Genomic DNA, 57,671 nt, shown 5'->3' on the forward strand with positions numbered 1-57,671 from the left:
TATTTTATACAATCTCAAACATCATAATAATTACTAATTACCTATTTTTGAAAACAATTAAACTTATAGACTTTTTAGAAAATGGCATCCAGTCAGGACTTTGTGGATTTTGTAGTAGAGCAGATTGAAAATGCAGGAGAAATAACTGCCCGGAAAATGTTTGGTGAATACGCGGTTTATGCCGATGGAAAACTATTCGGCCTGATCTGCGATAATAAGCTGTTTATAAAGCCTACAGCAGCAGGCCGGGAATTTATTGGAAATGTGGTGGAAGCACCGCCCTACCCCGGCGCCAAAAACAGTTTTCTGATTGAAGACCAAATTGAGGACTGCGAATGGCTGAGTGAACTGGTCAGGATTTCGGTTAAGGAACTGCCAATGCCAAAACCGAAGAAGAAAAAGAAGTGAGACCTTGTGATTTATGAAAATGGGGCACCGGTTTATTCTTTTTTCCAGTTTACAGTATTCAGGTTAATATATCGTTTAATTCGTTCAAACGATTGGTATGTTCGGATGATATGTTCATAATACCTGGATTGCCAGGCAAATTCAGGATTAACCTTCCTGGCATTAATTGTAACTGCCCGTTTGTATTGATTGATGATAACCCCTAATGTGCCCGGCTTCCATTTTTCCATGGCAGCAGCAATTTGTTCAGGATATTCTGAACCAGTGGAAACGCCCGAATCGGACGTTTCCACTGGTTCTTGCATTTCCGTTTCCACTGGTTCTTGCTTATTCAGCTTGTCTTTTTTATCAATTATAACTATCCCATGCATATGATCTGGCATTATTACAAATTCATCCAATTTCACAAATGAAAAATGTTGAGGTATTTCAATCCATAATTTGCTGGCTAATCTACCCGTTTCAGATAAGATCATTCTCCCTTGAACGATATCACCAAAAAAATATGTCCTGTGTTTCGTACAAATAGTTATAAAATATTTGCCATCCCAGCCGTAGTCCCATTTTTGTAAACGAAGAGACGATGTTCTGTATTTGTTAAGAAATTTATCTGACATTGGTTTTGTTTAAGGCACATACATAATTAAGGTAATTCCGGATAAATATCAAAAAAAACCTTGCAAAGGTCATAAAAGGACTTTTGCAAGGTTTGTAAGTTAGCTTTAATCAAGTTGAAACGTCCGATTCGGTCGGAAACGTCCGATTCGGACGTTTCAACTTGATATAAATATTTATTCCTTCACCAGCTTCTGTTTACCTATTATTTTATGATCCGCAACAATGTCAACGGTATAGCAGCCGGACGCAAGTCCTGAAAGGCTGATGTTCTGATCTGAGTTTCCATCCACTTGTTGTTGCATCATCACCTGGCCTGCCAGATTATGTACGGTCACCAGCAGTTGTTTATAGGCTTTATCTGTCTTAATATGTAGCAGATCTTTAGCCGGGTTCGGGTAAACCGAAACAGCCTCAGTTTTCACATCGTCAATGGCTTGCGGATAAACAACGCTCAGTACACCGTCACTGAAATCCCAAGCCAGACCTTCGCCGGGAACAGCCGGAACGATGTCATCAAAACTACCGGAATGGCTTGTGCCGTTAAACAGTGTAAACTGATCACCGATTGACAGTTCACCTGTTATCGTCAGATTAAGTGTCCCGTTGTAACTTACCGATCCGTATGAATAAACTTTATCGCTCGAATTATTATCAGCATTGATTTCAAAATTACATGCACTTCCGTCATTCAATACCAGGCGGGCCAACCTGAAAGTGGAGATGCTGTTGTCTCCGGGAGCAATGGCGCCACCTTCATATACGTAGACCATTCCGTATAACCGTCCTTTTCCGGCCAGTACACCGCCTCTTACATAGGTTGAGGCTGTTGATGACTGGGTTCCGTTAACGATCAGCGTACCGTCGTGAACCGTAGTTGTACCACCATAAGTATTATTGCTGTTCAGGCGCCAGATACCGGTACCTTCTTTTTCTATATAGGTAACACCGTAGTGTCCGTTAGCTGAACAGTCGTTATTAATAATTCCGTTAAAGGTTTCATCCGTACTTGATCCGCCAACGATCCATGTCATTTTAGTTCCGTCCGTCTGCTTACTGGCAGCACCAAGAACCGTTCCTGAAACACCGGATAATCCACCGAGGTGCATGGTACCGGTTGTAGCCCAGTTGATGACTTTGGCATTACCCGACAGGTTAACCCTGGCATACGGAAGTCCCACTGTGTTATTCAACATCAGCTGACTCCCGCCACTGTTTGTTGGGTTGGAACCATATGCATTCAGAACACCGGTAAACTCCGACCAGTCGCCCTGAACATATTCCCGTAAATAGGGAATTGTATAGGTTAAGGTTCCTGAACCGGACACCTTGGATTTAATGTAACAGTTGCGGTAAGGCGCAAATCCACCGCTTGTACCTTCCGGAACAATCAGTTCAAAATTGTACTCTTCGTAGTTTGATGACTGTCCGTTGGTCAGTTCCAGTGTTCCACCATTCAGATAAATCTTATTGGATGATCCAAGCACCTGTGATACATCTGTTTTCTGCTTCAGATCCACAGAAACAGTTCCACCTTTAATATAAGTGTCACCCTCGTAGTTGTTCCCAATTTCGTTATAGAGTTTGAGTGTTCCATCACCTGATTTCACAAATCCTCCGGCCCCGTTTAAGGTTCCGTTCAACGTTACCGTTGCGCCGGATGAATTGATTCCCAGCTCAGCTGTTTCATCCAGTGTAATGTTTCTGTCTGTGGACGTACTGCCGCCAACATAATGCACTGCCCCACCTTTCATTACCCAGTTAAAGGCGTAATTCTGCGAAGCACCCAGTCCGCTGGCAACACCGCCGTTACTCAGCTTATTAATGATAAGTGTACCATCCCAAACCACGGTAGCACCGGTGTAAGTGTTCGCAGTTGAAATGGCAAACGTTCCGCTTCCTGTTTTATTTACCGATCCTGAACCTGAAATATTACCTGATCCGGTAAAGGTATAGTCATAATCGGAACTGATAAATGTTACTGCAGGTGATACCACCTCATCGATACTGACGTTCCTGTTGCCTGTAACGGTATCACCGAAGATAACCATTTTATCATCTGCAAAAGCTGCATCACCTGAACCATCGAACCAGTTCATCGTTGCTTTATCCCAATTGTTATCAACCTGACCGCGCCAGATTAAATCCGGAGCATAGGTTTCGGGATTAACCACAGGAACCTCAACAGGTCTGGATTTGGCTGTCAGCTCATTTGAAAAGCCGGAGACGGTGTTCTCGTTGTAGCCAAAAATGCGGAATACACCACTCTCCTCAGGCTCCAGCCCTTCAAGTGTAAAAGTGGAAGATCCGGCATCTGCGGTATCTATATTGACAAATGCACCATCAATCTTGCGTTGTAAAATATATCCGTCCTCTTTTTCAGTGTAATCCAGCCATTCAAATGTAATTGAATTCTGTGTGGCCGATTTTACGGCGAATTTCAGCGGAGTACGAATGTATTCCTGCGATGATGACGCATCAATCCCGTTGATATAGTTTTCTATATTGGTATACCCGTTTGCGGCAATGGTCATGGCATCATTTACGGTTTTACTGGTACCATTTGCATCTTCCCATGCGTCCGGCATGCCATCCTTATCGGTGTCGGTACGTGCAATTCCAGGCCATAAATACCAGGATGATGGTGCACCAATTGGCAATGTACTTTCACTGCTTATCAGTTCACCTTCAACACCAAAGGATTTTACTTCATTCACCACATAATAATCCGCCAGATCCCTGTATGGCAGTGAAGCACCAACTACAGGCAGTAAATCGTCCACCAGGGCTGTAGCTGCAATGGTTGGCAGCACCGGATAATCAAATGGTTCAGCCTGAAAATCGGGTCCACCACTGTATTCACTGAACGGAATTTCGTAACCGTTAAGTACACCATCAAGGTTTTTATCGTGCCAGTTATCATCGGCATAAATATGAAAATCTGAATTTCCGTCACTGATGGGTGTTCCGCCCATATCAGGACCTTTTATAAAGTAGTTGCCATTCACATTCACATAGGAGCTTCCTTCGGAGTCACCACCCATGATATAGGCACCGTTTTTCCAGTTGTAAACTACATTGTTAACATACTGACTTACCCCTTTTACCTTGTTATTACGGGTGCTGTTATCCACATACAGGTTTCTGTAAAGCGTCACACCACCACCAGTCTGGATCAGACCACCGGCAGAATGCAGCAGTAAACCCTGCGATATGATGGAATTCATGATGGTGATATTGGTTGGCTCGGTGCCCTTGCCGTCCCAGTTTATGGAGAATGTTTCATCCCGTCCCCATGAAACAGAGATATGATCAAACATCATGTTCTTTCCGTTGGCAATACCCAGGGCATCCTTTCCGCTGGATCCTACCACTCCCATCCGGAATCTTACATAACGGCAGATCGTATTGTCTGCCCCGGTAAAGCTCACGCGATCACCATAAATGGTTACACCTTCACCCGGAGCGGTCTGTCCTGCAATATAGAGATTTGAAGAAACCACAATGGTTGAATTGATCCTGATCACACCGGCTACGTCAAACACAATAATTCTGTTGGAACGGCTCACGGCATCCCGGAATGAACCTGTTCCGCTATCACTCAGGTTAGTCACGTGATAAACAGTTCCGGTTCTGCCCCCTGAAGCATATTTACCAAAACCTTCGGCTCCGGGGAACGCCGGTAACTGTGCTTCAGCTGAAAAGCCGGCTAAAACAAACAGAAATAAAGTACTTAACTTAAAAAATCGTAAAGATAATTTCATGATAATATTGTTAGAAATGTTGTGAATTCTGTAAAAAAAAGAAATGTAGATCATCCAAATTGTTGCATCACCCAATGCAGCGCTAAATTACGGCAAAATAGCATGTCATGAAATACACAGATTGACCACAGTGTTACACTTTATGACACCTGAATATAAAACAAATTTATGAAATAACTGAAATAATAATACCAATAATGATCACCTATCTTATCATGTCCCTGACGGTATATGCTTTTAATTCAGCCGGAATTTCAGGCAGATCAATTCCATCCAAATCCGGCACATCCCTAAAACCTGCTTTCATGTATTTTACAATTATGCCATTAGGATCAATCAGCATTATTGATGGCAGGTAGGTATACGCTGCGGTACCTTTCGGGGTTCTGCGCACCTTTTTCAGACCGTCAATATTTGTCCAGCTCATACCATATTCAGTTACAATTTCAACCGGATTATTTGATAAGTGCGCAGATAAAACGCCTATAATCTTAATATCTGATTCATAATAATTATTATAAACCCAATCTGTAAATCTTAAGTATTCATCCCTGGAATAAGATTCAGTATGCCAGAATAACAACAAAACATACCTGTCCCGGTAAGAATTGGTGCTAACAGGTTCGTTGCTCAAAATATCATTTCCAAAAAATTCCGGAGCAATCATACCTTCCTGTTCTGAGACCGGAATGGGAAAGCCTTTTTCATTTCTGAATTTATATGATTTCCCGGGATTAAATTTAACAAGTCTGACACCTGTATTTTTCAGCCTCGTATCAGCATACTGATAATAATAATCTCCAAATTTCACATACTCCGACGGATGAATATCGCTGTATTGTGAAATTTCATATATACTTTTATCATTTTCAAATACAAAAGCATCGGAATTGTGCCAGCCATTATACCGCTTACAAATCCTGAAGGTATCACTCCCATACTTAAAGAGTCCGTAATTATATTCAGGAAAAAAGCAATAAAGACTGGGTTTTTTGCAGGAGCCAACCATGCCGCTTATACATACATCCTTCTTAAGCTGAACAACGCCGGTGCCATCAAATGCTTCCATATCCACAGAAATAACATGATGCATTACGTCTTCAATCAGTGGATATATTTTTTCAAGAATTCTAATGCTGTCATCACTCAGGTCATTGTTAGTATTGGCATCAACAATATACATCAGTTCACTGGAATCATTAAAACCGGCAACTATGGTAAAGAAGGTTTTCAGTTTTTTTGAAGTCAGGTAAACGGTATCCTTCAAATCATACGTGTGTTTCATTTTATCTTCAAAATACGTCTTGCTCATGTTCCCGGAAAGGTAGTTTTGATAGTAAAACTGAAATTCATCTACAATTACATGATACGTAACGGTTCGGGAGAGGCCATCCGGGATGTTTCTGATTTCAGGAAAAACAGAGGTCAGTTCAGCATCTCTCAGTGTTAATATTGAATCAGAGGTAATATTTATCCCCCTGTCCCTCCACGGCGTTTCACCTTGTACCGTTTGATCCAGAATTACAGTGGCAGAATCAAGATTGCTGATATCAACAACTTGCGCTGATGAAAAACAATACAGCAATGGATACAAAGACAGAAACAGGAATAATCTTTTCATTAATAATCGGTTCGTAACTTACAAAACGAATATAATAAATTTTTTTGATAAGTCCATCCTTTAATCATGGATGAAAGAAAACCCGGACTTGAATTTTTTCAATTATTATCTTAACTTTATTGCTTGTGCGATCCCTTAAACAGGAAACAACTTGCTTTTGCAGCAGATTAAATTCAACACCGCAATATGATGCATACCACCAGTTTAAAGGTTTATAACTGACTTATTAACTTACACATCAAATAACACACATAATGAAAACACGTTTATCCGTTTTTTTACTGGCCATAATGGCAGGATTAGCCATGTATGGTCAGGAGCACCCTCTGTGGCTACGGTATCCGGCCATTTCACCTGATGGGAAAAGTATACTGTTCAACTACCAGGGTGATATTTATAAGGTCTCCTCATCCGGCGGTCAGGCTGTTCCTTTGACGCTTAGCGACAGTTATGAATATTCAGCGGTCTGGAGCCATCATGGCCGGGAGATAGCTTTTGCATCTGACCGTTGCGGCGACTTTGATGTATACATCATGCCATCTTCTGGTGGGGAAGCCAAACGGCTCACCTTTCACTCCAACAATGAAACACCGAGCGATTTCAGTATTGATAATTCAAGCATCATCTTTTCTGCCGTCAGGCAGGACAGGGCAAGCAATGTTCAGTTTCCGTCAGGTGTTATGGCTGAGTTATATGCAGTTCCTTCCAAAGGAGGCCGGGTGGATCAGCTGCTCACCTCACCTGCTCACGATGCGCGGTACAGTCCGGATGGGAAAAAACTCATTTTTCACGACCGCAAAGGGTATGAAAACGAGTGGCGCAAACATCATACTTCGGCAGTAACACGCGATATCTGGGTATACAACACCGATTCAAACACCTATAAGCAGTTATCTACCTTTAAAGGAGAAAACCGCAATCCGGTTTTTGATAAAAACGGAGATGACTATTACTTTCTTAGTGAGAAAAGTGGTTCATTTAATATACACAAAAGTTCACTGAGCCATCCTGAATCGGACAAACAGCTGACACAGTTTAAAAATCATCCGGTCCGGTTCCTGAGTAAAAGTGATGATGGAAAGCTCTGTTTCAGTTACCACGGAGAGTTATATACCATGAACTCTGACAGTGAACCTGAGAAAGTATCTGTTTCTGTAGCATATGACGGCAGACAAACGATTCCGGAAAATGTGAAGGTAAACAACAGCTTTACGGAATCCGCTATCTCTCCCAATGGTAAAGAATTTGCGTATGTGTTCAGGGGCGAAGTATTTGTAAGCAGTATTGAACACGGAACCACCAAACGGATCACCAATACACCCTACCAGGAACGCAGCGTAAGTTTCAGTCCCGATGGAAAATCACTGTTGTATGCTGCAGAAGTTGACAGCAGCTGGAATGTGTATAAAACATCCATTGTACGCGAAGACGAACCTTATTTCTTTATGAGTACCGTTTTGAAAGAAGAACCTGTTATTGCCACAAAAGCAGAAGAATTTCAACCGGCATTTTCACCGGATGGAAAGGAAGTAGCCTATCTTCAAAACAGAACGACGCTAATGGTGGTTAATCTGGAATCCAAAAAAACGAGGGTTATCCTGCCTGCCAAATACAACTATTCCTACTCTGACGGTGACATGTGGTACCAGTGGTCACCGGACAGCAAATGGTTCCTGGTAAATTACGGCCCCAAAGACCGGATGTTCTGGCCTGAAGTCGGATTAATAGAGGCTTCGGGAGAAGGCACACTTCGAAACCTTACTAAAAGCGGTTATGAAGATGTGATACCAAAGTGGGCCATGGATGGTAAGATGATGATCTGGCTTTCCACCAGGGAAGGCAATAAGGGCGAAAATGGTTTTACAAACGAAGGCGATGTTTATGGCATGTTCTTTACACAAAAAGCCTGGGATCGTTTTAACCTGTCCGAAGAGGATTACGAACTGCTGAAGGAGAAGGAAGAGAAAGCAAAAAAAGAAGATGAAGATGACAAGAAAAAGGATAAAAAGAATAAAAAAGATAAAGAAGAGGTTGAGGATCTGAAATTTGACTGGGACCATATGATCGACCGGAAAAAGAAGCTGACGGTGAACACCTCATCCGCTGCGGATTTTCTTTTATCCGGGGATGGGGATAAACTTTACTACCTTACAAAATTCGAAGGGAAATATAACCTTTGGGAAACGGAACTGAGAACAAAAAAGACGAAGGAATTTGCCAAAATCGGTGGAAGCCGTGTGAGTATGGATCTGTCAAAGGATGGTGATTTCATTCTTGTCCTTTCTGATGGCAAACCTATCAAGGTGGACACCAAGGATGGTAAAACAAAGAATATCAGCACCAACGGAGAAATGGTCCTGAAAAAGGACCTGGAGCGCCGATACATTTTCGATCATGCCTGGCGGCAGGTCAAAGAAAAGTTTTATGTACCGGATATGCAGGGTGTGGACTGGGCATTCTACAAAGATGCCTATGAAGGATTTCTTCCATACATTAACAACAACTACGATTTTGCTGAAATGCTGAGCGAAATGCTGGGTGAACTGAATGCTTCTCACACCGGAAGTGGATACCGGCACCAGGATCCGGAAGGTGATAAAACAGCATCCCTTGGCCTGCTGTATGATTATAACTGGAAAGGCAACGGAATAAAAGTTGCTGAAGTGCTGCAGGAAGGCCCGCTCAACAAAGCGGACTCAAAAGTTAAAGCAGGTAACATCATTGAAAAGATGGATGGTGTGGCCATAACGCCGGATATGGATTTTTATATGCTGCTGAACCGGAAAGAAGGTCAGAATGTATTGCTGTCGATCCTTGATCCTGAACGTAAAAAACAGTGGGAAGAAGTTGTCAAACCCATTTCACTCGGTGCTGAAAATGAATTGCTGTATAAGCGATGGGTAGATACCAGGCGTACCGAAACTACAAAGCTTTCGGAAGGGAAACTGGGTTATGTCCATGTCAGAGGCATGAACGATGCCAGCATGCGGACCGTAATTGAAGAAGTGCTTGGCCGGTTTGTGACGGCAGATGCGCTGATTGTGGATACCCGCTTTAACGGAGGCGGAAACCTGCATGATGTATTATCCGATTTTCTCACCGGTAAAAAATATATGGAGATTATACCACATGGTCAGAATATTGGTTATCAACCATGGAACCGTTGGGTAAAACCGTCTATTGTGCTGATGAGCGAAAGTAACTATTCCGATGCTCATCTCTTTCCGGTGGCTTATAAAATAAAACATGGCGGACAAACACTCGGCATGCCTGTTCCGGGAACCGGAACATTTGTGTGGTGGGAAACACAGATTGACCCTACCCTCTATTTTGGCATTCCAATGGGTGGCTGGAGACCAGTGGGTGATACAAAATTTTTGGAAAACAATCAGCTCGAACCGGATATCAAAGTCAAAAATGAACCCGGTAAAATGGCTGATGGCCGGGACCAGCAACTGGAAGAAGCTGTAAAGGTTATGTTGAAGAAATAAAAATAAATGCGAAGAAGCTGTCCAAAAAGTAAAATCTGTATAAGTTTTACTTACGGATTGTTAGTAGCTTTTTAAAAACTACCCCTAAATCCCCTAAAGGGGACTTAAAGCCTCCCACTGTAGAGAGTCCCGATAGCTATCGAGGATGGAGGGGTAATAGAAGGATCACTATCAATTTATAAGTTCCTTATATTCTTATTTGCCTTTTTGGACAGCCTCTTCGTGTATCCTTTATCATCAATAATCAAATGTTCCTTCGCTGCTCATATTAAGCAGAAAAACATCACCCATATCTTCACTGTGATTATCAACAGCTTCTTTTGAATAGGAATAGGTTACACCGACCACAACCATACCTTTATCTGTCAGTTGTATCTCACTGGCAACATCCATATTGACACCACCATATGTTTTCTTCCATAATATGGTTCCTGAAGCATCTGTTTTCATCACCATCAAATCCATCTCAACCTGTGAACTCTCACCGCCATCGGGATCTATGGTTCCGCTGATGAGAAAACTGCCATCCTCTGTCTGTACGATTGAAGATGCACCGTCAATGCCGTTTTTTCCATAAATCAGTTCAGACATAACAGCCCCTGTTTCAGATAATTTAACAATCAGCAAATCGGAACTGCTGTTGTTTAAGTTGTATTTGTTACCCACAGCAACATAATTTCCATCCTGTGACTGAATAACCTCTGCGATGCCATCATCCTTGGTTGAACCTATTGTTCGCTCCCATGTCAGCTTTCCGCGTGAATCAGTTTTGAAAACCCAGGCATCCTGCATCCCATAATCTACATTTACATCACCATTAAACGAATAGGTAATGCCGCCTATGATATATCCACCATCAGAAGTTTCATGAACAGAATTTCCGATATCGGACAGCTTTCCACCATAACTGTGCTGCCATTCCAAAGAACCTTCACTGTTAAGCTTTATCAGCCAAACATCCTCTGACCCTTTATTTCCGGTAACATCACCATCATACGACCGGGATGATCCGGCAACAATATATCCCCCATCCCGGGTATTGGAGATGTAATTTGCACCATCATCGGAGGTTCCTCCAAAGGTCTGCTGCCAAATCACGTTGCCATCAGCATCCAGCTTCACAATCCATACATCACCTGAACCATTATTAAATGCTATATCTCCGTCTATCGATTGCGTTTTTCCGGCCACGACACATCCGCCATCAGACGTAAGACAAACGCTGTTAAAGACATCATCGTTGCTCCCTCCGAGATTATGCTGCCAAAGCACCTGTGACCTTTTGCTGAGTTTTATGATCCAGGCATCCTTTTTGCCCTTATTATCATAAAGATTACCTTCATTAGATGTTGAAACACCGGCAATAAGAAAGTCTCCGGTACCGGTCTGTTTTACGGAAAAACCTGCATCAAAATTAATTCCACCGAGACAGGTATAGAAAAACTCATCATTTACCACTTTAAATTCTTTTTGTTCGGAATAATGAATGCCAGTGCTGTTTTCAAGAAACGCCCTTACATAATAGGTCCTGCGGTACTTGAGCCGCTCAATCCTGTAACTTTTATCGTAATAAATCCGGGTCGTTACATCTTCTCCTTCCACTTCCGGAAACTTTTTTTCCGAATAGACAAACCCTTGCTGAATAACCTCCTGGTCACAACCGGGAGCTGCAATACTTAAATGCACTCTTGCACTATTTTCTGTGATTTCTGTGATGCTGTCCACAGATAAAACCGGTAATTCAGCACATGGCTCTGATTTTTCAGTACACGATGACACAATTATTCCGGCAAGAAATAAACAGGTTATAATTTTCTTCATAAAGTAAAATAAATTAAATCAACGGGTAAAAATAAGAATTTTGTTCTGATAAGCGACCGCAATTGCTTATTTATACACAGTTTAAAAGAAGCTGTCCCAATAGTGTTATCAGAATTATCTTTACTCACTATCGAGGATGGAGGGGTAAAATAAAGGTTGCGTACAATTTATAAGTTCAAAACATTTTTGTTTGTCTTTTTGGACAGCCTCGTAGTACATGAAGAAATAAGATATACCTGGAGATTCAGAAGGTTTATAGCCTTATTTTACGGCAGAGCTTTCTGTTTTACAGAGCCCGATACCTGTTATTCTAGACTCTTTCAACAAACCGGATGCCGGTCAATGATTAGAATTCAACTGAGTGTTAACCCGGTTGTATTTTTTCAGGTAAAACAACATTGCATCTGTCCCTACCATTTCAACACCAGCAGAGAAACCGCCTGGCCCGGCAGATCAACCGAAACAGAAAGCTCACCGTTTTTTACACGTACAACTTCAGCCTTTTCATACTGCTGAAGCTTGCCCGCTTCCTCAAGTATGGCGTACTGCTCATCCGTTGGCTGTTGTGGCGATCCCATTGTTTTCCACACCTCGTAGGCATTGCTGTGATCCTGATCCACCCTGTAACGGGTGAGAGCAGCCTTTTTTGCCGGCACCCCCTGCAGATTAACCAAAATATGTTTTGCCGGTGTAATCTCATTTAAATCATGGTAATTCCATAGCATTACCGTAGCCGTGGAATCGTTTATTGTTGCCATGGCATTAATATCGCGTGCCTCACCCCTTACACTGGAATCTCTGACTGTGATATAATTATATGCCAGATTGCCGCTCACCTCCACCCGGTTACCCTGCATCATGCCAAACATCCGGAAGATATTCAGCACAGGTTTATCGATGCCATTGGTTGCCAGATCGCGGTAGCCATTAAAAAAAGGCTGATCTTCAAACTCAAAAGCCCAGGTAACAATGCCCCGAAGGTTCACATCAAAATGATCCATTAAGTCATAAATCCGGCTGAATGAAGCTGCGGTGTAACTGCTGTACATGGTTCCGTTCCTGTATGCATTCGAAGGATAATCCTGCATGGAACAGGCTGCGCAGCCTTCAGGATCACATTCGCCAATTATGATCGGTGTGTTTTTATATTCCGGGTAAGAAGCGACCACTTCAAAACCTTTGGAGACGTCCCTTAATTGTGTCCCCATATTCATCAGGATCACACTATCCTGCAGTCGGGGTCCTCCTTTGGCATGAAAAGCGATAAAATCAACCGGTGAGCCTGTGTTCCCTGTCTTATAGTTAGTACCTTTAGAGGTATGATCCAGAAAGGCTCTCAGGAACTGTTCAGCCTTGTCCCACGATGGTCCGGTTGAGTGCGGGCCACCCATTACTGCAGTTGGCAGTGCACGTTTTACGGCATCGGATGTATAATCGTACAGTTTCAGATATTCTTCAGTCGTGCCCTGCCAGTACCCAATATTGGGTTCATTCCATAATTCCCATAACCAGCTCTCCACTTCAACCTTTCCATAGCGGTCCACACTGTGTTTAACCCATTGAAAAACAAGCTCAGCCCACTTTTCGTAATCCTTAGGCGGATAAGCCCAACCGGTATATATTTCGTTATATGGCGCTCCGGGACGCCATTTGTGCTGGTAGGGTTCCGGCTTTACTGAAAGCGCTTCCGGCATAAAGCCGATCTCAACAAGAGGTTTCATACCCCGCTCTACGTAGGTATCAAAAATCCGGTCGACTATCGTCCAGTCATAAACAGCATTTCCGTTTTTGTCTTCCGTATAGGCATTGGACGATCCCCACTTCAGTGCCGGTGTTCCATCACCTGTTGACAACAGGTTATGGGCCCTGACATAGACCGGCACAGGACTCAGATCTGCCAATTCAGAAAGCAGTTTTTTGCCATCCTTCATATAGGTATAATTGGGTTCATCGTACCCAAACATGGCCCAGGCATTGCTTACGGGGCCTGTTACCCGGTAGAGATTGACGTCAATGTTCACGTCTGCCTTTTGTGAAACCTCCTGACGACAAGCCGGCAGTGAAACAAAAAGCAATAAAACAAAAATGATATGTATGGATTTCATCATATAGGATTTTCAGTTAATTAATTTCCAAAGGATCTGTTGTTGTCCATGCTCAGGACCAGTATATCAGCAGAACCTTTACGGTGATTAAATACACCATGTTCATCACTGGAATAGGTGGTTCCGGCTAAAATATACCCATTTTCGGTGGCGAGCATTCCCGAAGCAATCTCAAAATTCGACCCGCCAAAATTCTTTGTTTGAAGCAAATTACCTGACTCACTGATTTCAATCATCCACATATCCCGGTTACCAAAAATCTTTTCCACATCATAGCCCTCTTCTGTAGCGGCACCACATATTATATAGTTTCCGCTACTATTCTGAATTACACGCTGGGCTCCGTCTTCGGCACTGCTGCCATATGATTTGGTCCATTCAGTGCTTCCATCTGCTGAAAACCTGGCAACATAAAAGTCAGAATTGCCTGTATTCTCTTTGTCATTAAAACTTTTAAACGAGGCGCCAACAGCAAGATAGCCTCCGTCATCGGTCTGTACAATATCATATGCAATGTCGTCCAGACTGTTACCAACACTGTTTCGCCATATTATTTCGCCACTGTCGTCCAGTTTTATCACCCAGAAATCTTTGGCTTCGGTGGTGCCTGTAACATCACCATTCGCTGATTCAGATGAGCCGGCAATAATAAAATGACCGTCCGCAGTTTGTTTTATTGCAAAAGCCTCATCATCCAGACTTCCGCCGATCATACGTTGCCAGATCAGTTCACCTGAAGCATTCAGTCTGATAATCCAGAAATCATTTTTTCCATGATTCCCTGAGGCATCGCCATCTGCCGAAGAAGAATAACCAGCCACAATGCAACCCCCATCATCTGTCTTAGCCACTGATGTTGCCACATCATCCATCCCTCCTCCCAGCAGTTTCTGCCAGATCAGCTGACCGGTAATGTCTGTTTTGATTATCCAGTAATCGTTGCCTCCTTTATTGGTCTGTGTCCGGTTATCTGTAGAGTTAGAAAAACCAGCAATATAATATCCGCCATCAGCAGATGGACAAACATCCGTAGCTGTTTCATCACCATTTCCGCCAAAAGTCTCCTCCCACTTAATCTGTCCGTCATCTCCTATTTTCACCATCCAGAAGTCCTTATTTCCAAAATTGTGTTCAACATCACCATCTGTGGATGAAGTAGATCCGACAATTATGTAACCGCCATCCGTTGCATAACAGATCTGATTTGCACCATCTTCACCTGTCCCGCCAAGACAATTAAAATAAAGACCTTTTATGAATGCCTGAAATGTTTTTTCCTCAGAATAATATATCCCATCTGATGTTTTACAATACATCCGGACGAAATACCGGTTATATTTTTTCACATAAGCCACTGCAGAGTCTGCACTACTTTTAACGGTTTTAACCCCGGTTGCATTCAATACCGGATTTGTCTCTTCAGATACCAGAAATCCCTTTTCAATTATTTCACTTCCAGGCTCTGCAAGAACCAGATTGCCATAAAAAACGGCTTTTTCTCCAGTTATGGTCACAATGCTATCCAGTGTTAACGCAGGTGGTGTTGATACTGTTGGTTCTTTTTCAGAACAGGCAAATAGTATTACAAAAAACAAGCTGATCAAGGGGTACAATATATGAATTCGATTTTCAGACATCCGGATAAAAGTTAGAAATCTAAAATTATATAAAATTATCCTACCATCAAAAACTAAAAAAGGAGCCCATTGGGCTCCTTTAAAAACTACCGGTCAGGTTATTTTATTCTTTTATTATCACATCATGTGCACCACCTTCCACGATACTTGTTGACGATACCAGTGTGATTTTGGCTGTGTGCTTCAGTGCTTCAATCGAAGTAGCACCGCAACTGCACATGGTGGAACGAATTTTCCCAAGTGTCACTTCCAGGTTATCGCGCAGTTTTCCGGCATAAGGCACGTAGCTGTCCACGCCTTCTTCAAACTTCAGGTTTTCACTGCCCCCCATATCATAGCGTTGCCAGTTTCGGGCACGGTTTGAACCTTCGCCCCAGTACTCCTTCACATAATTTCCGTTGACCATCATTTTACGTGTCGGGCTTTCATCGAAACGGGCAAAGTAGCGCCCCATCATCAGAAAGTCCGCTCCCATGGCCAACGCAAGCACCATGTGGTAATCCTGCACCAGGCCTCCGTCAGAGCAGATCGGCACATATACACCGGTTTTTTCAAAATACTCATCACGTGCTCTTGCCACATCAATAATAGATGTAGCCTGGCCACGGCCGATACCCTTCTGCTCCCGTGTAATACAAATGGAACCACCGCCGATTCCGACTTTTACAAAGTCAGCACCGGCTTCTGCAAGAAAAAGGAAACCATCGCGGTCCACCACATTTCCGGCACCCACTTTAACATCGTCACCATATTTTTCCTTGATATACTGAATCGTCTCTTTCTGATAATCAGAGAATCCGTCTGATGAATCCAGACACATCACATCCACACCGGCTTCAATTAATGCCGGAACACGTTCTTTAAAATCACGGGTGTTGATACCTGCTCCGACCAAAAGTTTTTTGTTGGCATCGCTCAGTTCCAGCGGATATTCTTTATGGCTGTCATAGTCCTTTCTGAACACGAAATACTGCAGGTTCTGATCTTTATCAATTATAGGAAGGCTGTTGAGTTTATGTTCCCAGATAATATCGTTGGCTTCTGTAAGTGAAATGCCGAGCTGACCGGTGACCAGTTTTGAGAAAGGAGTCATGAACTCCTTCACTTTCTTATCCATCGGATCACGGCTTAAGCGGTAATCACGTTCGGTAACCACACCGAGTAATTTGCCGTTTGGTGTGCCGTCATGTGTTATCCCCGTTGTAGAATGCCCGGTCCGCTGTTTTAACTCAATCACATCCTTAAGTGTATCATCCGGCGTAAGATTGGAATCGCTGATGACATACCCGGCTTTATACTTTTTAACCCTGCGAACCATATCGGCCTGATCTTTAATAGGCTGTGACTGATAGATAAACGATAGTCCGCCATTTCGTGCCAGGGCAATGGCCATGTTATGATCACTAACAGACTGCATGATTGCAGAAACGACAGGAACATTGAGTTCCAGTTCCGGTTGCTCTCCTTTTTTAAACTTGGTCAACGGAGCTTTTAACGATACCTGATCCGGAATGCAGGCCTTGGTTGTTCTGCCCGGAATCAGTAAGTATTCACTGAATGTTCTCGATATTTCTTCTAGGAAAATTGCCATTTTGTACCACCTTTTGAATAAAAATTGCGCAAAGTTAATATAACCTGTATAATTCACCAAGTATTATGAATTATTGGGAAACGAAGTTATGACATTTAGCAACGAAAGTAAAGTTTAACGGGTCAGGTAAAACGTTAATTTATAAACAAAAGATTAAAAACGGATCAAAATACCGGATCATCCGTAACCGAAACAGCAATATGGCTATTTATATTCTTACTAAATTAACGTGAAACGTCATTTTTTCAAACAGTTTGCTGCCCATTTAAAAAGGTTGGTTTCAAAATTTTGCTATTTTAGCCACAATATATCTAACACGAAACATCATGCAGGAAAATTATTTTAAAACATATCCCAACGAAGAGGGATATTTCGGAGAGTATGGTGGTGCATTTGTTCCGCCAGAAATAGCAGAAGAGATGAAGAAAATCAATGACGCCTACTTCTCCATCAGTAAATCGCACAAATTTATATCCGAATTAAGAAGCATCAGAAAACATTACCAGGGAAGGCCAACGCCGGTATACTACTGTAACCGTTTATCAGAAAAATACGGAGGCCGCATCTACCTGAAGCGGGAAGATCTTAACCATTCCGGCGCCCATAAGCTTAACCACTGTATGGGAGAAGCGCTTCTGGCAAAATACATGGGTAAAAAGAAACTGATAGCCGAAACCGGAGCCGGACAGCATGGTGTGGCACTGGCAACAGCTGCTGCCTATTTTGGCCTGGAGTGTGAAATTCACATGGGCGAAGTTGACATCGCCAAGGAACACCCGAATGTGGTGAGAATGGAGATTCTGGGTGCTACAGTTGTTCCGGTAACACATGGCTTAAAAACCCTTAAGGAGGCTGTGGATTCAGCGTTTGTAAAATATCTTGAAGATCCCATTAACTCTATTTATTGTATTGGTTCTGTTGTGGGGCCTCACCCTTTCCCGATGATGGTACGCGATTTTCAGCGGGTGGTCGGCATTGAAGCCAAAGATCAGTTCGTGGATATGACCGGTGAGCTGCCTGATCATGTGGTGGCCTGTGTTGGTGGCGGAAGCAACGCCATGGGATTATTCTCTGCTTTTCTTGATGATGATGACGTTACAATATGGGGCGTTGAACCATCCGGAAGGTCATTGGATCCGGGCGAACATGCCGCAACCATGACACTTGGAAAGCCCGGTGTTATTCATGGTTTTAAATGTCTGATGCTGCAGGATGAAAAAGGAGAACCTGCACCTGTTTATTCCTGCGCCAGTGGTCTGGATTATCCGGGGGTCGGTCCGGAACACAGCATGCTGAAAGAGCTGAAAAAGGTAAACTACGATGTGATCAACGATGCTGAATGTATTGATGCCTTTTATGAACTGAGTCGTCTGGAAGGTATTATTCCGGCTCTCGAAAGTTCGCATGCAGTGGCTTATGCCATTAAACTTGCTCAGAAATATCCGCAAAAATCCATTCTGGTTAACCTCAGTGGCCGTGGTGATAAAGATCTCGACTATGTGGTTGATACCTACGGATTACCGGAAAACAGAAAAAAATAAATTTCTCTCAGTCGCGGCCCGGTTTATAGCCGGGCTGCTATTTTTCATTCGAACACATATTTACCCAATTTTACCTCCACATTCGGAGGTATTTTTTTGTCCTCAAAATAATCATAGCCGGTTTTAAGGTTAAGCCAGAAATTATACCATTTTGAATTTTTGTGCCTATTCAGTTCTTTTTCTGTCATCCTGAAAGGGAAAATATGAACACGTATAAACGGCTGACCGTTCATAAACGAAGCATATAAAAGTGTGTATATCTCTTCAATGCCTTTATCGGTCATGGCATAGCATCCGATGGATGCACAGGAACCATGCACCATTAAGGACCCGCCGGTGTAGTTATGTGCACGGTCGTACGCGTTAGGATACCCAAGGTTAAACGCCAGATGGTAACTGCTCCATGGATTAAGAGAAGACGGTGTGACAAAATAAAAACCTTCGGGTGCATAACCGTCTCCCTGTCTGGTCTTGGGTCCCAGACCTTTCCAGCCGTAAGTGCAGATTTTGTACGTTTTAAATAACTCAAACAGTGAATCTGTTTTCACCCAGACCTCCAGTTCTTTGCTGACTTTGAAAATGCGGATAAAAAGCTCCGAACCAAAATCCTGGCCTCTGGCGTCCATCTCCTTTGTGAGTTTTGGTGTCCACTCCTCCACCACACGCTTAGAGAGATTACTTTCGGGAAGATCGGTAGCACTGATAGTTTTCATCATATAGAAAACCACAACAACAACCGTAAATCTTAAATGAAACATACCCAGATAACGTAAAAACAGGTGTTTTATTTCCAGTCGTAATTAGACTTTTAGTCTGCCAACAACTTTCAACAGGCGATAAAATTTATTAACTTCACGGCACAAATAAAAACACAACATGAAACATCTTTTCTTTATTATATCTGCTATTCTGTTATTCAGCTGCAGTTCAAAACCAAAAGAAATATCATATTTAGTAGCATCACACGACAATCCGGTAACTATTTATGTTGATCCTAAGGCAGACGCCCTGGTTTTATGGGCCGTTAACGACCTGGCAACGGATCTGCACAGCATTACCGGCTCTGAGGTAAGCGTTGAAACAACAACGAACAGGCCAACAGGGAAGGGCATTGTTGTTGGTCAGGTTACGGATGATTTAATTGCTTCATTCAAACTGGACCACGTTAAAAACATTGCCGGTAGATGGGAGACATTTCATATTGACAGGCAGAATAATACATTAGTCATAGCCGGAAGTGACATCAGGGGAACGGTTTACGGTGTTTTTGATGTCGCAGATAAGCTGGGGATCTCACCGTGGAAATGGTGGGCTGATGTGAAACCGATCCGGCAGGATTCACTGCTTTTTTCCATGCCTGAACAAGGCTATACCGAAGGTCCGTCTGTGAGATACAGAGGTATCTTTCTGAATGATGAGGACTGGGGACTGCAACCCTGGGCAGCCAAAACCTTTGAACCGGAAACGGGTGATATCGGTCCCAAAACATATGAAAAGATTTTCCAGCTTTTGCTCCGGCTCAAAGCCAATACCATATGGCCGGCTATGCATTCATGCACTAAAGCCTTTTACAGGATACCCGGCAACAATGAAATGGCTCAGAAATACCATATCGTAGTGGGCACATCGCATTGTGAACCGATGCTGCGTAACAATGTGGACGAATGGAATCATGATTTGTACGGCGACTATAACTTTTTTACCAATCAGGGTGCTGTTTGTGATTACTGGCAGGACCGTGTTAATGATGTCAGTGGTGCAGAGAACATTTTCACCCTAGGCATGCGGGGTATTCATGACGGGAAAATGCAGGGTGGCGGTTCGGATTCAGCCCAGGTTAAAATGCTTGAGCAGATTATAGATACCCAACGTCAAATGCTTAAGGATTCAAAGCAGAAAGATATAAAGGATATTCCGCAAACCATCGTATTGTATAAAGAGGTTTTGGACCTCTACAACAAGGGTATGCAAATTCCGGATGATGTCACCATCATGTGGTGCGATGACAACTACGGTTATATCCGACGCCTGAGCAACGACGAAGAGAATAAGCGTTCGGGATCCAGTGGCGTATATTACCATCTGAGTTACTGGGGACGGCCTCATGACTATTTGTGGCTCTCCACCACCCAGCCGGCACTGATCTGGCAGGAAATGAAAAAAGCATACGAGAATGGCGCAGACCGAATCTGGATTGCCAATGTGGGTGACCTGAAACCGGCAGAATACAACATGGAGCTTTTCCTCGATCTTGCCTGGGATGTAAATGCCTATGACAATACCAACCTTCGTGCGCATATGTTACACTGGGCAACACGCGAATTTGGCCAGGAAGCGGCTGAACCTGTCACGGATGTTATGAATGAGTACTACAGGCTGGCCTTCCTGCGCAAGCCGGAGTATATGGGCTGGAGCCAGACAGAGCCCAGCACACCTGTTCATCCTACCGCGTTTAATCCGGAAGAACAGAAACGCCGCCTGAATCAGTATAACGCACTGGTCAAAAAAGTGGATGATATTGCACATCTTATCCCTGAGAACCGTAAAGATGCCTGGTTTCAACTGGTGGAATACCCGGTAAAAGGAGCTGCACTGATGAACCGTAAATTCTTGTTTTACCAGCTTGCAATGGAAAGCGATGTACCGGCCAAACGTCAGGCTCTGCTCGAACAAAGCAAAGCCTCTTATGACGCAATTAAATCGTTAACACAGTATTACAATACAGAAATGAGTGGAGGAAAATGGAACCGGATGATGGACATGAGCCCCCGTAACCTGAATGTATTTAAAATGCCGGACTGGCCGGAAAGTGAAGTACCAGATGCTTTTAGAGACACAGATACAACACCTCAACGCATCTTTATCCAGGCCAGCGACTATGTGAATTACGACAATGAAGACAACTACCGCTGGGAAAGTGTTGCAGGACTCGGCTACAGCAACAGTGCGGTAACGCTGATGCCCTTTAAGCATAAAACATTTGATGCAGATATGATGCCGTGGATTGAATACAGCTTTAATGCACCTGTCAAAGGAGAATTTGAACTGCAGATCAGATGTCTTCCAACACATTCCAACACCTTTGATCAGAAGCTGAGTGTCCGCGTGGATAATTTGCCGGTTCAGACCTTTGATCTGAATACCTGGGGACGCAGCAAGGCATGGAAAATAAATACGCTTCGCAACAGTCAGATTGTAACGGTTAAGTCACAGGCCAAACATATCGGACCGCATATCATCAGGCTATGGGTGAACCAGACCGGTATTATCATTGACCAGCTGGCTGTGGATTTTACGCCGGATCAGCCATTTTATGAAATTCCGTACACGAAAGAATAGATGGCTAAAACTAAATTTCTGTTTTAACTATCAAATATCGTGATTCCTGAGATCGCCGGTAAGCCCTTTCAATGATTCACGGGATTAAGGACACAAATAACCTGTTGAGATAACTTTACCACAAAGGACACAAAGTATGACACAAAGGTCATAAAGCATACTTCTCTTATGGCTTCAAAAAAAACCATAAAATGCATGAACAGGGTCTATCCGTTTGCTTAACTTTAACGATTATTCCTCTTCAATCAGGACAAACCTGTCGCTTGCCAGAGGTGTCCAGTGTGTATCGGGAACCGGATCTTCTGAAAGGTTAACGTACAGGTCGAATGATCCTTCAGCTTCCCAGTCCCGGACCATAGCTGACACCTTAAACGTATGCTCACCACTGCCCTGCAATATGATTTTACGGGCATCAGAGATCAACACATAACCGGTGATGTTTTCTTTATTATTGAAACCGATCATCAGGGTTCCTGTAGCAAGCGTCGTCAGTTTATATCGCACCGTCACCTCAAACTCCGTCAATTCGCCGTCTGAGAGGCCATCTGTAGGGGTCACTGAAAGAATATGAATTGCGTCATCTTCATCCATCGCATTTTCTGGCAGGGTTTTAATACCGGTTTCCACGCCGTAAGCTGTACCCACGGAATTGGTGGCAAACACGTTTAAATAATACTGTGTACCGGCATCCAGATTATCGATGGTAACATCAAAAGAATCGCTTCCTGAAGGAAAGGCAGAGCTTACAGCTGAAGCAGGTGTTTTCAGGTCGTCGGTACTCACTGAAGGCTCAGTACTCCAGCACACGCCTCTTTCCGTTACAGCATCTCCGCCATCATCTGTCACAGTTCCACCGATTACAACCAATGATGATGTAAGCTGCGTCACAGGATTTGTAGTGACTACCGGCAGTTCTTTCGGTTCTTCTGTATCAGAACAACCGCTTACCATACCGGCAAAAGCTGCCGCAATTGCAAATAAACTCAGGGACGAAAAAAGGGTCTTTTTCATCATATTTCAGGTTAGTTATTTTGTCAAATATACTAAAAATAAAACATCCCAAATACCGCATCAGGTTCTGAGATACGATGCGCCGTTGATGTCCAGGATGGCACCGGAGGAGTATTCGGCACCTTCGGAAGCAAAATATACAATGGCATGCGCTACTTCTTCGGGTTGAGCCATCCGTTTAAACGGTGATTCCTCCATCAGGCGTTCCCTTTCCCTCTCTGTTAAAGTGGTCTTAGCCATATCCGTTTCCGTAAATCCCGGAGCCACAGCAAACACATAAATTTTATGATGAGCCAGGGCTTTGGCCATCGATTGACTGAAGGCGTTCAATGCAGCTTTGCTGGCTGCATAAGCCGGTTTCGTTGGTTCTCCCCGAAATGCACCACGGGAAGAGACATTGATGATCCTTCCTCCACCATGCCGGATCATTTCACGGGATGCCCAGTAAGTTAAACCGGCCGCTGCTTTCAGGTTTACATTCAGTATCTTATCCCAGGCCCGATCCCAAGCCTCAAAATCATCTTCCACAGAATGAAATGCTGATACTCCGGCATTATTCACCAGTACATCAATGGTGCCATACGTGTTAATAAAATCCTGAACCAACCGTCGGACTTCTTCCCTGTTCGCTATATCGTATTTAAAAGCTTTATGGTTTTTGCCCTTCAGCAGACCCAGAGTCGTATCTGCTGCCTCATCATCCGAATGATAATTGATACCAACGGTGGCTCCCTTTTCGGCAAACGCCAGGGCTGTTGCCTTTCCTATACCCCGTGAACCTCCGGTTATCAGAATGTATTTGTTTTCTAAATCCATCTGTTTAAACTTAATTTATTGTTGTTTTAAAAGACATTCATCTCGAATTAAAATAATTATTTCGCTATGCAGACTTAAATATACAACAAATCAACGGGATATTTTTTTGCTTAATAAATGACCCAGGATGAATAAAACACCAACAACTACAAACGGAAAAGATATCATCAGAACTATACCGATACTTATGCCAACAGAGTGGTTCATGCTGTAATTATGGGTATAAATAAATGGTGTAAACACCAAACCAACAACAGTGAAAGCGATACCGCCAACCAGTTGCTTACTCCATGCCAGTATAAGTAACAAAGTCAGAATAAACGATGGCACCAGATGTATCATAAAAGCTTTGACCTGTTGCCAAACAGTGAGATCTGGTTCAAATGCGTCAAAAGCAAACATGCTCACGAATAAAATAGCCAGAATGGATATCACTCGCGGTAGCCGGAATAGTATTTTGTTTTTCTTATTCATCGTCTTGTTCATCCGTCAGTTTAGCCTTAAAAACAAGTCTTAGCATCTGATAAATATCATTTGAATGATATACATAGTCCTCTTCTGTATTGACCCGGTGAACCAGGACCAGTTTTGATTCCGGATATACGGCCAGCATGTGAATGCCAACTCCGGTGTGATAAAAGGCATGTACATCTTTTTCATTTTCGGCTAACCGTAGTTTCCACAGCATACCATATCCCAGCTTGTATTCTTTGTTGTATATGGCGCTTGGTTTTATACTGCTTTCAATCCACGATTCCGGTATGATTTGCTGATTGTTCCAGAGGCCTTTATTCAGGTAGAGCTGACCATACAATGCCAGATCACGGGCTGACATCCGGAAATGATAAGCCGGATACGTTGATTTACTCTTTTCATACTGATAGAAGCCATCGGTCTGAGGCATTTCCACACCGGTGTCAGATTCACCGTCAATATCTACATATTCGCCTTTATAATCAACCATACCCAATGGTTTGGCTATCTCTTCATAGAATAAAGTATACAGACTTTTGCCAGTTCGTTGTTCCAGAATGGCGCCCAATGTATTGTAATCCCAGTTATTGTAATAGTAATGCCCGCCGGGTTTGTACGAATGCCGTTCAGGCAGACTGTTGATCATTCCCTGTGACATGGCGGCTGCCGGATGATACACACCCGATCTTGATTTTAACAGATCAGCCACCCGGGCACTTAATTCCTGCTCAGATAACTCAGGTTGCACATCCTGTATACCCAGCTCTCTTAAGGTCATGGATGTATCCAGTTTTCCCTGCGCTACAGCAACGCCAACAAGCGAATTCAGTAAAGTTTTACGCACCGAATGGATCAGATGTTTTTTTGAGGTACTGCCCCAGTCAAAAATCACATCTCCATCCACCAGGATCAGCATGGATGATGCGCCACTCTGATCCAGAAACTGTTTTAGCGTATCCAGTCTCTCTGATGAAAAACCTTTGGATTCCGGTGAGGAATAGGTCAGGTTACCGGCTGTCCTACCTGTACAGGCATTCAGAATGACGCATGCTGAAAAAAACAAGAGCAGATATTTAATATAATACGTAAATCCTTGCATTTTTACGATTCAGTTATTTGTATTTACATCGATGAAATATTCCTGAGGAATACCTAATTCTGAATTAATAAATCCCTTTCTGTCAAATTCGTCAATTGTTTTACGTGAATCGAATGCTGTGTTGTAATTTTCAGACTGACGATAACATTCCCATTCCTTTATTGCTTCCTTTTTTTGATGGAGTAACATTAATAGATTAAGACGGTATAAGTTAAAGCCAGCTTTTGCCTTATTTTTTCTTTCAAACAAATCCAGTGCATACCTATAATAAAAATCTGCACTATCCTGCTTTCCATCCAGCTCATAAATCATTCCCCGCATTGTAGAAAAAACTATATAATCCTTGAAGCCGATTTCATTTAAAAACCTCAGGGCATTTTCAAATTCATCATTCCGGCAATATTCCTGAACCAGCAATTTTTTGGCATCATAATTATTCCATTTATACTTAATTAGGGTTCTAAGCTTTTCTATTCTTTCATTGTGCTTATCAATATTTCCCAAAACAATATCGTTCTGAATTTGCTCAAAATAACCATAGTAAACTATTGGTACAGCAAGCAGCATAACCACCATAAGTACTATAAAAACTAAACGGAGCTTTTTCCTTTCTTCCTTTGTCATTTTAGCAGAGCTGGATCATTAAATAAAGCCTTTCTTACTACATCAGCAACACTTTGAGCTGATATATTATTGCGTTTACAATAGCTACTTTTCAACCATTCCTGTAGACTTTTGGTCCCTTTACTTGCATTACATGATATGCAACAGAGGGCAATATTATCAATGCCATTGATTCTTATATCATTAATGATATGTTCCCATGATGGTCTGTTTTTATAAATCATCTTGTTATTAGAAAATTTAACACCACAATAAACACATTCCACATCTCTTTGTCTTACAATAAGTTCAACTTCCTTTGGAATTCCCCATCTATTAGACATTCCTAATAATTTTAAGTTAAATCATTCTCCTTCAAAAAAATCATTATCAATTTCTTTAATTTCGTAAACAGTTTTTACCTGAACTCCAACATTATACTGATGCATTAAATCAACCAGCTTTGCTCCATCAATTAAAATTATCGAATGATGTGCTTCATGTGCTTTTTTAACTGCCGAATCATCAAATGTTGAAGTTGTGATAAATACTCCTTTGCTGGTATCACCACTCATTGCACCAATGAAATTTCGAATGTCTTTTTCGCGCACTTTAGTCTCATTATAGCGCTTTGCCTGAGTATATATTTTTTCCAGCCCAAGTTTATCTTCATTTATAATTCCATCAATTCCACCATCTCCGGATTTTGTTGTTTCAATAAAATCCCCATATCCCATCTTTTTTAGAAGTATTAAAATTACCTTTTCAAAATAGTAGGGGTCAAGCTCCTTAAGCTTTTCTAATAGTTCTGTTTTAACCTCAGTTTCTATAGATGAAAATCCTGAATCTATTAAATCCTGAGGTGAAGCATTATCAACCTTTACTTTACCTAATTCTATATCATTATGTTTTTCACTATTTACAGATTCACGGTAATTAATAAAATCCGGATCATTTTGAAGTTCATATAATGACAATTGCCCTTTTACTAGTATGTTTTTCCCTTTCTCAGTTATTTGAACAACACCTCTTTTAGGATATGAAACAAACCTAGCCATTTTAAGATATGATTTACCCCATAGGATTCTGTCAAGTAAAACATTTGCACCCGATGTCGTTTTCTGATTGAGTAATTCCTGAGGTAAATCCGAATAATATAAATCACGAACTTTAGATGCGAGTTCTCGACTTTTTAGAGATTCAACCTTATTTAGTGTTTCTAAAATAGGAATGAATGTTTCATGATATTTAGGTAATTCCATTTGATTTTTTATTAGCGAGTGTTTAACATATTCCAAACAGGAATGGATTCATTTCATAATAACACTAAAGGTATATATTTCAGGGGATTAATGCAACTAAAATATGACAGGCAGAAAAAGTCCGGTCTTTTCATAAAAAATGTCCGGACATTTTAATCAAAAAGTCGGGATGTTTTTCAAAAAAGAAAGGTATATTTTGATGAAAATAAAGGTACATTTTAGTCAAAACAAAGGTACTTTTTTTTAAACCCTGAAAATAAATCAAATAACAACCTAGCAAAATATTATATCGAAGTACAGAACCAAAAGAATTTTTATGAGATAAACTGATTCCGTTTGACCCCGGCCGGGGTCACATGTTTGTAGTAGATTCCAGGCTACAAATATTGGACTCCTGTCGGAGTCCTACCGGATTTTGCCAAAGCATTGTAAATCTGCCGTAGGCAAACACTTCAGCCAAAGACGTGTCATAACGTAGTCACTTGGTGATTAAACAGGCTTTGTAACTATTCGCCCGGTGACTATAAAAAAATGTCCATCCTTTTTTTTTAACACTAAAAATTAAGAATATAAAAAGAGTACAAAATAAAGTCAAAATCGATTAAAGATGATGTTATACATGGTGTATGACCCCAGCTGGGGTCACATATTTGTAGCATATTCAAGGCTACAAATATTGGACTCCTATCGGAGTCCTACCGGGTATTACCAAAGCATTGAAAATCTATTGCAGCGAAGACGTTACAACAAACGACAGCACCATAACGTAGTCACCCTGTGACTTGTTACAAACTATCCAGCCTTATTTCAAAATCCTGCGTTGGCATAAAATCCTGCATCTCCCAGAAATAAAGTTGTTTATTATTGGATATCCGTGAAGAATCCGGCAGGTATGAAAATGACTTAATGCTTATGTCTGCATCGTTGGTTAAGGTATAAACGGCTTTTTTTAAAGGTTCACCCCAGGCCTGTGTCGACGTAAGGATATAGGTATTGATATATGAAACTTTTTGACGGTAAAAAATATTGACATCAACGGTATCGCCGGCAGGAATAATTAACATAAAACTGACTGCTTTAATCTGCCTGCCAAAAGGTATTAAACCGCCTGTATTCAGATTGATTATCCTGACAGAATCAATTTTATCCATATCCGAAGCAAAAGGAAAGGTAATGGGCTGAAGCTTATCCTGCGGACCGGCATTATAAAATGAATAAATACCATTTACAGAAAAACGAACTGCATCTATTTCAAAATCGATATGTTCTTCAAAGAAGAAAACATTGTTCTGAGCCTGCACATAAGGTGAAACAGAAATAAATAAAACAAAAAAGCACAAAAAGACCTTTATCATCTTGATATCAATATCTTAGACGTACCGTAATTCTTCTTATTGATGTAGAGTCTTAAAATATACATCCCGTTTTCAACATCCGAAGGAACAGTGATCATTCCTTTGCTTTCTGATATAGAAAACTGAGCGATGCTCTGCCCATTGAGACTTACCAGTTCAAGGTAGCATTCTGATGATTTTATGGGTAAGACTATCTCGTAGTTGAAAACAGAACCCCGAACCGGATTTGGTGCGATCCGAAGCATTTTCACCTGTTCCGTTTTAACCTCCTGCACAGACGTAATCTTTTGAATATGAATATCTTCCACAATTACAGTATCAGGCTTTGGATCAATACTAATTGGAATAATATCTACAATATAATTGCTCCAACCATAAGTATAGTACAGCTGCGATATCTGATTTTTAAACGAGAGAAACTGAACAGAATACGAACCGTCCGCTCCGGGAACAAAACCAAATGATCCTTTTGCATAAATTTTGCGGTTGAAATCTGTGAGTAATTCGTTGCTCTCATCATAAATATTTCCATAAATAGTAGCACACATTCCGGTTGAATTATTTTCACTTCCAAATCCGGGTGATGAATCAATACTATAATAGTTTATGTAATTTACATTTCCAGTATAGGCACTTATACTGCTGAACGCGTGACAAGAAGCAATGGTTTCACCTAATCCAGGTGCCCGCAATGTAGCTGCACGATAGTTTCCATAAACAATTGGTTCCGGGACGGCGATGCCTGGTCCTGAATAATAATTGTAATAATATTCTATTTGCAGGCTATCACCATTCATGTCAATATTTATTTCTGACATCAAGCTATCGTTGCTTACTAATAGCAAGCCTTCACGAGCTTTAATTGTATAATTAACTAATTTGGCCCTAGCAGTTGAAGAACTAATAAATATACTATCAACTGAATTATAATTATGATAGAATTCTACATATTCATACTGTAGTTCAATCATCCAGTTTCCGGTTGAATCAAATCCTATTTCCGATATCCATATGTTTGGTGGTGGATCTATGAGAGGATTAGCTCCGGCCTGCTGGGCACAGAACCACACAAGCGTAAAGAGTAATAGTTTTTTCATGGCTTTCAATTCAAATCAGGTATGTACGATTCACATTCTACATCTTAAAGGTATAGAATTCAGAGGATTATTGCAAATAATAAAACGGATTATCTTTGCTTAGTCACAAGGAAATAATTTCCTGCCTGCACATATTCACCCGTGGCTATCATTAATATTCGGGTAATCTGCAGAAAAAGGATTTATGAAATCATTCTCCTGTTAATGCCTTATGTCACAAAAACCTTTTGCGAAATTTGTAACTTTGAAAAAAATTTAATTATGGTCACAGATAAACTATCCAATGCTCCCTTGTATTACGCACTGGGAGAACGCATAAAAAAAGGCCTTGAGTATATTCAGAAAACAGATTTCAGTCTGCTCGAAGATGGTAAATACACGATAGATGGTGATGCTATTTTTGCAGCTGTCAGTCACTATAGTACCAAACCGGTTGAAGAAGCTAAAACAGAGAACCACCGCAATTATATCGACATTCAGTATGTGGTAAAAGGGCAGGAAAAAATCGGTTATGCACCATATAAAGGTCAGGAACCATCTGTTGCCTACAATTCTGAAAAAGATGTCAGCTTTTACGATTGTCCCGTATCACTCTTTACGATGAATGAGGGCAGTTTTGCCATCTTTTTTCCGGATGATATTCATACTCCCGGTGTTGCCGTTACCGGACCAGGCAATGTAATGAAGGTGGTGGTAAAGATCAGGGTGGATTAGTGCCTGTCCACAGATGAAAAAAGGTTGCCTTCCGGCAACCTTCTCCTACGTGTTTATTCAAGTGTCTCAGAATTCTGAGTTTAGTATATTATTCAAACACAATGAAAACATGGAAAGGGGCTCCCTTAAGGAAGTCCCTATTCACCTTATATAGTTCTGATCTATATTCTGAATCCACGGCCCTGCCCCTGCATTAATGGTTTTGAAAGCAGCACTTTTTCCTTTTCATCCGGTGAGAGCTGCTTTAACAGATCAATCTGTGCATTGACGCGTGTTTTCATAATTTGGGCTCTCAGTTTTGCCATCTCGTCAATGTTTTTATTTACATTTTTAAGGTCAATTTTATCTTCAGCCATCAGGGTTTTCTGTTTGACCTGCAATTCATTCATCTGGTTTCTCAAATCACGGGTCTGAGCTGAAACGGCCAACATGTTCTTCTGCAGAAGTTCTTTGGTTTCTTCTGATAACATTACCCGCGGTCTCATTCCACTTCCCTGACGGACTCCGTTTCCATGTCCGGCGAAAGCACGGTTTCCACCTTTCATGCCTCCTCTGAAATTCTGTCCCTGAGCCATACCATTGCGCATACCCATGCCGTTTCCATGAAATCCTTTACCGGCAGAACCACCTTTCACAGCCATACCACGGTTGAATCCCTGTCCTGTACACTGACCACATCCTGCCATACCACGATTGAAACCTTGCCCGTTGCCTGGTCCAAAACCAGGTCCCTGATGTTGTCCGTTTCCGGGACCGGCAAACTGTCCGTTTCCACGACCCTGTCCGTTACCTTTGCCCATTCTCCCCTGCTGACCATTCATCTTAGCAGGTCCGTATCCCTGACCATTCCGCTGACCTCTTGCTGTTGGACAGTCACCGGGAAGAATCTTCTGAACCTCAACCCTGAATGAGGCATTTGATTTTGAAAGCTGCGCCTGCAGTTTGGCCATCTCATCGATGTTTTTATCAATGGCTTTGACATCAGGACTTGCAGCTTCCACCAGAGTTTTCTGTTTTGCCTTTTTAGCTTCCAGGTCTAATCGCAGCTTTTGTACCTCAGTCCTGTGATCATCCTGTAAAGATTTCAACGTCGCTTTTTGCTCATCACTTAAAGCAGGACAATCTGCAAACTGTGCTGCACCAAAATTCTGGCCTCTGCCCTGTCCTGCCATTGGTCCGTTCTGAATACAGGTGTTTGGTCCGCGCTTATTAAAATTCTGCGCCTGCACCATGAATGTTCCTGTAAGTAATAATCCAAGTGCTAATGGAATAATTTGTTTTGTTTTCATTCTGCAATTCTTTTTAAACGTTTTCGGATTTTTGACATTCCAATTGAAGGAACTATTCCAATTTCCTGCTGAGCGTAAAAACATTTAACATTTATGAGACCTTCTACAACACGCTGTAACGCCCTTATATTAACACATTTAAAATTCTATATATAATGATTCTAAAAAATATATTTTTAACAATTTGAAGTGGAATTTTAAATTAATAAGTCTAAATTTGTCGCTCCGATTATAACTTAAAAATTAGATAAATTATGGCTTACGTAGTTACTGAAGATTGCATTGCTTGCGGTTCTTGTATTGATGAATGTCCGGTAGACGCTATTGCAGAAGGTGATATTTACACGATCGATGCTGAGGCATGTACCGATTGTGGTTCATGTGCTGATGTTTGTCCGACTGAAGCTATTCATCCTGCATAGTGCAATCTAAAAAATTTATAAGCCGCTTCGAGGAATTGAAGCGGCTTTTTTTATATTTGTTCACGAACATAAAAATAAATACGAAACCATTGCGTTTCAAGATTAAAATAAAACCCATGAGGTTTCTGCTGATTGCTTTATTTACTTTATTCGGTCTTTCAGGCTGGGCTCAGAAAGGTGAAAACACATATGAATTCCTAAACCTGCCGGGTTCTGCACACACCGGTGCGCTGGGAGGTACAAATGTGTCCCTCCAGGATGTGGATCCATCTATGGCCTTAGGCAATCCGGCACTTCTACGGGATACGATGCATAACAATCTGGCGGTTAACTATGTCAATTACATTGCAGATATAAATTTTGGTTATGCCACCTATTCCAGAGATTATAACGCTTTAGGAACATTTGCTTTAGGTGTTCAGTACATCAACCAGGGAAATTTTGACGGCTATGATGAACTGGGAAATTTTACAGGCAATTTTGTGGCACAGGAAACAGCACTTAGCCTCATATGGAGTTATCCCATCAGTTCCAAATGGAATGGCGGTCTTGCGTTTAAGCAGGTTTTTTCCGCTTTTGAGCAGTATTCATCCTATGGCATCCTGTTTGATGCCGGAATCAGCTATCTGAATAACAATTTTTCAGCGGGACTGGTATTAAAGAATTTCGGCACACAGGTAAAAACATATACCGAAGATAATTTTGAGCCGATGCCGTTTGAAATACAGATGGGTTTTACGCAGAAGCTGAATCATGCACCACTGCGTTTTTCCGTTACAGCCAACCATATACAGATGCCCGATCTCACTTATAAATCGGGCTTGGATAAATATTCAAACCCATTGCTTGATGACCAGAACAAGACACCTACGTTTGGTGCTAAAGCATTACGACATGTGGTTTTCGGTGTGGAATTTGTGCCATCCAAAAATCTGTATGTTGCTGCAGGATACAATTTTCAGCGGCGTATTGAGCTGGGCATTGAGAATTCCATGTCCACGGTTGGGTTTTCATGGGGTTTTGGTGTAAAAATCAGCAAATTTCGTATCAGCTACGCTTCTGCCCGTTATCATCTGGCAGGAACCAGCAACCATATTTCCATTGCAACAAATCTGAGCAGTTTCTAAAATCTGCAATTTGTCGCCCTTATCGGGCTCTACATACCACCTTATCTGAATATTCTACCATACTGTCACTCCTACGGAGCTCAATCCGTGAGAATATCTGCGCCCGTCTGCGGGAAATATGAAACATGTTTATCCTTCTGTGCTACCTGATGAAACATCACTTACAGTGTCAGGCTGATATCTGAAGTACAATGGCCGTCAAAAACATTTTTTACAGGTTATCATTTTTTACACTATTACAAATAACAAATATTTAGGTTACAATATTACCACTCCTGCGGTGTTAACTTCAAAAATGTTTAACCAGCTGGCATCTGCGAAAATCTGCGCATGAATTCTGCGCCCATCTGCTGGAGATATGAAACATGTTAATCGTTCCGGGTGTTCTTACAGATAACGGCATCAAAAATATGCCGCATCATGCTGCTGTTTTTTCTATACCTTCGCAATAAAAAGCGAAAACCATGTTCTTTCTGATCCGACATATCATTGACTTCCTGAGAATAAAAACGTACCGGAACCTCACCATTGCCACATTTACCGTGTTGTTAAACGGGACTATCATTTACCACTTCGTGGAACACTGGAAATGGCTGGATTCACTTTACTTTTCTGTGATGACACTTACCACGGTTGGCTACGGAGACCTTGTACCACAAACGGCCTTTGGTAAGATCTTTACCATGGTTTATGTATTAACCGGTATCGGCATCATCTTTGGATTTATCAATTCATTCTACCAGCACAGGGCTCTTAAAATGAAGGAAGTAGCTGAGAAAAGATCAAAAAATAACTTAAAAAAATAACGTTTGTCCGGCTGATATACCCTGTATTTATTAGCTTTACCCTGAAAAAATAACCAAATGGATTCCACTTTACAAATTCTTAAAAAACAGTTTACCATCAATCCCAAGGATGCCGATTTTCGTTGTCGTTTAAAAGCAAGTTCGCTTATCAACTATTATATTGAAGCTGCCTGGAATCATGCCGAGGCTTTAAACCTTGGATTCAGCCATCTGACACCTTTAGGGTTAGCATGGGTTTTAACCCGTTTAAAATTTATTATCCATTCTGTACCAACCTGGCCTGGTGAATTACAACTGGAAACCTGGCCCAAAGGCATGGACAGGATACAGTATATCAGAGATGCCGAAATAAAAGATGGAAATAATACAGCCGTTGCATCCATCACAAGTACATGGATGATCATTGATGCAAAATCCAAAAGACCGAAAGTTCACCTGAAAGATGAAGAGTTATTATATAAACTAAAAGACAAACATGCGGTGAACGAAACAATTCCGGCCTTATCCTTTTCCGGTGAACCGGAATCCGTTACAACTTACATTGTCAGGTACTCCGATGTAGATATGAATCATCATTTAACCACCCTTCGTTATCTGGAATTCATGTTCGACACCTATACGGAAGCCTTTATCCTCAAAAACCAGCCAAAAGAAATAACTGTAAATTTCATGAGAGAAGTAATGTTTGGATCCAGGCTTGAGATGAAACGCTTTATTTCAGATAACTACCATGGCTTCGAATTACTGAATACGGATACCGGGGCAGTAAGTTTCAGGGGCGAAATTGTTTACTGATCCTTCTCGCTCAGTTCAAGCCAGCGCATCTCTGTCTCATCCAGTTCATCCATGATGGTTTGAATCCGGTTCGATTTATCCATCAACTCGTCATTGCTTAAATTTCCTGAACTCAGGGCCGATTCAATCTCTGTTTTTTCAGTTTCAAGCACACTGATTTTTTGTTCAAGCGCCTCCATCTCCTTACGTTCCTTCCACGTCAGCTTGTTGGTTGCTTTTTTAGGTTCCGGCTTTTTATCCGACTGTTTTTGTTTCTGTTCTTCCTGTTGTTCCTGTCGCTGTTCTTCCTTTATTTTCAGACGAAATTCCGTATAGTTCCCGGGAAAATCCCTGACAACGGCATTTCCTTCAAAAACAAACAGATGATCCACCACGCTGTCCATAAAAAAGCGATCGTGCGACACCACAATCAGTGAACCCTGAAACTCCTGCAGATAACTCTCCAGGATGCCCAGCGTCATGATATCGAGATCGTTAGTCGGTTCATCCAGAATCAGAAAATTCGGATTCTTCATCAGCACCGTCATCAGGTACAAGCGGCGTTTTTCCCCACCGCTCAGCTTTTCAACCAACACGTGGTGCATAGAGTTTGGAAACAGGAAATGGTTCAGATATTGCGCCGGAGTGACCTTATGCCCGTCACCAAGTTCAATGTGCTCTGAAATATCCGTGATCACCTCAATCACCTTTTTACCGGAACTAAAGTCCATCCCATCCTGCCTGAAATAGCCGATATTAACGGTCTCACCGGTATCGATGGTACCGGAATCCGCTTTCAAGGCTCCTGTAAGAATATTCAGAAAAGTCGATTTTCCTGTCCCGTTCTCTCCTACTATTCCCAGTTTTTCGAACCGTGAAAATGTATAGGAGAAATCGTCCAGAATCGTAAGATTACCGAATGATTTATCGATATGCTTCAGTTCGATGATCTTCTTACCCATACGGGATGATTTCACCCGGATATCCACCTGATCCTCGTTGAACCGCTGCGAAGCTTTATCCTTCAGGTTATAGTAATTATCTATCCTGTATTTGGCTTTATGGCTACGGGCTTTTGGCATCCGGTTCATCCAGTCCTGCTCCGTGCGCAACAGGTTCTGGGCTTTCTCCACTTCGGCCTTCATCACCTCTATGCGCTCTTCCCTTTTCTTAAGAAAATAACTGTAGTTGCCCTGGTAGGTATAAATGGTCTGATCCTCCAGTTCAATGATCTGGTTGCAGACACGATCCAGAAAATAGCGGTCGTGCGTCACCATAAACAGCGCTGCAGACATCCGTTGAAGGTATTCCTCCAGCCACTCAATCATATCCAGGTCCAGATGGTTGGTCGGTTCATCCAGGATCATCAGATCAGGTTCACTGATCAGAATTACGGCAAGTGCCAGTCGTTTTTTCTGGCCTCCTGAAAGTTGTCCCACTTTCTGCTCAAAACGTGGTATCTTCAGTTTGGTCAACACCTGTTTTATCCTGACTTCATAGTCCCAGGCTTTGGCCACATCCATGGCATCAATGGCTTTCTGAATACGGTCAGGATCATTGCTTTCTACAGCCTCTTCATAATCCCTGACAATTGCCGCTGTTTTGTTGCTGACATCAAACAGAGTATCCACAACGGTCAGTTCCGGATCAAATTCTATATCCTGTTTCAGGTAGCCGATGGTCACATCCGGCAACACATTTACTGTGCCACCATCCGCAATGTCAAGACCGGTAATAATGTTCAGCAAGGATGTTTTGCCTGTACCATTACGTGCTATCAGTGCCATGCGGCTGTTATCTGCAATGGTAAAATTAATGGCATCAAACATTAATATCTCGCCCCAGTACTTGCTTAAATCCTTTACTTCTAACAGTGCTCCCATCTTAAAATTTTATGGTGCAAAGAAACAAAATAAATGTTAGGGACATCCGATTCGGGTGTCCCTAACATTTATTATTTCATTTAATTCAGTACCAAAGAAAACAAAAAACCCGGCTAAACTTAGCCGGGCTATAGACTTGAAAATTTTTCTCAATTAAGCAAACTTATAATTGCTCATCTGATCGATGCTGAAGTTTTCAATGAAATCAGCATGTTTGTGGTTTTCAGATTTCGCAAACTGCAGGAATACCTGGGCAGACCTTCTGAAACGGTCATCGCGGTTGGTATCCAGTACAAGTAAGTAACTCATAATAATATTACCAGCCATTTCAACCAGACGACGAGCCTGGAAATCAAGGTATTCATTATCTTTCAATGCCTGTACCTTGTTAACAGTTTTTTCGTATTCCTCTGTCATACCGATCAGTGTTCGGCGCATCGGATGCAACTCAGGCACCAGGTCCTGCATCTCGTATTCCCGCATCTGTGCCAGCAGACCATGTGTTGTTACACCACGGATGGCAGCCACCACCTGCAGCTGTGTCGTTCCCTCGTAAATAGAAGTGATACGGGCATCACGGTAAATCCGTTCTACCGGATAATCTTTCATAAAACCGGATCCACCATGAATCTGCACGGCATCATACGCATTCTGGTTACAGAACTCACTGGACAATCCTTTTGCCAGTGGTGTAAACATATCGGCCAGTTTCTGATATTTCTTCATTTCCGCACGCTCATCTTTTTCCAGTGAACGCTCTTCGGCAATGTGCATATATGTTTTGTAAATATCCACAAAACGCGATGTTTCATATAACAGTGTTCTGGAGGCATCCAGTTTGGCTTTCATAATGGACAGCATCTCGTATACTGCCGGAAAATCCAGAATCGCCTTATCAAACTGCTGACGTTCCTTGGCATAAGCCAGTGCTTCCTGATATGCGGCTTCTGATACACCTACCGACTGGGCAGCAATACCCAGACGGGCACCATTCATAAGGGCCATTACATATTTTATGAGACCCAGGCGACGTGATCCAACCAGTTCTGCTTTGGCATTTTTAAATACCAGTTCACAGGTTGGCGACCCTTTAATCCCCATCTTATTTTCGATGCGGCGCACAGAAACACCACCATCATTTTTATCGTATATAAACATGGACAATCCACGACCGTCTGTTGTTCCTTCCTCGGAACGGGCAAGCACAAGTGAAATATCGCCATCACCATTTGTGATGAAGCGTTTTACGCCATTCAGAATCCACTCGTCTTTCTTTTCATTGTAAGTCGCTTTCAGCATCACAGCCTGAAGGTCAGAACCGGCATCCGGCTCAGTCAGGTCCATAGCCATGGTTTCTCCTGCACAAACACGGGGCAGATATCTTTCCTTCTGTTCCTCAGACGCAAACTCATTTATGGTTTCAGCACAGTCCTGCAATCCCCAGATATTTACAAAACCGGCATCAGCACGCGATACGATATCTGCGGCCATAATGTATGGTACAATCGGGAAATTCAGTCCGTTATACTGACGCGGCAAGGTAATCCCCATCAGTCCAGCTTTAACCAGGGCGTCAATATTTTCAGCAGTTCCCTTGGCGTACTGCACACCATGATCAATGAGTTTGGGACCTTCGGCATCAACCGATTCTGCATTCTCTGCAATGATATCCCCACTGATCTCCCCTACAATTTTCAGCACCTCATCATAGCTGTTCATGGCATCCTCGAAATCTATCGGGGCATAATCGAACTTATCTTTTTCAGTAAAATTTCTCTCTTTTAACGCCACAATCTTTTTCATCAGCGGATGGTCGAGATGAAACCTTAAATCGGGGTTATCTGTATAATAATTAGCCATTGTTTCTAAATTTAAGATTAAACCTTACTTGGTGTTTTGTTTGTAGTATTTGATCATTTTCGGGATGATGTTCTCCAGGTTCCCGTGAATGGCATAATCGGCAATGCGATTGATTGGTGCATTCGGATCATTATTAATTGAAATAATCATGGCACTCTCTTCCATTCCGGCCACATGCTGAATCTGACCCGAAATACCGCAGGCAATATACAGCTTGGGTCTTACGGTAACACCGGTCTGCCCGATCTGTCGGTCCTTTTCGCAGAAGCCGGCATCAACAGCCGCTCTGGATGCGCCAACCTCAGCACCAAGAACAGAAGCCAGTTCAAACAACAGATCGAAATTCTCCTTTGAACCGACCCCATAACCACCGGATACGATAATGGATGAATTCTTGATGTTCACTTTGGATTTCTCCATGTGGCGCTCAATGATTTTCACCACCAGATCTTCCTCTGAAAGCATTTTATCCACATCAATCTTCTGGGTCTTTCCTTTATAAATGTCAGAAACGATTTCTTTTTTCATCACCCCTTCGCGAACTGTAGCCATTTGTGGTCTGCAGTCAGGATTGATAATGGTTGCCACGATATTTCCACCAAAAGCCGGACGAATCTGATACAGCAGGTTTTCATACGTTTTACCTGCCTTTTTATCCACATGAGGACCAATTTCCAGGGAAGTACAATCTGCGGTTAAACCACTGTGTAAGGCCGAAGAAACACGAGGTCCAAGATCGCGTCCCACACTTGATGCACCCATAAGGCCAATCTGTGGCTTTTCTTCCTTAAACAGTTCAATCAATATTTTAGAATGCGGTAAAGTAGTGTACGGACTTAATCGCGGATCATCACCAACGTGCAGTACATCCACACCATATTTAAACACATATTTACCTATATTTTCCAGCTTTGATCCCAATGCAACAGCTTCGAGTTTACAGTTCAGTTCATTGGCGAGCGTACGTCCCTTGGTCAGTAATTCAAGGCTGACATCAGCCACGTGACCATCTTCTATTTCCAGATATACAAAAACGTTATTCATAATCCTTTCTTTTACTGATGAGGTTTAACCTATGGTATGATTCAGAATCAGTTCCTTCATCAGATCTTCGATATCTTCATCGTTCGAAGTAAGGATCTTAGATTCTTTAGCCTGAAATACAATGTTCTCTATTGCTTTCACCTTTGTTGGTGATCCGGATAAACCAAGTTGTTCCGATTCGGCTTTGATATCAGCGGCCGTCACCTCCTGAATATTAAGGTAAGGTCTTTCGCTGTACATAACCATGTAATCTTCATTCTCGTCTACCCGTTCGGTAACTGTCTTGGCATGCTTATATTTCATTAATAAACGGGCATTTCTCGGACGGCATGCAGCTGCTGAACTGTTAACGGTCACAACAATCGGCAGCGGCCCTTCAACGGTTTCAACACCACGCTCTAAACGGCGTTTAACCACAACCTTGCCCTTTTCGGCAGATAAAATCTCCTCTGAATAGGTTACCTGTGGAATGCCTAGCTTTTCAGCCACCTGCGGCCCCACCTGTGCAGTATCACCATCAATAGCCTGACGTCCCGCAACAATCAGATCAAACGGCCCGATTTTCTCTATGGTTCTGGCCAGTGCATAAGAGGTGGCCAAGGTGTCAGAACCGGCAAAGGCACGGTCTGTCAACAGAAAACCATTGTCCGCACCCCGGTATAAACCTTCACGGATAATTTCAGAAGCACGGCCCGGTCCCATCGTCAGGATGGAAACTGTGGCTCCGGCATACTTATCTTTTAATCGTAGCGCCTGTTCGAGTGCATTCAAATCTTCAGGATTGAAGATGGCTGGCAGAGCGGCCCTGTTTACGGTACCATCTGCTTTCATGGCATCTTTCCCAACATTTCTGGTATCGGGAACCTGTTTTGCCAATACGAGAATTTTTAAACCCATAATGTATCAGTTTTTTAAAAAACAACACACAAAAATAGTCGCCAACCCATGTTAAGCAAGCTATCCCGGGAATCCACCGAATATGTTCTTTAGCATAAAAAGCATACTACCTATATAATTATCTGAATATCTATCTCTTACACTACGAGTCCATTCATTCTTTGGGGTTTTGCAAACGTAGTTTATATTAATTCTGTTTAAAGATAGGCTGCTGATATAAAGTGATCCGGTTACTTTTGGTTCTTTAGTTAATAAAATTATACGCTATGCGAAACAGTATGAAATTTGATTATTATTTTTATTTAATCTAAATTTGTTATGATTTACCTTTTCAGGGCTTGCATTCATAACTCTCCTCCATTGAATTATTAACCTGAAAAAGCGTTTTGCACATGAAAACACCATTCCTTTATTTCCTTCTGGCTATGCCTATGGCTCTGTCTGCTCAGGATTGCTTTACGGATTACAAATTTAAGCGGACTGTCAGCCTGACATCAGAAACGGACGTAACAACAATTTCGGCTCACACTGTAGCTATACCGTGGCAAACCAAAGAATTGTATGATGCCGGCAAGCTTATGGCGGACGGAACCGATATCCGGGTCACCGATGCGTCGTGTAACGAACTGCCCTTTTTTGTACAGGGTATACCTGATTATGAAAATAACGTATTGTATGTAAGGGTTCCTGACATAACAGAAGAGGGTTTAACCCTGACTGTGTATTATGGTAAAAGCAGTGAAACAGCCAGCAAAATTGACGGGCCCTCAGTCTTTGATCTATTTTTTGATGATTTTGAAGATGGAGAACTCGGCACGGACAGATGGACTACAGTCGGGCAGTATACCAAATGGACTGAGGCTGACGGTAAGATGACCTACAATGGCGCTTACGGCAACGGCAACATGTTTTTATACGTTACCACAAAAGCCTATTTTGAAGGAAAACTCACGTTCGATTTCACAGCCTCTGCCAGCAACTCCAAGTTTTTTGGAATAGCTGATACAGCCGGCCTGAACCGGTTTGGATTCAGATATAAATCCGGAGCCAGATCTTATGATACCCTTGATATTGTAGCTACCCTGAAGGATACCATAAATGGCGGCACTTCGGATGGTAAGACCTACCCTTTTGTTAAAACACCAAGGGATATACCTAATATTGTCAGTATTTCGGCTTATGTGGACGAGCAAAACAAAGCGCAGGTTACCCACTTTAAGAATTTTAATACCGGTGATGAAAACAGGGATACATTTCAGGTCAGCTTTTTAGATATGTATGTGATGCGCCCGTTCTTTTCTTCCTTTGGTGTAGATATTGATATGGATTTTGTGGGCATCAGAACGTCACCAGGCGCTTATCCGCTAATTGCATGGAACGATGAAGAATATCTGGCAACATCCACAAAAAACATTTCAGAAGAGAATAAACCACTAATTTATCCGAATCCCGGAAAGGGCATACTGAACTTCACTGAAGGTATTGAAAGACCGACCAGAATTACAATATTTGATATTTCAGGAAAGCTGGTTTACAGTTCAGATTTCATTCCTGTTCTCCATGTTCAGCACCTGAATTCAGGACAATATGTACTTAAAGCAGACTACCCGGATCGGCAGGTAAACTATTCAAAATTCAGCATTGAAAAATAACATCATATACTGAACCGGTGACGGGTATTTCACCGGATTAATTAAAAAGCAAAAGAGCTGCTACCGGAAAACCGGCAACAGCTCTTTTTATCGTTTGAAAAATCGCTAAATTATACGTTCAGAAACTGATGAACCTTTGCAGCCATCTGCCGGGCATCTTCTATGGCGCGAACTACCAGACTGGCACCCATAGCAGCATCACCTGAGGCAAACACTTTATCATTACTAATGGATTGTCTGCTATCATTCACCTTAATGTTACCTCTGCCATCGAGTTCAAGGCCCAGTTCATTTACAAGTCCTTCGTGTACGCAGTGTACAAATCCCATGGAAAGCAATACCAGATCACAATCAATTATTTTGTTCGATCCGGTTATCTCAACCATTTCCATGCGACCATCAGCGTTTTTACGCCACTCCACGGTAACTACCTCGGCCTGTTTTACCTTACCGTTTTCTCCTATAAAACGCTTGGTAGCTAATGCCCACTCACGCTCGCAACCTTCTTCGTGCGATGAAGAAGTCTTTATCACATTCGGCCAGTAAGGCCATGGATTGCCAAATGCACGCTTTGTTGGTGGTTTCGGCATAATTTCGATCTGACGAACCGCTTTTGCTTTCTGGCGGATAGAAGTACCCACACAGTCGCTACCGGTGTCGCCACCACCAATGACCAGCACATTTTTACTTTCTGCCAGAATACGCTCTTTAGCTGCATATTTCTGACCTCTGTTGACTTTGTTCTGCTGTTTCAGAAAGTCCATGGCGTAGTGAATCCCTTCCAGATCACGTCCTTCCACAGGCAGATCTCTTGGTTTCATTGCACCGATAGCCAAAACGACTGCATCATATTCTTTCAGCAGTTGTTCGCCGGTAATATCCACGCCTACATTGGTATTGGTTTTAAATTCAATACCTTCGTCCACCAGAACCTCAAGGCGCCGGTCAATAACTTTCTTACTCAGTTTAAAATCCGGAATACCGTAACGCAAAAGACCTCCGATGGCGTCGTCTTTTTCAAAAACGGTCACTGAGTGTCCCCAGGCATTCAGTCGCTCAGCAGCAGACAGACCTGCCGGTCCGCTACCGATAACGGCCACTTTTTTACCGGTTCTCACCTTTGGTGGCTTCGGCACCACATAGCCGAGTGCAAATGCTTTCTCAGCAACCGAGCACTCGTTTTCACGAATAGTCACCGATTCGTTATGAATATTCAATACACATGATTTCTCGCACAAAGCCGGACAGATACGTCCTGTAAATTCAGGAAATGCATTCGACTCTGTTAATATTTCATATGCTTCTTTATAATTTCCTCTGTAAAGTGCATCCTGCCATTCCGGGATTTTACTGGCTACAGTACAAGCCCAGTGGCAAAAGGGTACACCACAATCCATACATCTGGAAGCCTGGAGTTTGCGATCCTCATCGTTCAGCGTCTGTTCAACTTCACTGAAGTCCTCTATACGCTCCTCAACCGGTCGGTATCCTCCATCTTTTTTGGCAACTTCCATAAAACCTTTTGGATTTCCCATCTTATACTATTTTATTCGGGTCAAGCCCTTGTAATCAATTGTGTTTATTAACTCTATTAATAATGAACCGAAGGTGTATCCTCTGTCTGCTTCAGTTTTCTGTTCAGTTCCCTGATCTTCATCTCTTCCATCACTTTCTTGTATTCGAATGGAATCACTTTCACAAACTTAGGCAGATACTCGTACCAGTTCACCAGAATTTCTCTTGCCCTGTCGCTGTTGGTATGCAACAGATGATTGTTGATCATTTCCTGAAGTTCCGTAATATCGGCTCTGTCTTCCAGTTGTCCGATCTCAACCAAACCTTTGTTACAGTAAAAATCAAAATCACCTCTTTCGTCCAGCACGTATGCAATACCACCACTCATACCGGCAGCAAAGTTACGGCCTGTAGGACCCAGAACAACAACACGTCCGCCGGTCATGTACTCACAGCAGTGATCTCCTGCGCCTTCCACAACAGCATGTGCACCGGAGTTACGTACGGCAAAACGTTCACCTGCCACACCCCGGATATATACTTCACCCGATGTTGCACCGTAAAGTGATGTGTTACCGATGATGATGTTCTCCTCCGGTTTAAATTTAGATCCTGAAGGTGGAACAACGGTAATACGTCCGCCCGAGAGCCCTTTGGCAATATAGTCGTTTGTATCCCCTTCCAGTCTGAAGGACACCCCTTTAACCAGGAATGCACCGAATGACTGACCGGCTGAACCGGTGAAAGTACAGTTAATGGTGTTTGCCGGCAGACCATCTTCTCCAAAGCGTTTACTGATTGCACCAGACAACATGGCACCAACAGTACGGTCGGTATTTTTGATATCTTTCGCAATCCAGACTTTCTCTTTGCTTCGGATGGCAGGATTTGCCAGCTTAATTAATTCTCTGTCAAGTACATCATCTATTTTATGTACCTGATCGTGTGTATTATGAATATCGAAAGTTTTACCTTCCTCCGGGAAGTAAAGCAGCGGTTTCAGATCGATACCTTTTGCTTTCCATCCGATATTTTCTGTATCCAACTCTATCAGATCTGTTCGTCCGATGATTTCATCCATTTTGCGGAATCCCATATCAGCAAGATATTCTCTCACTTCCTGGGCAATAAAATGGAAGAAGTTAACCACAAACTCTGATTTACCGATAAAGCGTTTTCTCAGGACTTTATTCTGTGTGGCAATACCGGCCGGACAGGTATTCAGGTGACACTTACGCATCATGATACATCCGAGTGTAATTAAAGCGGAGGTTGCAAAACCGAATTCTTCGGCACCCAGCAAAGCCAGCTTAATGACGTCAGTACCATTCTTGAGCTGTCCGTCGCTCTGTATTTTCACACGTCCACGCAGGTTATTCATCACCAGGGTCTGCTGTGTCTCAGCTAAACCAACTTCCACAGGCATCCCTGCATGTTTAATTGAGGATATAGGAGATGCTCCGGTTCCACCATCACCACCTGAAATAATAATCAGGTCGGCATGTGCCTTGGATACACCTGCAGCAATGGTTCCCACACCATTTTCAGACACCAGCTTTACAGAAATTTTGGCTTCAGGATTGGTTGACTTCAGGTCATAAATCAGCTGAGCCAGATCTTCGATAGAATAAATATCATGATGTGGTGGTGGCGAGATGAGTGTAATACCCGGCGTTGAATTACGGGTCTTGGCAATAATCTTGTTTACCTTATGCCCCGGCAACTGTCCACCTTCACCCGGTTTTGCTCCCTGGGCAATTTTTATCTGTATCTCATCAGCATTTACAAGGTAGTTGTTGGTAACTCCAAAACGACCCGATGCCACCTGTTTGATAGAAGAACGTTTAGGCGTGTTAAAACGTAAGGGATCTTCACCACCTTCACCTGTGTTACTTCTACCACCGATTTTATTCATGGCCACTGCCAGTGCCTCATGCGCTTCCTTCGAGATTGAGCCATAAGACATGGCACCGGTAATGAAACGTTTCATAATCTCCGTAACCGGTTCAACTTCTGAGATGTCAATCGGATTACGTTTAATTTTAAACGCTCCTCTCAGGAAGGTGTATTGATTTTCCTTATCAATAAGTTTTGAGTATTGCTTGAATTTCTCAAAATCATTATGACTGGTCGCCCACTGCAATAAACCAATGGTTTCGGGGTTCCATGCATGATGTTCTCCATTTCTGCGATAGGCATAGGCGCCATTCATCTGGAAATTATCAGGTGTCATTACATCGTATGCCTTATCGTGGCGCATGATGGATTCCTGGGCAATCTCTTCCAGTCCAACACCTCCAATACGGCTCATGGTTGTAGTGAAATATTCATCAACCACTGAACGCGATACACCAACAGCCTCGTACATCTGTGCACCGTGGTAGGACCGCAGGGTTGAAATACCCATTTTTGACATGATCTTCAGCAGACCTTTACCGATACCCTTGATATAGTTCTCACGGGCTTTTGGATAGTCCATTTTTATTTTTCCGGTCTCACACTGATCGCAGATCACAGCAAATGCCACATATGGGTTAATGACTGATGCACCAAAAGCAAGCAGCAAAGCAAAATGGTTCACTTCCCTGGCTTCACCGGTTTCAACAATCAAACCGGTCTGCATTCTTTTTCTTGCACGGATAAGATAATGGTGTATTGCCGAAACTGCCAGCAAAGATGGTATGGCAATATGATCCTGATCGATAGCGCGATCCGAAAGAATAATGTAGTTTTTATTTTCGTCAACCGCTTTTTCAGCATCCTTACAAAGCTTTACCAGCGCTTTCTCAAGTCCCTTTGCCCCATCTTTTGCAGGGAACATCATATTAAGGGTGACATGTGAAAACTCTTCATGCTTCAGATCCTTGATCTTACCAAGGTCTGTATTTGTAATTATCGGCTGATCAAATTTTATCAGCTTACAAATTTCAGGTGATTCCTCCAGAATGTTCTGGTTCACCGAACCAATATAATTAGTCAGTGACATAACCAGACCCTCACGGATTGAGTCAATCGGCGGGTTTGTTACCTGGGCAAACGTCTGTTTAAAATAATTAAAAAACAGGTGTGAATTAGGTGATAATACAGCCAGTGGAGTATCATTACCCATTGAACCGGTTGGCTCCTGACCGTTGATGGCCATTGGTTCAAGAATATCCTTCACATCTTCTTTGGAATAGTCGAATACTTTGAGGTATTCCTTGTATTTATCTCCCAGCTGAGAAGGAACCCGCTTGATAACCTGAATATCTTCTAGCTCCATACGGTTCTCTTTCAACCAGTTCTGGTAAGGATTACGTCTTGTCAATTCTGCTTTAATCTCTTCATCAGGTATAATAATACCAAACTGGGTATCAACCAGCAGAATCTTACCCGGACGCAAACGCCCTTTATATACGATGTCTTCAGCAGGAAAAGTCTGAACACCAACTTCCGATCCCATGACGATAAGATCGTTTTTGGTAATCACATAACGTGAAGGCCTTAAGCCGTTTCTGTCGAGCGTACCACCAATGTACCGGCCGTCGGAGAATACAATTGAAGCCGGACCATCCCAGGCCTCCATAAAGGTGGAATGGTATTCATAAAATGCTTTCAGACTATCCGGGATCGGGTTCTTTTCATTGAACGATTCCGGGATCAGCATGCTGAGTGCATGCGGTAAAGACCTTCCTGCCATGAACAGAAATTCCATAGCATTGTCAAGCGACGCGGAGTCACTCTTGCTTGGCTCAATAATCGGAAATACTTTCTTAAGGTCATCACCCAGAAGGTCAGACTTAAGCAGTGCTTCGCGAGCCTGCATCCACAAACGGTTACCACGAATGGTATTTATCTCACCATTGTGTGCAATAAACCGGAATGGCTGCGCCAAATCCCAAGTAGGGAATGTATTGGTAGAAAAGCGTGAATGCACCAGTGCAATGGCACTGATAAATTTGGGATGATTCAGGTCAAGATAATACTGCCCCACCTGTTCAGGTGTTAACATCCCTTTGTAAACCAATACTTTTGTTGATAAGCTGGGTAAATAAAACTTACCCTTTTCCTGAAACTTGGAGTCACGAATCTTCCGTTCTGCTATTTTGCGTACCACATACATTTTACGCTCCAGCACATCCTGTTCCAGGCTACCTGTAACAAAAACCTGTTTAATCTTAGGTTCTGTGCGCATAGCAATCTCACCTATCGCGGTACTGTCTACCGGTACATCACGATATCCGATGATTTGAAGACCTTCTTCCTTTGCCGTTTCGTTAAATACTCCCATACAACTATCCGCTTCGTACGGATCGTTGGGTAAAAACATTAACCCGGTTCCATATCTCCCGGGTGATGGAACTTTAATTCCCTGTGACACGATAAAATCGTGTGGTACCTGCACCAAGATACCTGCTCCGTCTCCTGATTTATTATCAGCACTTTCTGCACCCCTGTGTGTCATATTCACAAGAACCTCTAATCCCCTCTGGATTATTTCCTGGGATTTATGTCCTTTGATATGAGCCACAAAGCCGATGCCACAATTGTCATGCTCATTAGCGGGATGGTACAACCCCTGAGCTTTTGGTAATCCACTCTGCATACTCTAATTTTTTAGGAACTCAGTCAAAAAAAAACATTTTAAAGAACGCCACCTAACATGGTGTATTTCAAAAAGATAAAAAATTAATTCTTATCAAAATATCAAAATTTAACGGTTTTTGGCCGTTTTTATTGACAGTTTGTCGCAAAAATAGGCTAAATGCTTATAAGTTCCAAATATTAAATTTATAATATATGTTTTATAACAATATTATAGAACAGTTTTATAAAAATAAACATTTATGCAAAGATTAAAAAAGCACAAATACTTTTAAGTGTATTATTTACATTTAAAAAATTTATTATCTTTGTTCCTTGTTAGAAATCAGAAATCAGTATTCAACATTAAATAAACTAAAAAATGGAAAATCTTAAAAGTCTGGAAGTTTGGTTCATTACAGGAAGCCAGCATTTATACGGACCTAAAACCTTGCAACAGGTTGATGATCATTCTGCTCAGATTGCTGCAGCGTTTGACAATGATCCTAAAATTCCTGTAAAAATCGTATTTAAACCGGTACTCAAAACTCCTGACGAGATTTACACCTGCTGTCTTGAAGCGAATACAAATCCAAACTGTATTGGATTAATCACCTGGATGCACACCTTCTCACCTGCTAAAATGTGGATTAACGGACTGAGTGTGCTGAATAAACCATTCGTACACCTTCATACACAGTTCAACAGGGATATCCCCTGGAATGAAATTGATATGGACTTCATGAACCTGAACCAGTCTGCACACGGAGACCGCGAATTTGGTTTCATCTGTACCAGACTGCGCAAAGAGCGTAAGGTAATTGTAGGTCACTGGCAGGATGAAAAAGTGGTTGATCAACTGGCTGTCTGGACCCGTGCGGCAATTGGATATCATGAATCCAAAAACTTAAAAATCTGTCGTTTTGGTGACAACATGCGATATGTAGCTGTTACCGAGGGCGATAAAGTAGAAGCCAATAAGGTTTTTGGATGGCAGGTAAACGCACATGGTGTTGGTGAACTTGTTAAAAGCATGGATACCGTTAAGGAAGATGAAATAGATACACTTGTAAAAGAGTACAACGAAAAATACAATCTGGAAGACATGTCCAGCAAAAATGTTCGTTACCAGGCTAAAATTGAGCTCGGAATGAAAAAATTTCTGGATAAATACGGATACAAGGCCTTCACCACAAATTTTGAAGATCTTAGCGGGATGGAACAGCTTCCCGGTCTGGCTTCACAACGTTTAATGGAGCAGGGCTATGGATTTGGTGCTGAAGGAGACTGGAAACAGTCTGCTCTTGTCCGCATCATGAAGGTAATGGCTACCGGTCTTGAAGGTGGTTGTTCATTCATGGAAGATTACACTTACCATCTGGATCCTGCCCAGCCGGCAATTTTAAGTTCACACATGCTTGAAATTTGTCCTTCTATTGCTAAGGGAAAACCAAATATCGAAGTTCATCCGTTAGGCATTGGGGGTAAAGATGATCCTGCCCGTCTGGTTTTTGACGTACCGGAAGGACCGGGTGTAAATGCCTCTGTTGTGGACATGGGCGGAAGAATGCGCTTAATCGTTAATCCGGTTAACTGTATCAAATCCAATCCGCTTCCCAAACTCCCGGTTGCAAGAGCATTCTGGATTCCAGAACCAAATCTTGAGATCGGAGCAGCAGCATGGATTTTTGCTGGTGGCGCGCACCATACAAGTTTCAGCATGGCTCTTAATAAGGATTATTTCCAGGATTTTGCAGAAATGGCTGGTCTTGAACTCGTTGTAATTGACAATAATACAACCATTCCAGAATTTAAAAAAGAACTGCGTTGGAATGACATGTACTATTTACTGGCTAACGGCGTAAAATAAGGTTCTTTTCCATATAATAATATAACCCGGCTATTCAATGCCGGGTTTTATTTTTTTTATTCCCCTGAACTTTTTTTAAATTTAAGGGGCAGATGATCTGAGTTTGCAACCCTACAAACATTACTTTACTTTTGGTATAAAATAATTCTATCAATATTAAATAATTGTTAATTATTTTATTACATTCGTAGCCTGTTACATGTTATGAAAAAACTTAAACATACCGGAAACAGAAGAAACAAAGTTGAAATCAGAATAGGAATTACATTTCTTATTGCGGGAATGCTATGGATTATCGGAAGCGATTTTGTGGTTAATCTGTTGTCGGCTGATCCCTCAATTCAAACGTATAAGGGGCTGATATTTGTCGGCCTGACAACACTGCTTATCTATTTTCTTGTAAAAAGAGAATCTGTAAAGCAGGAAAAAATAAAAGCACAAATAAGAGAAAAAGAACATGAATACCAACATCTGATTGAAAACCAGGATGACCTTCTTGTCAAAGTAGACACAAATGGCCGGTTTTTATATATCAATCAGAAATACTGCCGTTTTTTCGGAAAGACAAAACAGGAACTTCTGAACCATAGCTTTATGCCCCTGGTGCACGAAGAAGACAGGCACGCCACCACTGTAGCTATGGAGAAGCTTTATGAGCCTCCGTATAAGGCTGTCGTGCAGCAAAGAGTATATACACCTGAAGGATGGAAATGGCTGGAATGGAAAGACACAGCTATACTGAATGAACAAAATGAAGTCTATGAAATTATTGGTATCGGGCGTGACATAACGGAAAAGAAAGAAGCCGAACTTATTATAAAGGAAGCCAAGGAAGAGCTGGAAACCTTTTTTGCCTTAACACCTGATCTCTCATGTATTTTAAAATCGGATGGACAGTTTATCAAAATCAACAAATCATGGGAACGAATCCTGGGCTATTCCACGGAAGAGCTGCTGCAACAGACTTTTTTTGAACTTATCCATCCCGAAGATATCGCAGACAGTACATTGCAACTGGATCAGCAAAAATCAGGGAAGTTTATCAATGGATTTACAAACAGGTACAGATGTAAAAACGGCACATACAGAAACCTGGAATGGATGGCCACACCCGTAAACGAGGACGGCATCATCTATGCTGTTGCAAGAGATATCACAGAACGTATTAAGATAGACAGAGAGCTTAAAGAGAGTGAAGAAAAATACCGCCGTTTATTTGAGGAATCAAAAGATCCGGTTCTTATATTGGAAGGTGAGAAAATTATTGAATGCAATGATGCCACACTTAAGATACTGGGGTATGGTTCAAAAAGTGATATACTGGGGAAATTCCCCTGGCAGCTCTCTCCTGATGTACAGCCTGATGGTCAATCCTCAATATCAAAAGGTCAGGCAATACTGGATGACGTTATTAAAAAAGGATATGGAAGAACGGAATGGGTTCATAAGAAAAAAGACGGCAGCAATATATGGATAGAATTATCGCTAACACCGATTAAAGAGAAAGGTGTTGATATAATCTATACGGTTTGGCGCGACATGACCAAACGCAAACAGTATGAAAAGGAATTAAGGGCAAGCCAGAAAAATTTTGAGGTCATCGCCGAAAACACCTCTGACTTTATTCTTATTGTTGATCCTTCCTTTCTGATAACTTATGTCAGCCCGTCAGTGAATCATGTTTTAGGCTACACCGATGAGGAAATTACAAATAAAAACATCTTTATGTTTGTGCATGATAAAGATGTGGAATTTGTTAAAAACAGAATCATGGACGAAAGGAAACGCAATGTTTCCTCCTCTACCTTTATTAACAGAGCACGCAAAAAGGATGGGTCTGAGATATGGATAGAATTATCACTGGAAAGGATTAGCAATGGCAGCAATGAACAGGAGTATTCGGTTTGTATCGGACGTGATGTTTCAGAGCGTATTAAACAGGAAGAAGAATTAAAATATGCCCTTAACAAGGCCCGTGAAAGCGATATGCTGAAGTCTTCGTTTCTGGCCAATATGAGCCACGAAATAAGGACACCACTGAACGGCATTATTGGATTTTCTGAAATTCTGGCCACGGATACCGAACTGGATGAAGAAAGCAGGCAGACCTACAGCAATATCATCAGAAAAAGCAGTAACCAACTCCTCTCCATCCTGAATGACATTCTTGATATTTCAAAGATTGAATCAGAACAAATTGAATTGAATATTGAAGAAAATGCTGCAGATGTTTTACTTCATGAAGTTTATGAACGGTTTAAACCCAATGTTACTGCAAAAGGACTGAATTTTAGCTTACAGTTACCTGAGGCGGCTGCAGGTCTGAAAGTCATGGGTGATAATCAGCGGATTCATCAGATCTTTGGAAACCTGCTGACCAATGCAATAAAGTTTACAACATCAGGATCCATAGAGCTGGGGATAGAAAAAAGGGATAATAAGTGGGTTTTCTATGTTTCTGATACAGGAATAGGCATAAAGGATGAATTTATGGACAGTATCTGGGACCGGTTCAGCCAGGGAGACAAACTTAGTTCCACACAACATGGCGGTACAGGATTGGGATTGTCTATTTGCAGAAGCCTGACAGAACTCATGAAAGGCAGAATCTGGCTTACCTCTGAATTCGGGAAGGGAAGTACATTTTATTTTACACTTCCGGCAAAGAAGTAAACCATGAAAAGATCAGTTATAGAAAACGAAATAAACTATCATTTTACAAGAAGTTCCGGAGCTGGCGGTCAGCATGTTAACAAAGTCAGCACCAGGGTTGAATTAAGATGCAACATTTCTGCATCACAGGGACTTACAGATAATGAAAAGCAACTTATAGCTCAAAAGCTGAAGAACAGAATTAATGCTGATGGTGAACTTATTATAACCTCCCAGGCATCCAGATCGCAGCTTAAAAACAAAATATCTGCTACAGAACGGTTTTTCAGGCTAATTGAATCTGCCATAAAACCTGTCAAAAAAAGAAAAGCCACCTCCCCTACCAAACTATCCATTGCCAGACGGCTGGAACGCAAACAACAAAAATCGGAAATTAAACAACTACGTCGGAAACCAGATATTTAAGGCATCCTAAGCTTATATTCATTCTGTATTAATTATAAAAACTCACGTTTGTTATTACCTTTGCACGCAATTTAAAGAATTATGAAAAATACAGTATTTCTATCCATCATTATATTGCTTTCGGCGTGTGGAACGCCTAAGAAAATTTCGGAACTTAATAACGATGCCTATCTGCTGGCCGCAGAAAACAACACAAAGGATGCATTGAATAAAACAGAGCAAATCATTAGTTTTTACGAATCCAAAAACAAAACAGCCAGTGATACCACTTATGCTTTTGCCGGTGAACTGGCTTTAAAATCAGGGCAGAATAACAAGGCAATAAACTATCTTAACAGTGCTGTGGAAGCCGGGAATACCGATGCCGGAACATACTACAATCTGGGTCAGGCCTATGGCAGAGTTAACAATCTATCGTACGAAATCTCTACGCTGGAAAAGTTCCTTGAAAAATTCCCTGAAAACGATCTTTCGACTGAAGTTAAGAAAAACCTGATGGATGCATATATCGAGAGTGAAAACTGGATCAAGGCAGAAAAGCTGTGGAAGAATCTGGATGAAAATCAAAAAGAAGATGCAAGACTTATGGAAGATTATGTTATCCTGCAGAATCAGCTTGAAAATCCGGAAGAAGCATTCTCATATGCGGTAAAACTGTTTGGAAAAGACCAAAAAAACAGCACGGCACTTTTTACCTTAGGACTGCATTACTATAAAAAGGCTGAAACACGTTACACAACAGAAATGGCGGCCTATGAAAAACGTAAAACCCGACGTCAGTACGCCTATCTTCTTGATCAGCTGAAAATTGCAACAAAAGATTACCAGGCTGCCAAAAAATACTTTGAGAAACTGTATGAGGTGGATCCGCAAAAAGAATATGCCGGTTACCTGGCAAATATAAATGCAAGACTCAATAACAAGAAAAAAGCAGAATATTACCGGAATCTGGCCAGATAGGTTTTTATAACATGCGACATTTACCCATATAAATGTTAAATTTACAAATCGCCTATTACGTAAATATACCTAGCCTGCTTAAAATAAATAACAATTTACTAACATTTAATTGTAATTAAATCAATATACCATTTTATAGATTAATAATCCATTAAACCTTTTTAACAGGACCAATCGGTTACTAATAATTTGTATTTTTACATTAACGCTTGAATTGTAGATTTATAACAACTACTTGCAATTTTAATTAATGGTTAACCCACGATATTAATGTCGGATCGAATCTTAATTAGGAAAGGCCTTACTTTATTGCATAGCAGAATACATTCGCCACTGGCAACATGGGAATGGAGTGCTGCTCTGGATTCGCTTACATGCTCTTCCCGTTTTTTTGAGATTCTGAATATTCCGGTCGACAAGCGTTACCTGACCGTTGAAGAACAATCTGCCTATTTCACGTATAACGAACTAAAAAAACTTGCAGAAGCCCTATACTCAGCTTTTGATGAAGGCATTCCGTTCGAGACTGAAATTAAGCTCCTGAGGGGGAAAGACGACTTCTTTTACTGTATGGTTTATGGTTACCCGGTATTCAATGAGAACAAGGAGGTAATATCTGTTAACGGTACACTGAAAGATATTACTAAAGCCAATGAAGATAAGTCGATATTAAAAGAAGTACTGCAATATCAGAAAGAGATCTTTGATTTCAGCACGGAAGCCATATTTATTCTGGATGCAGAGGAACACAAAATAGTAGAAGTCAATAAAACATGTGAAGAACTTTCAGGATATTCCCAGGATGAACTTTCAGGCAAAACCATTTTTGACCTCTGTGGAGAAAAAACAGTCAAAACACTGGAAAAGGTTTCATCTTACCTGAAAAAAGTAATTATTGACGATGAACCTCAGACATTTGACTGCCTGATTAAAAAGCGATCAGGTGAAGAGGTATGGCTTGAAGTATTGGCAAAATATGTTGAAATAAACCACGTAGAAAGAATCATACTGTCGGCCAGGGATATTTCACAGAGAAAAATTACCGAACAACAGAACCATATAAATGAACTTCGTCAGAAATTTCTGATCAACATTTCGCTTTTCAAAGCGAAAGGGATGGAAGATTTGCTTGATTATGTGCTGGGCGAGGTTCTGAAAAACACGAAAAGTGTATTCGGTTATCTGCACTATATTGATAACGATAATAAGGGTATTCTTGTCTTAAAAAATCTGCGGGACAGGTTCGAAGTACTCAGTGATGAAGAAAAGGAAACGTTTGGTTTACTGGAGGACAAAACAATATGGCGAGACCTGGTATTGCTACGCAGGCCTGTAATTGACAACGACTTTAATATACATCTTCATAAAAAAGACGTTTTTACAGCATCGAACAACCTGTCACTGAAATACATGAGCATTCCGGTGTTTAAAAATAACCGGATTGTTGCAACAATAGCAGTCACCAACGCAAAAAAAGAGTACGGGAACAGAGATGTTGAGGATTTAATTTCTTTCATGGAATCCATCTGGGAAATTATTGACCTTAAAGAATTTTCTGAACGCAATAAAGGGGAAGATAACATTTACATGTCCGCCATTGATCAGGCACCATATATCATAGAGCAGTATAACAGGGAAGGATTGCAGATTGCAGCCAACAAAGCTTATGAAAAGTTATGGGGATTTCCGGCGTCAACCACAATCAACTCTTTTAACATTTTAAAAAGCATTGAAATACGCAATTCAGGTCTGTATGAATATGTACTTAAGGCCTATGACGGAGAATCTGTCCTTGTGCCGGAATACAGGTATGATGCGTCGTATAATACAAAAGCAGCCCGCTGGTTTAATACCCGGATTTATCCGGTAACGGATAATGAAGGATTTGTAAAAGGCATAACGGTGGTACACGAGGATATCACAGACCGAAAACTTAATGAATTAAAAAACAACGATGAACGGGAGAACCTGAAACAGCGCAGCAAGCTGATTTCAGGCATAATAAACGAAATACCTGCCAGTATATTCTGGAAAGATTTAAATGGCGTTTACAAAGGATGCAATAAACGATTTGCTGCTGAGGCCGGGCTCAGAAATCCGGAATCCATTGAAGGGAAAACGGACGATAATTTAAGCTGGACAAGGGATCTGAGAAAAATCAGGAGCCGGGATATAGATGTTTTAAGCCACGATCTTCCTGTTATAAATGCTGAAATGAGCTACATTTCAGAGCAAAACAAAACGATATGGTTAAACACGACGCTAATCCCCCTGCATAAATCAGACAGTGGCTTTGATGGTGTTTTGGGTATTTATGAAGATATCACCCCCTTAAAAGAGCTGGAGAAATCGCTTGAAGAAAAAGTTGAAAAGAGAGGTCAGCAAAGGTTTTCACTGGCAGACCTTATCAACTACGATGAACTGGAGTCCATTTACAAATACATCTCAGAAAGCCTTCAGAATCAGTTTCCCGACTCCGTTGTAGCGTTTACCAGTACGAATCAAAGTGAAACGAAACTAACGGTTAAAAGCATCAGGGGAATCAGTAGTGAACAGGAAGAAGAAATCAGAACGGTTACCAAATACAATATTTACGGCAAGAATATTAATATCTACCCCACTAATTACGAAATTTATAAACGAGGCAAACTGATTGAATTCAAGGGTGGACTGGATCTTTATTTCGGCATACAGTTTCCTTCGTCCGATGCAAGAAAGATTGAAAATATCCTGAGTATAAATAATATTTATACCATGGGAGTAAATCATGGCGACAAGCTGCTTGGCGTCTTGCATTTATTCTCTAAAACCGCATTATCGGCAGAAGACAAAAGCGATATTGAATCCATTCTCCGGCAGGCCGCCTTTGTTCTTGAACGCCGGACACTCGATTTTAAAGACACGAACAGTCTGGACAGCATCTATCACACCATAGAAAATGCCAGTGATGCCATGCTGGTCATTGAGGCTAAAAACGGAATCATATCAGCTTCAAACAAAAAATCTGAAGCACTGTTTAACCGGGTGACAGAAGATATGGTTGGTTTTCACTATTCATCACTCATTCCTTCCCCGTTTCGTGATGATTTTAATAAGCAGCTCAATAATGCCATTAAACAGAATACACCCTTAAATGGTGAGTTTTGGGTGGATAAAGCACACGGGAATCATGTTCCGGTCATCATCAGCAGTTCATTCATCTCAGCCAATAACAAGAGTTATATCCTCCTCGTCCTTCACAATATCGATAAACGGAAAGAGGCAGAAACACTCATTGAACAGCAAAACAAAGAGCTACAACAACTTATATCAACCAAGGATAAGCTTTTCTCCATCATTAGCCATGACCTTAAAAATCCACTGACAGGAATAGTTGGATTTGCGGAAGTTGTAAAAGAAGAGCTTCCCGAAGATGAAGATTCGGAGCTGACCAAGTTTATGGATATCATCATCCGTTCTGCGGATTCCATGGTTTACCTGATCAATAATCTTTTGCACTGGTCAAGAATCCAGCAGGGCGTGATTACGGCAAAATTTGTCGGTGTCAATATATATGATGTGGTTGAA

General features: G+C 41.7%; 39 protein-coding genes (1 of these 39 cut by a window edge). 15 read left to right on the forward strand and 24 right to left on the reverse strand.

The features are described 5' to 3' along the window. Positions 1–81 precede the first annotated feature (81 nt). A complete protein-coding gene (locus ACE1EF_RS04610) occupies positions 82–408 on the forward strand; it encodes a TfoX/Sxy family protein (RefSeq protein WP_375719446.1) in 327 nt (108 codons plus the stop codon). 32 nt (positions 409–440) lie between these two features. Here the strand turns inward: ACE1EF_RS04610 and ACE1EF_RS04615 are convergent, their stop codons facing one another. The 3 genes from ACE1EF_RS04615 to ACE1EF_RS04625 form a co-directional block, all read right to left on the reverse strand. Continuing rightward, positions 441–1,025, reverse strand: coding sequence for a transposase (locus ACE1EF_RS04615; RefSeq protein WP_375719447.1), 585 nt, complete (start codon positions 1,023–1,025; stop codon positions 441–443). Positions 1,026–1,199: 174 nt separating this feature from the next. Then, positions 1,200–4,787, reverse strand: a complete 3,588-nt coding sequence (locus ACE1EF_RS04620; RefSeq protein ID WP_375719448.1) for an autotransporter-associated beta strand repeat-containing protein — start codon at positions 4,785–4,787, stop codon at positions 1,200–1,202. 205 nt (positions 4,788–4,992) lie between these two features. Beyond that, entirely contained in the window at positions 4,993–6,408 is a 1,416-nt protein-coding gene (locus ACE1EF_RS04625; protein WP_375719449.1) for a peroxiredoxin family protein, read from the reverse strand. Positions 6,409–6,662: 254 nt separating this feature from the next. Between ACE1EF_RS04625 and ACE1EF_RS04630 the strand changes: the two genes are divergently transcribed. Then, positions 6,663–9,899, forward strand: coding sequence for a S41 family peptidase (locus tag ACE1EF_RS04630; protein WP_375719450.1), 3,237 nt, complete (start codon positions 6,663–6,665; stop codon positions 9,897–9,899). Between the two features lie 237 nt (positions 9,900–10,136). Here the strand turns inward: ACE1EF_RS04630 and ACE1EF_RS04635 are convergent, their stop codons facing one another. From ACE1EF_RS04635 to ACE1EF_RS04650, 4 genes are all read right to left on the reverse strand, one after another. Beyond that, entirely contained in the window at positions 10,137–11,720 is a 1,584-nt protein-coding gene (locus ACE1EF_RS04635) for a hypothetical protein (protein WP_375719451.1), read from the reverse strand. Positions 11,721–12,130: 410 nt separating this feature from the next. Then, entirely contained in the window at positions 12,131–13,828 is a 1,698-nt protein-coding gene (locus ACE1EF_RS04640; RefSeq protein WP_375719452.1) for a GH39 family glycosyl hydrolase, read from the reverse strand. Between the two features lie 17 nt (positions 13,829–13,845). Next, entirely contained in the window at positions 13,846–15,462 is a 1,617-nt protein-coding gene (locus ACE1EF_RS04645) for a hypothetical protein (RefSeq protein WP_375719453.1), read from the reverse strand. Between the two features lie 103 nt (positions 15,463–15,565). After that, the gene (locus ACE1EF_RS04650) at positions 15,566–17,053 is read right to left on the reverse strand and encodes an IMP dehydrogenase (RefSeq protein WP_375719454.1); all 1,488 of its coding nucleotides are present in this window, start codon (positions 17,051–17,053) and stop codon (positions 15,566–15,568) included. Positions 17,054–17,379: 326 nt separating this feature from the next. On the opposite strand from ACE1EF_RS04650, the gene trpB reads away from it, so the two are divergent. Next, a complete protein-coding gene (gene trpB / locus ACE1EF_RS04655) occupies positions 17,380–18,594 on the forward strand; it encodes a tryptophan synthase subunit beta (protein ID WP_375719455.1) in 1,215 nt (404 codons plus the stop codon). Positions 18,595–18,638: 44 nt separating this feature from the next. Here the strand turns inward: trpB and ACE1EF_RS04660 are convergent, their stop codons facing one another. Continuing rightward, positions 18,639–19,352, reverse strand: a complete 714-nt coding sequence (locus tag ACE1EF_RS04660; protein ID WP_375719456.1) for a L,D-transpeptidase family protein — start codon at positions 19,350–19,352, stop codon at positions 18,639–18,641. 118 nt (positions 19,353–19,470) lie between these two features. Between ACE1EF_RS04660 and ACE1EF_RS04665 the strand changes: the two genes are divergently transcribed. Next, positions 19,471–21,933: a glycosyl hydrolase 115 family protein gene (locus ACE1EF_RS04665; RefSeq protein ID WP_375719457.1), complete on the forward strand. Its 2,463-nt coding sequence runs from the start codon at positions 19,471–19,473 to the stop codon at positions 21,931–21,933. A 231-nt stretch (positions 21,934–22,164) separates the two neighbouring features. Here the strand turns inward: ACE1EF_RS04665 and ACE1EF_RS04670 are convergent, their stop codons facing one another. From ACE1EF_RS04670 to ACE1EF_RS04710, 9 genes are all read right to left on the reverse strand, one after another. Then, the gene (locus tag ACE1EF_RS04670) at positions 22,165–22,947 is read right to left on the reverse strand and encodes a hypothetical protein (RefSeq protein ID WP_375719458.1); all 783 of its coding nucleotides are present in this window, start codon (positions 22,945–22,947) and stop codon (positions 22,165–22,167) included. A gap of 57 nt (positions 22,948–23,004) precedes the next feature. Continuing rightward, positions 23,005–23,760, reverse strand: a complete 756-nt coding sequence (locus ACE1EF_RS04675; protein ID WP_375719459.1) for an SDR family oxidoreductase — start codon at positions 23,758–23,760, stop codon at positions 23,005–23,007. A gap of 90 nt (positions 23,761–23,850) precedes the next feature. After that, positions 23,851–24,234 carry a DUF7670 domain-containing protein gene (locus ACE1EF_RS04680; protein ID WP_375719460.1) on the reverse strand — a complete coding sequence of 128 codons (384 nt, stop codon included), beginning with the start codon at positions 24,232–24,234 and terminating at the stop codon, positions 23,851–23,853. After that, positions 24,227–25,333: a serine hydrolase domain-containing protein gene (locus ACE1EF_RS04685; protein WP_375719461.1), complete on the reverse strand. Its 1,107-nt coding sequence runs from the start codon at positions 25,331–25,333 to the stop codon at positions 24,227–24,229. The genes ACE1EF_RS04680 and ACE1EF_RS04685 overlap by 8 nt, the downstream gene beginning before the upstream one ends. 9 nt (positions 25,334–25,342) lie before the next feature. Continuing rightward, positions 25,343–25,957 (reverse strand): hypothetical protein, encoded by a 615-nt coding sequence (locus ACE1EF_RS04690; protein WP_375719462.1) that lies wholly within the window; start codon positions 25,955–25,957, stop codon positions 25,343–25,345. Beyond that, positions 25,954–26,280, reverse strand: coding sequence for an HNH endonuclease signature motif containing protein (locus ACE1EF_RS04695; RefSeq protein ID WP_375719463.1), 327 nt, complete (start codon positions 26,278–26,280; stop codon positions 25,954–25,956). Before ACE1EF_RS04695 ends, ACE1EF_RS04690 begins: the two co-directional genes overlap by 4 nt. 21 nt (positions 26,281–26,301) lie before the next feature. After that, entirely contained in the window at positions 26,302–27,198 is an 897-nt protein-coding gene (locus tag ACE1EF_RS04700) for a restriction endonuclease (protein ID WP_375719464.1), read from the reverse strand. Between the two features lie 785 nt (positions 27,199–27,983). Beyond that, complete coding sequence (locus ACE1EF_RS04705; protein ID WP_375719465.1) at positions 27,984–28,553, reverse strand: hypothetical protein; 570 nt, start codon at positions 28,551–28,553, stop codon at positions 27,984–27,986. Continuing rightward, a complete protein-coding gene (locus ACE1EF_RS04710; RefSeq protein ID WP_375719466.1) occupies positions 28,550–29,650 on the reverse strand; it encodes a T9SS type A sorting domain-containing protein in 1,101 nt (366 codons plus the stop codon). Before ACE1EF_RS04710 ends, ACE1EF_RS04705 begins: the two co-directional genes overlap by 4 nt. A gap of 261 nt (positions 29,651–29,911) precedes the next feature. Between ACE1EF_RS04710 and ACE1EF_RS04715 the strand changes: the two genes are divergently transcribed. Continuing rightward, entirely contained in the window at positions 29,912–30,364 is a 453-nt protein-coding gene (locus ACE1EF_RS04715) for a NanQ anomerase/TabA/YiaL family protein (protein WP_375719467.1), read from the forward strand. Positions 30,365–30,525: 161 nt separating this feature from the next. On the opposite strand, the gene ACE1EF_RS04720 is transcribed toward ACE1EF_RS04715, so the two are convergent. Continuing rightward, positions 30,526–31,653 carry a periplasmic heavy metal sensor gene (locus ACE1EF_RS04720; RefSeq protein WP_375719468.1) on the reverse strand — a complete coding sequence of 376 codons (1,128 nt, stop codon included), beginning with the start codon at positions 31,651–31,653 and terminating at the stop codon, positions 30,526–30,528. Between the two features lie 254 nt (positions 31,654–31,907). Between ACE1EF_RS04720 and ACE1EF_RS04725 the strand changes: the two genes are divergently transcribed. From ACE1EF_RS04725 to ACE1EF_RS04740, 4 genes are all read left to right on the forward strand, one after another. Beyond that, on the forward strand, positions 31,908–32,075 hold the full coding sequence (locus ACE1EF_RS04725; RefSeq protein WP_375719469.1) for a DUF362 domain-containing protein: 168 nt from the start codon (positions 31,908–31,910) through the stop codon (positions 32,073–32,075). A 116-nt stretch (positions 32,076–32,191) separates the two neighbouring features. After that, positions 32,192–33,202: a type IX secretion system protein PorQ gene (gene porQ / locus ACE1EF_RS04730; RefSeq protein ID WP_375719470.1), complete on the forward strand. Its 1,011-nt coding sequence runs from the start codon at positions 32,192–32,194 to the stop codon at positions 33,200–33,202. Positions 33,203–33,666: 464 nt separating this feature from the next. Beyond that, positions 33,667–34,008 carry a potassium channel family protein gene (locus ACE1EF_RS04735; RefSeq protein WP_375719471.1) on the forward strand — a complete coding sequence of 114 codons (342 nt, stop codon included), beginning with the start codon at positions 33,667–33,669 and terminating at the stop codon, positions 34,006–34,008. A gap of 57 nt (positions 34,009–34,065) precedes the next feature. Then, complete coding sequence (locus ACE1EF_RS04740; protein ID WP_375719472.1) at positions 34,066–34,803, forward strand: acyl-[acyl-carrier-protein] thioesterase; 738 nt, start codon at positions 34,066–34,068, stop codon at positions 34,801–34,803. Here the strand turns inward: ACE1EF_RS04740 and ACE1EF_RS04745 are convergent. From ACE1EF_RS04745 to ACE1EF_RS04760, 4 genes are all read right to left on the reverse strand, one after another. Further along, entirely contained in the window at positions 34,797–36,665 is a 1,869-nt protein-coding gene (locus ACE1EF_RS04745) for an ABC-F family ATP-binding cassette domain-containing protein (RefSeq protein WP_375719473.1), read from the reverse strand. The genes ACE1EF_RS04740 and ACE1EF_RS04745 overlap by 7 nt on opposite strands. 153 nt (positions 36,666–36,818) lie before the next feature. Next, positions 36,819–38,525: an acyl-CoA dehydrogenase family protein gene (locus tag ACE1EF_RS04750; RefSeq protein ID WP_375719474.1), complete on the reverse strand. Its 1,707-nt coding sequence runs from the start codon at positions 38,523–38,525 to the stop codon at positions 36,819–36,821. A gap of 24 nt (positions 38,526–38,549) precedes the next feature. Further along, on the reverse strand, positions 38,550–39,569 hold the full coding sequence (locus ACE1EF_RS04755) for an electron transfer flavoprotein subunit alpha/FixB family protein (RefSeq protein ID WP_375719475.1): 1,020 nt from the start codon (positions 39,567–39,569) through the stop codon (positions 38,550–38,552). Between the two features lie 24 nt (positions 39,570–39,593). Beyond that, on the reverse strand, positions 39,594–40,466 hold the full coding sequence (locus tag ACE1EF_RS04760; protein ID WP_375719476.1) for an electron transfer flavoprotein subunit beta/FixA family protein: 873 nt from the start codon (positions 40,464–40,466) through the stop codon (positions 39,594–39,596). A 392-nt stretch (positions 40,467–40,858) separates the two neighbouring features. Between ACE1EF_RS04760 and ACE1EF_RS04765 the strand changes: the two genes are divergently transcribed. Next, positions 40,859–42,118 (forward strand): DUF2341 domain-containing protein, encoded by a 1,260-nt coding sequence (locus tag ACE1EF_RS04765; RefSeq protein ID WP_375719477.1) that lies wholly within the window; start codon positions 40,859–40,861, stop codon positions 42,116–42,118. A 110-nt stretch (positions 42,119–42,228) separates the two neighbouring features. Here the strand turns inward: ACE1EF_RS04765 and ACE1EF_RS04770 are convergent, their stop codons facing one another. Both ACE1EF_RS04770 and gltB read right to left on the reverse strand, forming a co-directional pair. Next, positions 42,229–43,653 (reverse strand): glutamate synthase subunit beta, encoded by a 1,425-nt coding sequence (locus ACE1EF_RS04770; RefSeq protein ID WP_375719478.1) that lies wholly within the window; start codon positions 43,651–43,653, stop codon positions 42,229–42,231. 56 nt (positions 43,654–43,709) lie between these two features. Next, the gene (gene gltB / locus ACE1EF_RS04775; RefSeq protein ID WP_375719479.1) at positions 43,710–48,218 is read right to left on the reverse strand and encodes a glutamate synthase large subunit; all 4,509 of its coding nucleotides are present in this window, start codon (positions 48,216–48,218) and stop codon (positions 43,710–43,712) included. A 360-nt stretch (positions 48,219–48,578) separates the two neighbouring features. Between gltB and araA the strand changes: the two genes are divergently transcribed. The 5 genes from araA to ACE1EF_RS04800 form a co-directional block, all read left to right on the forward strand. Next, entirely contained in the window at positions 48,579–50,066 is a 1,488-nt protein-coding gene (gene araA, locus ACE1EF_RS04780; protein WP_375719480.1) for an L-arabinose isomerase, read from the forward strand. A gap of 204 nt (positions 50,067–50,270) precedes the next feature. Further along, the gene (locus ACE1EF_RS04785) at positions 50,271–52,739 is read left to right on the forward strand and encodes a PAS domain S-box protein (protein WP_375719481.1); all 2,469 of its coding nucleotides are present in this window, start codon (positions 50,271–50,273) and stop codon (positions 52,737–52,739) included. A 3-nt stretch (positions 52,740–52,742) separates the two neighbouring features. Beyond that, on the forward strand, positions 52,743–53,144 hold the full coding sequence (arfB, locus tag ACE1EF_RS04790) for an alternative ribosome rescue aminoacyl-tRNA hydrolase ArfB (RefSeq protein WP_375719482.1): 402 nt from the start codon (positions 52,743–52,745) through the stop codon (positions 53,142–53,144). An 81-nt stretch (positions 53,145–53,225) separates the two neighbouring features. Continuing rightward, on the forward strand, positions 53,226–54,104 hold the full coding sequence (locus ACE1EF_RS04795; protein ID WP_375719483.1) for a tetratricopeptide repeat protein: 879 nt from the start codon (positions 53,226–53,228) through the stop codon (positions 54,102–54,104). A 270-nt stretch (positions 54,105–54,374) separates the two neighbouring features. Beyond that, positions 54,375–57,671: the 5' portion of a PAS domain S-box protein gene (locus ACE1EF_RS04800; RefSeq protein WP_375719484.1), read on the forward strand. It continues 429 nt past the right edge of the window; 3,297 of the gene's 3,726 nt are visible here — the first part of the coding sequence; its start codon is at positions 54,375–54,377; its stop codon lies off the right edge, out of view.

The organism is Quyinboa sediminis (genome assembly GCF_042219855.1).
Taxonomy (GTDB): Bacteria; Bacteroidota; Bacteroidia; order Bacteroidales; family UBA5342; genus JBHJHP01.

What these genes read in the sequence shown, in the direction of transcription:
- ACE1EF_RS04620 (WP_375719448.1), bottom strand. Translation starts at nt 4,787, where the DNA reads ATGAAATTATCTTTACGATTTTTTAAGTTAAGTACTTTATTTCTGTTT.
- ACE1EF_RS04665 (WP_375719457.1), top strand. Translation starts at nt 19,471, where the DNA reads ATGAAACATCTTTTCTTTATTATATCTGCTATTCTGTTATTCAGCTGC.
- ACE1EF_RS04630 (WP_375719450.1), top strand. Translation starts at nt 6,663, where the DNA reads ATGAAAACACGTTTATCCGTTTTTTTACTGGCCATAATGGCAGGATTA.
- ACE1EF_RS04750 (WP_375719474.1), bottom strand. Translation starts at nt 38,525, where the DNA reads ATGGCTAATTATTATACAGATAACCCCGATTTAAGGTTTCATCTCGAC.
- ACE1EF_RS04695 (WP_375719463.1), bottom strand. Translation starts at nt 26,280, where the DNA reads ATGTCTAATAGATGGGGAATTCCAAAGGAAGTTGAACTTATTGTAAGA.
- ACE1EF_RS04760 (WP_375719476.1), bottom strand. Translation starts at nt 40,466, where the DNA reads ATGGGTTTAAAAATTCTCGTATTGGCAAAACAGGTTCCCGATACCAGA.
- porQ (WP_375719470.1), top strand. Translation starts at nt 32,192, where the DNA reads ATGAGGTTTCTGCTGATTGCTTTATTTACTTTATTCGGTCTTTCAGGC.
- ACE1EF_RS04770 (WP_375719478.1), bottom strand. Translation starts at nt 43,653, where the DNA reads ATGGGAAATCCAAAAGGTTTTATGGAAGTTGCCAAAAAAGATGGAGGA.
- ACE1EF_RS04715 (WP_375719467.1), top strand. Translation starts at nt 29,912, where the DNA reads ATGGTCACAGATAAACTATCCAATGCTCCCTTGTATTACGCACTGGGA.
- ACE1EF_RS04785 (WP_375719481.1), top strand. Translation starts at nt 50,271, where the DNA reads ATGAAAAAACTTAAACATACCGGAAACAGAAGAAACAAAGTTGAAATC.
- trpB (WP_375719455.1), top strand. Translation starts at nt 17,380, where the DNA reads ATGCAGGAAAATTATTTTAAAACATATCCCAACGAAGAGGGATATTTC.
- ACE1EF_RS04635 (WP_375719451.1), bottom strand. Translation starts at nt 11,720, where the DNA reads ATGAAGAAAATTATAACCTGTTTATTTCTTGCCGGAATAATTGTGTCA.
- ACE1EF_RS04735 (WP_375719471.1), top strand. Translation starts at nt 33,667, where the DNA reads ATGTTCTTTCTGATCCGACATATCATTGACTTCCTGAGAATAAAAACG.
- arfB (WP_375719482.1), top strand. Translation starts at nt 52,743, where the DNA reads ATGAAAAGATCAGTTATAGAAAACGAAATAAACTATCATTTTACAAGA.
- ACE1EF_RS04765 (WP_375719477.1), top strand. Translation starts at nt 40,859, where the DNA reads ATGAAAACACCATTCCTTTATTTCCTTCTGGCTATGCCTATGGCTCTG.
- ACE1EF_RS04660 (WP_375719456.1), bottom strand. Translation starts at nt 19,352, where the DNA reads ATGTTTCATTTAAGATTTACGGTTGTTGTTGTGGTTTTCTATATGATG.
- ACE1EF_RS04640 (WP_375719452.1), bottom strand. Translation starts at nt 13,828, where the DNA reads ATGATGAAATCCATACATATCATTTTTGTTTTATTGCTTTTTGTTTCA.
- ACE1EF_RS04645 (WP_375719453.1), bottom strand. Translation starts at nt 15,462, where the DNA reads ATGTCTGAAAATCGAATTCATATATTGTACCCCTTGATCAGCTTGTTT.
- ACE1EF_RS04625 (WP_375719449.1), bottom strand. Translation starts at nt 6,408, where the DNA reads ATGAAAAGATTATTCCTGTTTCTGTCTTTGTATCCATTGCTGTATTGT.
- ACE1EF_RS04650 (WP_375719454.1), bottom strand. Translation starts at nt 17,053, where the DNA reads ATGGCAATTTTCCTAGAAGAAATATCGAGAACATTCAGTGAATACTTA.
- ACE1EF_RS04720 (WP_375719468.1), bottom strand. Translation starts at nt 31,653, where the DNA reads ATGAAAACAAAACAAATTATTCCATTAGCACTTGGATTATTACTTACA.
- ACE1EF_RS04700 (WP_375719464.1), bottom strand. Translation starts at nt 27,198, where the DNA reads ATGGAATTACCTAAATATCATGAAACATTCATTCCTATTTTAGAAACA.
- ACE1EF_RS04705 (WP_375719465.1), bottom strand. Translation starts at nt 28,553, where the DNA reads ATGATAAAGGTCTTTTTGTGCTTTTTTGTTTTATTTATTTCTGTTTCA.
- ACE1EF_RS04795 (WP_375719483.1), top strand. Translation starts at nt 53,226, where the DNA reads ATGAAAAATACAGTATTTCTATCCATCATTATATTGCTTTCGGCGTGT.
- ACE1EF_RS04615 (WP_375719447.1), bottom strand. Translation starts at nt 1,025, where the DNA reads ATGTCAGATAAATTTCTTAACAAATACAGAACATCGTCTCTTCGTTTA.
- ACE1EF_RS04725 (WP_375719469.1), top strand. Translation starts at nt 31,908, where the DNA reads ATGGCTTACGTAGTTACTGAAGATTGCATTGCTTGCGGTTCTTGTATT.
- ACE1EF_RS04745 (WP_375719473.1), bottom strand. Translation starts at nt 36,665, where the DNA reads ATGGGAGCACTGTTAGAAGTAAAGGATTTAAGCAAGTACTGGGGCGAG.
- ACE1EF_RS04685 (WP_375719461.1), bottom strand. Translation starts at nt 25,333, where the DNA reads ATGCAAGGATTTACGTATTATATTAAATATCTGCTCTTGTTTTTTTCA.
- ACE1EF_RS04710 (WP_375719466.1), bottom strand. Translation starts at nt 29,650, where the DNA reads ATGAAAAAACTATTACTCTTTACGCTTGTGTGGTTCTGTGCCCAGCAG.
- araA (WP_375719480.1), top strand. Translation starts at nt 48,579, where the DNA reads ATGGAAAATCTTAAAAGTCTGGAAGTTTGGTTCATTACAGGAAGCCAG.
- ACE1EF_RS04755 (WP_375719475.1), bottom strand. Translation starts at nt 39,569, where the DNA reads ATGAATAACGTTTTTGTATATCTGGAAATAGAAGATGGTCACGTGGCT.
- ACE1EF_RS04675 (WP_375719459.1), bottom strand. Translation starts at nt 23,760, where the DNA reads ATGGATTTAGAAAACAAATACATTCTGATAACCGGAGGTTCACGGGGT.
- ACE1EF_RS04610 (WP_375719446.1), top strand. Translation starts at nt 82, where the DNA reads ATGGCATCCAGTCAGGACTTTGTGGATTTTGTAGTAGAGCAGATTGAA.
- gltB (WP_375719479.1), bottom strand. Translation starts at nt 48,218, where the DNA reads ATGCAGAGTGGATTACCAAAAGCTCAGGGGTTGTACCATCCCGCTAAT.
- ACE1EF_RS04680 (WP_375719460.1), bottom strand. Translation starts at nt 24,234, where the DNA reads ATGAATAAGAAAAACAAAATACTATTCCGGCTACCGCGAGTGATATCC.
- ACE1EF_RS04690 (WP_375719462.1), bottom strand. Translation starts at nt 25,957, where the DNA reads ATGACAAAGGAAGAAAGGAAAAAGCTCCGTTTAGTTTTTATAGTACTT.
- ACE1EF_RS04670 (WP_375719458.1), bottom strand. Translation starts at nt 22,947, where the DNA reads ATGATGAAAAAGACCCTTTTTTCGTCCCTGAGTTTATTTGCAATTGCG.
- ACE1EF_RS04740 (WP_375719472.1), top strand. Translation starts at nt 34,066, where the DNA reads ATGGATTCCACTTTACAAATTCTTAAAAAACAGTTTACCATCAATCCC.